Origin of the sequence: Bythopirellula polymerisocia (assembly GCF_007860015.1) — a bacterium.
GTDB classification, from domain to species: Bacteria; Planctomycetota; Planctomycetia; order Pirellulales; family Lacipirellulaceae; genus Bythopirellula; species Bythopirellula polymerisocia.
In genome coordinates, this window is sequence record NZ_SJPS01000001.1 from 57,672 (window position 1) to 115,342 (window position 57,671).

General features: G+C 53.2%; 54 protein-coding genes (2 of these 54 cut by a window edge). 37 read left to right on the forward strand and 17 right to left on the reverse strand.

All coding sequences use genetic code 11. From position 1 onward, the window contains the following. The 16 genes from Pla144_RS00210 to Pla144_RS00285 form a co-directional block, all read left to right on the forward strand. Positions 1–9: the 3' end of a YciI family protein gene (locus Pla144_RS00210; protein WP_231936105.1), read on the forward strand. The gene continues 384 nt to the left of window position 1, outside the view; 9 of the gene's 393 nt are visible here — the last part of the coding sequence; the start codon falls outside the window, past its left edge; the stop codon is at positions 7–9. A gap of 92 nt (positions 10–101) precedes the next feature. After that, complete coding sequence (locus Pla144_RS00215; protein ID WP_146447322.1) at positions 102–560, forward strand: SRPBCC family protein; 459 nt, start codon at positions 102–104, stop codon at positions 558–560. Positions 561–626: 66 nt separating this feature from the next. Next, positions 627–1,046, forward strand: a complete 420-nt coding sequence (locus Pla144_RS00220; protein ID WP_146447323.1) for a VOC family protein — start codon at positions 627–629, stop codon at positions 1,044–1,046. 134 nt (positions 1,047–1,180) lie between these two features. Next, positions 1,181–1,606 (forward strand): YciI family protein, encoded by a 426-nt coding sequence (locus tag Pla144_RS00225; RefSeq protein WP_231936106.1) that lies wholly within the window; start codon positions 1,181–1,183, stop codon positions 1,604–1,606. Positions 1,607–1,924: 318 nt separating this feature from the next. Beyond that, positions 1,925–2,281: a YciI family protein gene (locus Pla144_RS00230; RefSeq protein ID WP_146447325.1), complete on the forward strand. Its 357-nt coding sequence runs from the start codon at positions 1,925–1,927 to the stop codon at positions 2,279–2,281. Between the two features lie 49 nt (positions 2,282–2,330). Then, positions 2,331–2,690 (forward strand): YciI family protein, encoded by a 360-nt coding sequence (locus Pla144_RS00235; RefSeq protein WP_197530271.1) that lies wholly within the window; start codon positions 2,331–2,333, stop codon positions 2,688–2,690. A gap of 78 nt (positions 2,691–2,768) precedes the next feature. Further along, positions 2,769–3,404, forward strand: a complete 636-nt coding sequence (locus tag Pla144_RS00240; protein WP_197530272.1) for a DUF1579 domain-containing protein — start codon at positions 2,769–2,771, stop codon at positions 3,402–3,404. 114 nt (positions 3,405–3,518) lie between these two features. After that, positions 3,519–3,935 (forward strand): VOC family protein, encoded by a 417-nt coding sequence (locus Pla144_RS00245; RefSeq protein WP_146447328.1) that lies wholly within the window; start codon positions 3,519–3,521, stop codon positions 3,933–3,935. A 49-nt stretch (positions 3,936–3,984) separates the two neighbouring features. After that, entirely contained in the window at positions 3,985–4,566 is a 582-nt protein-coding gene (locus Pla144_RS00250) for an SRPBCC family protein (protein WP_197530273.1), read from the forward strand. 34 nt (positions 4,567–4,600) lie between these two features. Beyond that, positions 4,601–4,993, forward strand: a complete 393-nt coding sequence (locus tag Pla144_RS00255) for a DoxX family protein (protein WP_197530274.1) — start codon at positions 4,601–4,603, stop codon at positions 4,991–4,993. A 149-nt stretch (positions 4,994–5,142) separates the two neighbouring features. Continuing rightward, positions 5,143–6,567: a sodium:solute symporter family protein gene (locus tag Pla144_RS00260; protein WP_146447329.1), complete on the forward strand. Its 1,425-nt coding sequence runs from the start codon at positions 5,143–5,145 to the stop codon at positions 6,565–6,567. Positions 6,568–6,616: 49 nt separating this feature from the next. Next, on the forward strand, positions 6,617–7,006 hold the full coding sequence (locus Pla144_RS00265; RefSeq protein WP_146447330.1) for a hypothetical protein: 390 nt from the start codon (positions 6,617–6,619) through the stop codon (positions 7,004–7,006). 207 nt (positions 7,007–7,213) lie between these two features. Then, positions 7,214–8,137, forward strand: coding sequence for a DoxX family membrane protein (locus tag Pla144_RS00270; RefSeq protein WP_146447331.1), 924 nt, complete (start codon positions 7,214–7,216; stop codon positions 8,135–8,137). A 194-nt stretch (positions 8,138–8,331) separates the two neighbouring features. Further along, on the forward strand, positions 8,332–9,384 hold the full coding sequence (locus Pla144_RS00275; RefSeq protein ID WP_197530275.1) for an aldo/keto reductase: 1,053 nt from the start codon (positions 8,332–8,334) through the stop codon (positions 9,382–9,384). Between the two features lie 31 nt (positions 9,385–9,415). Beyond that, entirely contained in the window at positions 9,416–10,420 is a 1,005-nt protein-coding gene (locus Pla144_RS00280) for a hypothetical protein (protein WP_146447333.1), read from the forward strand. Between the two features lie 84 nt (positions 10,421–10,504). Then, a complete protein-coding gene (locus tag Pla144_RS00285) occupies positions 10,505–11,080 on the forward strand; it encodes a DUF4256 domain-containing protein (protein ID WP_197530276.1) in 576 nt (191 codons plus the stop codon). Positions 11,081–11,145: 65 nt separating this feature from the next. Here Pla144_RS00285 and Pla144_RS00290 read toward each other — a convergent pair whose 3' ends face one another. Beyond that, positions 11,146–14,877, reverse strand: a complete 3,732-nt coding sequence (locus Pla144_RS00290; protein WP_146447334.1) for a proline dehydrogenase family protein — start codon at positions 14,875–14,877, stop codon at positions 11,146–11,148. 150 nt (positions 14,878–15,027) lie between these two features. Between Pla144_RS00290 and Pla144_RS00295 the strand changes: the two genes are divergently transcribed. Beyond that, the gene (locus Pla144_RS00295) at positions 15,028–15,696 is read left to right on the forward strand and encodes a hypothetical protein (protein WP_146447335.1); all 669 of its coding nucleotides are present in this window, start codon (positions 15,028–15,030) and stop codon (positions 15,694–15,696) included. A gap of 65 nt (positions 15,697–15,761) precedes the next feature. Here the strand turns inward: Pla144_RS00295 and Pla144_RS00300 are convergent, their stop codons facing one another. From Pla144_RS00300 to Pla144_RS00325, 6 genes are all read right to left on the reverse strand, one after another. After that, positions 15,762–16,280 (reverse strand): CBS domain-containing protein, encoded by a 519-nt coding sequence (locus tag Pla144_RS00300; protein ID WP_146447336.1) that lies wholly within the window; start codon positions 16,278–16,280, stop codon positions 15,762–15,764. Beyond that, positions 16,277–17,302, reverse strand: a complete 1,026-nt coding sequence (locus Pla144_RS00305; protein WP_146447337.1) for a 2-oxoacid:ferredoxin oxidoreductase subunit beta — start codon at positions 17,300–17,302, stop codon at positions 16,277–16,279. Before Pla144_RS00305 ends, Pla144_RS00300 begins: the two co-directional genes overlap by 4 nt. Positions 17,303–17,320: 18 nt before the next feature. Further along, entirely contained in the window at positions 17,321–19,165 is a 1,845-nt protein-coding gene (locus Pla144_RS00310; protein ID WP_197530277.1) for a 2-oxoacid:acceptor oxidoreductase subunit alpha, read from the reverse strand. A 99-nt stretch (positions 19,166–19,264) separates the two neighbouring features. Continuing rightward, positions 19,265–19,747 (reverse strand): CBS domain-containing protein, encoded by a 483-nt coding sequence (locus tag Pla144_RS00315; protein WP_146447339.1) that lies wholly within the window; start codon positions 19,745–19,747, stop codon positions 19,265–19,267. 253 nt (positions 19,748–20,000) lie between these two features. Further along, the gene (locus Pla144_RS00320) at positions 20,001–20,867 is read right to left on the reverse strand and encodes a hypothetical protein (RefSeq protein WP_146447340.1); all 867 of its coding nucleotides are present in this window, start codon (positions 20,865–20,867) and stop codon (positions 20,001–20,003) included. Then, positions 20,864–21,733 carry an alpha/beta hydrolase gene (locus tag Pla144_RS00325; RefSeq protein WP_197530278.1) on the reverse strand — a complete coding sequence of 290 codons (870 nt, stop codon included), beginning with the start codon at positions 21,731–21,733 and terminating at the stop codon, positions 20,864–20,866. Before Pla144_RS00325 ends, Pla144_RS00320 begins: the two co-directional genes overlap by 4 nt. Before the next feature lie 102 nt (positions 21,734–21,835). On the opposite strand from Pla144_RS00325, the gene ribA reads away from it, so the two are divergent. Both ribA and Pla144_RS00335 read left to right on the forward strand, forming a co-directional pair. Continuing rightward, positions 21,836–23,047, forward strand: a complete 1,212-nt coding sequence (gene ribA / locus Pla144_RS00330; protein WP_146447342.1) for a GTP cyclohydrolase II — start codon at positions 21,836–21,838, stop codon at positions 23,045–23,047. Between the two features lies 1 nt (position 23,048). Continuing rightward, positions 23,049–23,474: a hypothetical protein gene (locus Pla144_RS00335; protein ID WP_146447343.1), complete on the forward strand. Its 426-nt coding sequence runs from the start codon at positions 23,049–23,051 to the stop codon at positions 23,472–23,474. On the opposite strand, the gene Pla144_RS00340 is transcribed toward Pla144_RS00335, so the two are convergent. Together Pla144_RS00340 and Pla144_RS00345 are read right to left on the reverse strand one after the other, a co-directional pair. After that, positions 23,471–23,770 (reverse strand): (2Fe-2S)-binding protein, encoded by a 300-nt coding sequence (locus Pla144_RS00340; RefSeq protein WP_146447344.1) that lies wholly within the window; start codon positions 23,768–23,770, stop codon positions 23,471–23,473. The two genes, Pla144_RS00335 and Pla144_RS00340, sit on opposite strands and share 4 nt — an antisense overlap. A 30-nt stretch (positions 23,771–23,800) precedes the next feature. Further along, positions 23,801–24,994, reverse strand: coding sequence for a M20/M25/M40 family metallo-hydrolase (locus Pla144_RS00345; RefSeq protein WP_146447345.1), 1,194 nt, complete (start codon positions 24,992–24,994; stop codon positions 23,801–23,803). A 343-nt stretch (positions 24,995–25,337) separates the two neighbouring features. Between Pla144_RS00345 and Pla144_RS00350 the strand changes: the two genes are divergently transcribed. Beyond that, a complete protein-coding gene (locus Pla144_RS00350; protein ID WP_146447346.1) occupies positions 25,338–28,028 on the forward strand; it encodes a hypothetical protein in 2,691 nt (896 codons plus the stop codon). Here Pla144_RS00350 and Pla144_RS00355 read toward each other — a convergent pair. The 3 genes from Pla144_RS00355 to ftsH all read right to left on the reverse strand — a co-directional run bounded on the left by Pla144_RS00355 (position 27,998) and on the right by ftsH (position 32,484). Beyond that, the gene (locus Pla144_RS00355; protein ID WP_146447347.1) at positions 27,998–28,312 is read right to left on the reverse strand and encodes a hypothetical protein; all 315 of its coding nucleotides are present in this window, start codon (positions 28,310–28,312) and stop codon (positions 27,998–28,000) included. The two genes, Pla144_RS00350 and Pla144_RS00355, sit on opposite strands and share 31 nt — an antisense overlap. 283 nt (positions 28,313–28,595) lie before the next feature. After that, positions 28,596–29,963 (reverse strand): serine hydrolase, encoded by a 1,368-nt coding sequence (locus Pla144_RS00360; protein WP_146447348.1) that lies wholly within the window; start codon positions 29,961–29,963, stop codon positions 28,596–28,598. Between the two features lie 202 nt (positions 29,964–30,165). Continuing rightward, positions 30,166–32,484 (reverse strand): ATP-dependent zinc metalloprotease FtsH, encoded by a 2,319-nt coding sequence (gene ftsH / locus Pla144_RS00365; RefSeq protein WP_315851780.1) that lies wholly within the window; start codon positions 32,482–32,484, stop codon positions 30,166–30,168. 131 nt (positions 32,485–32,615) lie between these two features. Between ftsH and dxr the strand changes: the two genes are divergently transcribed. After that, the gene (gene dxr, locus Pla144_RS00370; RefSeq protein WP_146447349.1) at positions 32,616–33,779 is read left to right on the forward strand and encodes a 1-deoxy-D-xylulose-5-phosphate reductoisomerase; all 1,164 of its coding nucleotides are present in this window, start codon (positions 32,616–32,618) and stop codon (positions 33,777–33,779) included. Then, complete coding sequence (locus tag Pla144_RS00375) at positions 33,764–35,884, forward strand: M50 family metallopeptidase (RefSeq protein ID WP_146447350.1); 2,121 nt, start codon at positions 33,764–33,766, stop codon at positions 35,882–35,884. The genes dxr and Pla144_RS00375 overlap by 16 nt, the downstream gene beginning before the upstream one ends. 118 nt (positions 35,885–36,002) lie before the next feature. On the opposite strand, the gene Pla144_RS00380 is transcribed toward Pla144_RS00375, so the two are convergent. Together Pla144_RS00380 and Pla144_RS00385 are read right to left on the reverse strand one after the other, a co-directional pair. After that, entirely contained in the window at positions 36,003–37,205 is a 1,203-nt protein-coding gene (locus Pla144_RS00380) for a molybdopterin molybdotransferase MoeA (protein WP_146447351.1), read from the reverse strand. 15 nt (positions 37,206–37,220) lie between these two features. After that, entirely contained in the window at positions 37,221–37,805 is a 585-nt protein-coding gene (locus Pla144_RS00385) for an anthranilate synthase component II (protein WP_146447352.1), read from the reverse strand. 122 nt (positions 37,806–37,927) lie between these two features. Here Pla144_RS00385 and crcB point away from each other — a divergent pair, with 122 nt between their 5' ends. From crcB to Pla144_RS00430, 9 genes are all read left to right on the forward strand, one after another. After that, the gene (crcB, locus tag Pla144_RS00390; RefSeq protein WP_146447353.1) at positions 37,928–38,308 is read left to right on the forward strand and encodes a fluoride efflux transporter CrcB; all 381 of its coding nucleotides are present in this window, start codon (positions 37,928–37,930) and stop codon (positions 38,306–38,308) included. 3 nt (positions 38,309–38,311) lie between these two features. Continuing rightward, positions 38,312–38,653 (forward strand): DUF190 domain-containing protein, encoded by a 342-nt coding sequence (locus tag Pla144_RS00395; RefSeq protein ID WP_146447354.1) that lies wholly within the window; start codon positions 38,312–38,314, stop codon positions 38,651–38,653. A gap of 136 nt (positions 38,654–38,789) precedes the next feature. Beyond that, complete coding sequence (locus Pla144_RS00400; protein WP_146447355.1) at positions 38,790–39,713, forward strand: PSP1 domain-containing protein; 924 nt, start codon at positions 38,790–38,792, stop codon at positions 39,711–39,713. 72 nt (positions 39,714–39,785) lie between these two features. Then, positions 39,786–40,232 (forward strand): Minf_1886 family protein, encoded by a 447-nt coding sequence (locus tag Pla144_RS00405; protein ID WP_231936107.1) that lies wholly within the window; start codon positions 39,786–39,788, stop codon positions 40,230–40,232. A gap of 227 nt (positions 40,233–40,459) precedes the next feature. Continuing rightward, on the forward strand, positions 40,460–40,765 hold the full coding sequence (locus tag Pla144_RS00410) for a co-chaperone GroES (protein ID WP_197530279.1): 306 nt from the start codon (positions 40,460–40,462) through the stop codon (positions 40,763–40,765). Positions 40,766–41,013: 248 nt separating this feature from the next. Then, the gene (locus tag Pla144_RS00415) at positions 41,014–42,084 is read left to right on the forward strand and encodes a prenyltransferase/squalene oxidase repeat-containing protein (protein ID WP_231936200.1); all 1,071 of its coding nucleotides are present in this window, start codon (positions 41,014–41,016) and stop codon (positions 42,082–42,084) included. Positions 42,085–42,521: 437 nt separating this feature from the next. Further along, positions 42,522–42,821: a hypothetical protein gene (locus Pla144_RS24360; RefSeq protein ID WP_197530280.1), complete on the forward strand. Its 300-nt coding sequence runs from the start codon at positions 42,522–42,524 to the stop codon at positions 42,819–42,821. Between the two features lie 394 nt (positions 42,822–43,215). Further along, positions 43,216–43,446, forward strand: a complete 231-nt coding sequence (locus Pla144_RS00425; RefSeq protein ID WP_146447358.1) for a hypothetical protein — start codon at positions 43,216–43,218, stop codon at positions 43,444–43,446. Between the two features lie 254 nt (positions 43,447–43,700). After that, on the forward strand, positions 43,701–45,275 hold the full coding sequence (locus Pla144_RS00430) for a sulfatase family protein (RefSeq protein ID WP_146447359.1): 1,575 nt from the start codon (positions 43,701–43,703) through the stop codon (positions 45,273–45,275). Positions 45,276–45,321: 46 nt separating this feature from the next. Here the strand turns inward: Pla144_RS00430 and Pla144_RS00435 are convergent, their stop codons facing one another. Next, positions 45,322–46,770: a glucoamylase family protein gene (locus tag Pla144_RS00435; protein ID WP_146447360.1), complete on the reverse strand. Its 1,449-nt coding sequence runs from the start codon at positions 46,768–46,770 to the stop codon at positions 45,322–45,324. A 224-nt stretch (positions 46,771–46,994) separates the two neighbouring features. Between Pla144_RS00435 and Pla144_RS00440 the strand changes: the two genes are divergently transcribed. Together Pla144_RS00440 and Pla144_RS00445 are read left to right on the forward strand one after the other, a co-directional pair. Next, positions 46,995–48,020 carry a LacI family DNA-binding transcriptional regulator gene (locus Pla144_RS00440; protein ID WP_146447361.1) on the forward strand — a complete coding sequence of 342 codons (1,026 nt, stop codon included), beginning with the start codon at positions 46,995–46,997 and terminating at the stop codon, positions 48,018–48,020. A 99-nt stretch (positions 48,021–48,119) separates the two neighbouring features. Then, positions 48,120–50,117, forward strand: a complete 1,998-nt coding sequence (locus Pla144_RS00445) for an MFS transporter (protein ID WP_146447362.1) — start codon at positions 48,120–48,122, stop codon at positions 50,115–50,117. Between the two features lie 31 nt (positions 50,118–50,148). Here Pla144_RS00445 and Pla144_RS00450 read toward each other — a convergent pair whose 3' ends face one another. Continuing rightward, a complete protein-coding gene (locus tag Pla144_RS00450; RefSeq protein WP_146447363.1) occupies positions 50,149–50,991 on the reverse strand; it encodes an endonuclease/exonuclease/phosphatase family protein in 843 nt (280 codons plus the stop codon). Positions 50,992–51,089: 98 nt separating this feature from the next. On the opposite strand from Pla144_RS00450, the gene Pla144_RS00455 reads away from it, so the two are divergent. After that, positions 51,090–52,457 (forward strand): GH1 family beta-glucosidase, encoded by a 1,368-nt coding sequence (locus tag Pla144_RS00455; RefSeq protein WP_146447364.1) that lies wholly within the window; start codon positions 51,090–51,092, stop codon positions 52,455–52,457. An 80-nt stretch (positions 52,458–52,537) separates the two neighbouring features. Here Pla144_RS00455 and Pla144_RS00460 read toward each other — a convergent pair whose 3' ends face one another. Further along, entirely contained in the window at positions 52,538–53,266 is a 729-nt protein-coding gene (locus Pla144_RS00460; protein ID WP_146447365.1) for a PEP-CTERM sorting domain-containing protein, read from the reverse strand. An 814-nt stretch (positions 53,267–54,080) separates the two neighbouring features. Between Pla144_RS00460 and Pla144_RS00465 the strand changes: the two genes are divergently transcribed. The 3 genes from Pla144_RS00465 to Pla144_RS00475 all read left to right on the forward strand — a co-directional run. Further along, positions 54,081–55,694 carry a hypothetical protein gene (locus tag Pla144_RS00465; RefSeq protein ID WP_146447366.1) on the forward strand — a complete coding sequence of 538 codons (1,614 nt, stop codon included), beginning with the start codon at positions 54,081–54,083 and terminating at the stop codon, positions 55,692–55,694. A gap of 124 nt (positions 55,695–55,818) precedes the next feature. Further along, positions 55,819–56,979, forward strand: coding sequence for a DUF1559 family PulG-like putative transporter (locus Pla144_RS00470; RefSeq protein WP_146448909.1), 1,161 nt, complete (start codon positions 55,819–55,821; stop codon positions 56,977–56,979). Positions 56,980–57,047: 68 nt separating this feature from the next. Continuing rightward, positions 57,048–57,671 carry the start of a hypothetical protein gene (locus Pla144_RS00475; protein ID WP_146447367.1) on the forward strand. It continues 810 nt past the right edge of the window, so the window shows 624 of its 1,434 coding nt (coding positions 1–624); its start codon is at positions 57,048–57,050; its stop codon lies off the right edge, out of view.

The window sequence follows — 57,671 nt, forward strand, 5'->3', positions numbered from 1 at the left end:
AAAGGTTAAGTTGTAGCCACGGACGCCAGACGGTGGACGCGCATTCTCGCCGCGCTCTAGCGAGCGCAACTACAAAGTTGAGAGAGGAGGAGATTTTTTTCATGTCTAACGCAAATGATTCTGTTCGATTGCACCGTGTGCTTCGCGCCCCTGCGGAGCGCATCTACAAAGCATTTGTCGACCCCGACGCGTTATGCCGATGGCTGCCGCCGTACGGCTTTGTTGGCAAGATCGATCGGATCGACCCACGAGTGGGCGGGAGCTATCACATGTCCTTCAGTAACTTTGGGACGGGAAACAGCCATGCCTTCGAGAGCACTTTCCTGGAGCTGATTCCCGGCGAGCGAATCCGCCTGGCCGACAAATTCGATGATCTCAGCCTGGCAGGTGACATGACCAAGACCATCACGTTGCGATCGGTGAGTTGTGGCACCGAAATCGATATCTTGCACGAAGGCCTTCCTGCGGCCATACCGGCTGAGATGTGTTACCTCGGCTGGCAGGATTCGTTATTTCAGCTTGCCCAGCTGGTTGAACCGGAAATTCCGGATGGTGTGTGAACAATTAAATCAATGAATTTGGAACTGTATGAAACCAAAACAAGTTGATCCTTAAGGAAAATCAAGATGGAAAAAATGATCTTCGTGAATCTACCGGTTGCTGATCTCAAGGCGTCAACGGCGTTTTATGAGGCCCTTGGATTTGAGAACAACCCTCAGTTTACCGACGAAACGGCGGCTTGCATGGTGTGGAGCGAGGCGATCTACGTGATGTTGCTGACGCACGACAAATGGCGAACTTTCACTACTCGCCCGATACCACCAGCAACGTCCTCCGAGGTGGCGCTGTGCGTATCGTGTGATAATCGTGAAACGGTCGATACGATGAATGAGATCGCGGCCAAGAATGGTGGGACTAAGGACATCAACTCGAAGCAAGATCATGGTTTCATGTATAGCCGCAGCTTTGCTGACCCAGACGGCCACGTATGGGAGCCGATGTGGATGGACCCAATGGCGATTCCACCATGTGAAGATGCAAAGTGAGGGCCTTTCGAACTACATGTACCTTTCCCGACACCCCGGCCCGCCGTTTTCATAATTGTTGGGGCCGGGAAACGATTTGAAATTGCCAGTAGTCAAACCACTCCATCCCAAGAAAGGGGAAACGAATGCGATTCATGGTCATTATAAAAGCAAGCAAAGATTCCGAAGCGGGTGTGATGCCCAGCGAAAAACTGCTTACTGAAATGGGTAAGTTTAATGAAGAGTTGGTAGACGCCGGCATCATGCTGGCAGGCGAAGGGCTGCAAGCCAGTTCCAAAGGTGCCCGTGTGAAATTCTCCGGCGAGAAGCGGACGGTAGTCGATGGACCGTTCACTGAGACCGAGGAACTGATCGCCGGCTATTGGATTTGGAAATGTGATTCGCTGGCCGAGGCGATCAAGTGGGTGAAAAAATGTCCCAACCCGCATCCTGACCAAGAGAGCGAAATCGAGATTCGCCAAGTTTATGAAGCAGAAGATTTTGGTGCCGAGTTCACGCCAGAACTTCGCGAGCAGGAAGAACGATTGCGCGCTGAAGCGGAGAAGCTCAGTAAAACTTGATCTCGCACATAAATAACCGTAGCCGGAGGCACACTTGCCTCCAGGTCGCCCAGGCCAGAGTGTTGTTCCGGCTATGTGGCAAAAAACCTACAGCGGCAAATATCATTTAAAACTACGGTGAACGTTCATTGCCAACTCATTCGTACACGTCGAACTTAATTGTACTCACTCAGCACGACTTGGCGTATCTTGTTCAATTCAGATCCCGATAAAAAAAAACATGAACCAATACCTTTCTTCGGCACAGAAACAAAACTACGATCGCCTGAAACTCATCTAGCGCAATTGTCAAGCACATAGCCCTTTGGAGAGATACTTATGCAATACATGCTCTTGATTTACTCAGATGAACAAGACTGGACAGAAGAAGAGCGGGAGCACTGCTTTGCGGAGTCTACGGAACTCTCTCACGAGCTGAATGAGCGAGGCCAGTTTGTCTCCGCTTCGCGCCTCCAGTCAGTGACGACAGCAACTAGCGTTCGTGTTCGTGACGGCCAACGGATGGTGACCGATGGCCCGTTTGCCGAGACGCGTGAACAACTCGGTGGGTATTTTATTGTAGAAGCTAAGGATCTCAACGAGGCGATCGCCATTGCCGGTCGCATTCCATCCGCTCGCAAAGGAACCGTCGAAGTTCGGCCTGTTGTAGAGCTGGCGGGATTGCCATCACGATGAAGACCCGATCCGTAGCATCGAAAAGAGGGGAGCAAGAATATTGAAATACATGTTGCTATGTTACGATGACGAACAAGCTTGGCAACAAGCCGGAGAAGCCGCATATAAAGAGGCGATCCAAGAAGCGATACAACTCACTCATCAACTCCATGAGAAGGGACAATACATCCTGTCTGCACCACTTCACCCCGTTGCAACGGCTACCAGTGTGAGGGTTCGTGATGGGAAAAAGGTAGTCACAGACGGCCCTTTTGCAGAAACTCGCGAAGTGCTCGGAGGTTTCCACTTGATCGACGTCAAAGATATCAGCGAAGCGATTGAAATAGCTAGCAGACATCCTGGAGCGCGGCTTGGTACCGTCGAGGTTCGCCCCGTGGAGGAGCTGGCGGGGTTGCCGGTTCTCGACTGATTGTCGCGTATGTTAGACTCTTGATTGCATTCGCAGCGTGGCGGATGCTCCGTTTCCTTTTTCTGTATGGAGGTTCCCATGAACACGAAGAGTTTCATTCTTAGTCTTGGCATAGCAGCCTTCTGTGGGGCGCTAGCTATCGCCGCTACTTCGACTGAGTCGGCACCTGCCGACCAGGGTGAGATGCAATTGCCAACGGGCTGGACGATGGAAGACATGCAAGCGGTCATGATGGCCAGCACCCCCGGCAAGATGCACGAGCGGCTGGCCCAGGATATTGGCACCTGGGATTGCGAGACCACTATGTGGATGGCACCCAACACCGAGCCTATGAAAAGTGGTGGCACGGCCACTTATTCCCCGCTGATGGATGGCCGTTTTATTAAGTGTGATATGGAGGGGGAGATGCCCGGCATGGGTCCTTACCACGGGATGGGTATTTGTGGCTATGACAACGTGTCCCAGGAATTCATCTGTAATTGGATGGATAACCATGGCACGGGCATCATGAACGGCGTGGGAGAATTGTCGGACGACGGTAAAACCCTCACGTGGGAATTTACTTACAATTGTCCCATCACCAAGAAGCCCGTCGTGATGCGAGAGGTTGAGACCGTCACCGGTCCCGATACTAAAACGTTCGATATGTTTGGTGCCGACCCTAAGTCCGGTGAAGAATTCAAGATGATGCACATCGATTTCACACGGAAGTGAGTCGGAAAGTGTATTCGCCCGCGGAGTCGCATAGACGCTGAGCATATTGAATTAATAGTTTGCCCTCAGCGTCTATGCGAGGGATATTTTTGCTTGTATTTCAGTGGAGGTATCATGTTTGTCCAACCCTACCTGTTCTTCGGCGGCCGCTGCGAAGAGGCACTCGATTACTATACCAAGGCCCTTGGTGCCAAGGTCGAGATGATGATGCGATTCAACGAAAGCCCGGAACCCGCGCCACCCGGGGCCGTGCCACCGGGCTTCGAAAACAAAGTAATGCACGCTACTTTCCAAATCGGCGATTCCATTGTGATGGCTTCCGACGGCTGCGACGAAGGCTCAACTTTCAGCGGATTTTCGTTGTCGCTTTCCGCAGCTTCTGCGGCTGAGGCTGACCGAGTATTTGCGGCGTTGGCAGAAGGTGGCAAAGTAGGCATGCCTTTAGGAGAAACCTTCTGGTCGCCACGTTTTGGAATGCTGACGGACCAATTCGGAATCGGATGGATGATTACCGTCCCTATGGAAAGTTAGTTGCAAGATAGAACATCGGAGTCATGATGCAATGTTGGAAACTACAGAAATGGAACCATTGGTTCAGCAATCCACGCGAAATAGCAGGTCGATTTTTTCAAAGATCCTATTGGGATTGGTTGTAGTCTTGTTTTTGCTCGTGGGCCTGATCGCCATCCAACCCTCGGAGTTCCGCGTTGAGAGAACGGCGACCATGAACGCTCCGGCGGCGGCAGTCTTCGCGGAAGTAAATGATTTTCATAATTGGGAGGCATGGTCCCCGTGGATTGAGCTCGACCCCGAGGCGAAGAACTCTTTCGATGGACCAGATGCAGGGGAGGGAGCGGTCTTTCGTTGGGATGGCAACGACGATGTCGGTGCCGGGAGTATGACGATCACTGAGAGCAAGCCCAACGAGCTAGTGCGCATTCGGCTTGCATTTACCCGGCCCTTCGAAGACAGCAGTACAACTGAATTCACCCTGAAGCCGGATGGAGACGAGACAAAAGTCACTTGGAGCATGTACGGCAGGAATAACTTCATCAGCAAGGCGTTTTGCCTTATCATGGACATGGATAAAATGATTGGGGACAAGTACGAAGAAGGACTAGCTAGCTTGAAACAGATTGTGGAAGACAAAACTCGTCAGTAGTATGGTTTAGACTCGAAAGTGAAGGGAACAATTCATGGCGACCGAAATCCAAGAAAGTACTGTCTCCAAAAAGATGCTGTGGGCGGGATGGATCGTAAGCGCGATTCCGATAGCTTTGCTCGTCATGAGCGGTGTCATGAAATTGCTAAGGCCGGCCCCCTTAGTGGAAGGATTTGAGCACCTTGGCTGGCCGGCGAATCTCGCCTTGGCCCTGGGAATCGTCGAACTCGTCTCTACGCTGCTCTACATGATGCCACGCACGGCAGTGCTGGGAGCGATCTTACTCACCGGCTACTTGGGCGGGGCAATCGCAACCCATGTGCGGATCGGCGAACCCTTCATTGGTCCAGCTATTTTTGGTGTCTTGGTCTGGTTGGGACTCTATCTCCGCGATCCTCGTGTGCGGGCTTTGTTGCCCCTGCGTTGAGAGTTTCACCCAATTGACATGGGTTTCAACCGTTTTTCTCTGCGCTCTCTCCGAGTTGACCATTACATTTCGCGGATTGTGCTGTTAGCCTATCGCATTCAGCCATCGTTGCCGTAAGCGATTGACTTTGCGCTAGGATCACACCCGCAATGCTAATTCTCTTTGTCACCCTCTACCTCTTGGCCTCGATCGCGATGGGCCTCTGGTTTGCGCGGCGTGTTAAGAATACAGCGGACTACACCGTCGCAGGGCGGGCGCTACCGATGGGAGTAATCATCGGCACGACCTTTGCCACGTGGTTTGGCTCGGAGACGGTGATTGGCATCCCTGCGAAGTTTCTCGAAGGGGGGATGGTAGAAACCGCGGAGGATCCGTGGGGGGCATCGTTTTGCTTGATACTCGTGGGGTTGTTTTTTGCCCGTAAGCTCTACCGCATGTCGCTGCTGACTATCAACGATTTCTATCGCCAGAGGTACGGTGTGGGCGTTGAACTGTTTTGCTCGGGAGTCAGCCTCATTTCGTATCTGGGTTGGGTCGCTGCACAAATCACGGCGATGGGGATCGTCTTCTCGCTGTTGACCGACGGGGCGATCAGCCCGCTCGCTGGGACTTGCATTGGGACGGTCGTGGTGCTGCTGTTTACTTACTTTGGCGGCATGTGGTCGGTGGCTGTTACGGATACCATCCAGATGGTGATCATCGTCTTCTGTTTGGCAGCGATTGCTGTTATGGCTAGCAATCTCGCAGGAGGACCTGCCAAGGTCATCGAGGTAGCCACGGAGAAGGAGATGCTAGAATTCTTTCCGCCGCTCACGTTCAGAGAGACTATGTTTTATCTCGGGGCGGGGATTACGATCATGCTCGGCTCGATTCCGCAACAGGATGTGTTTCAGCGAGTGATGTCGGCCAAGCGAGAAAACATTGCTGTTTGGGGTCCAATCATCGGCGGCTCAGGCTATCTTCTTTTCTCCTTCGTGCCGATGTTTATCGTGGCGTGCAGTCTGGTGATCATGCCCACGGAGACGGCCGAGTTGGTGGAAAAAGATCCTCAGCATGTGTTGCCGACGCTAGTTATGACACACATGCCTGCGGTGACCAAAGTGCTATTCTTTGGGGCGTTGTTGTCGGCGATATTGTCGACGGCCTCTTCAACAATCCTCGCACCGGCGACGGTGTTCGTGCAGAACGTACTCAAGAATGTCTGGCCCGGTATGGATGATGCCCTAGAGTTGCGGCTGATGCGGTTGACCGTGCTGGTGTTCACCGCAGGGGTGCTAGTGTACTCAATCATCATGCACGGCACTTCGGTTTACGATCTCGTGTCAAGCAGCTACCAGGTGCCACTGGTCGGGGCGTTTGTACCGTTGGTATGCGGACTACACTGGAATCGGGCAACCAACATGGGTGCGATCATGTCGATCGTGCTGGGTGTCGGCACGTGGATTCTGTTCATGGCCACACCGCTTGGCAACTATTTCCCCCAGCAGCTTGCGGGGTTGTTGATGGCAGGGGTAGGGATGTGGGCCGGGTCGATTGCACCTTTGCCTAGGAATGGCAAGGAAACACTTGCATGAATTCGAGGTTCCAATCGAACCTTGCCTTGAGAGTGGTGTCTTCCCCTGAATGGCAACCTCTCGACTGACACAATACGAAGACAATGAGACAGGTAGCGCACTCTCGCTCGCGAAGCCGCTTGCGCCGGAGGAAATCCGCGCAGGGGATTACGTATCGTTACTGCATGTATTCTACGACGTTCCATCGTTCTTTTGGTGCAGCGATGCCGTGACCCAACGGCGGGAAGAGTTGGTACGCTTATGCTACATCCCCGAGTCAGGCGGCGTGCCGTTGAAAGTGAAGGCGGTTTGCTTGCCGTTCGTGTTGGTGAAGCATCCCATGGGTGGCAAGCGGACACTCGACGTGCGTAAGGTCCGGCTGGCGCGGCTCGATAGAGAGTATGCCGCTGCTGCGTGGAAGATGCGCAAGCAGGATCAGGGGAAGCTGGATTGCCGGTGACGCCCGTGCCGCTAATCCGAGATAGGGTCAACCCTTTCGACCTTGCCGCAATTGACTCTTTGAAGGTGATTCAGCTAGTCTGGCAAAGCACGAATCTGATAACCACTGATGTCAATAGCCAGGGAGGCGGACATGTTAAATATCAGGTCCGTTCGCGGATATTTCTCGTGAGATAAACAAAGCACTTCTGATTTAAAGAGATCTGCGATGCCCAATAAAAATGACTCGAATAAATTCGGCTGGATCAACTGGCTGTTTAGTGGCGCGGCTGCCAGCAGTTGGTTGGGTGAAACTGGCCTATTCGTAGCCCGCGTATATCTTGGGATAACGATTTGTCGAGCCGGGGCTTCGAAGTTTCCTACCGTTAGCTGGTTTCAAGATCAAGTGGTCGGATTGGGATTTCCTCTCCCAGAGATAATGGCGTTTCTGGCCAGTGCCTCGGAATTCGTTGGCGGCGCACTACTGGCATTAGGCTTGTGTACACGCCCTGCTGCTTTTTTTGCTGGGTTGACTATGGGCGTCGCTTCGTTTGTGTTTCACAAGAATTCTCTCGGTGAGATGCATATTGCGCAAATGTATTTTTGGATGCTTGTCTTGTTTACGATGATGGGTGGAGGAAGGATTTCGCTCGATGCACTCTTCCGCCGGAGGGATAACGCTGCTAGTTCAAGTGCTCCTCCTGCGGCTGGCTTAGCACCGATGGCACTAGTCTTTCCTGTCCTGTTAGTGGGAATAGCATTGCGGTGGGAAATGCAAGCTCCGCCCCCTCAAGTTGACCCAGATGCCAAGGTTGAAGAAATCTCGTTGGCCGGTAGCTTTAATAGTTGGAATCTCAACACGGACCTTATGACGCAGAATGCGGAGGAATTGTGGCAAACAACTTTTGATGTGGATGCTGCAGGAGAGGTGGAGTTTAAGTTCGTTGTGAATAGTGACTGGCGGAGCAATTTGGGAGATTCTGATCAGATAGAAGTTGGATTACCGGCCAGTGGCGTTGCTGAACTGGACGATGGGAATAATTCGACAAACAACATACGAGCATTTCTTCCCGAAGCAGGTTCTTACGCAGTTACGTTGGATTTGAAAAATCTGACCTATCGGGTGGAGGCCCGGGCCGCTGCGGTAAAGTGAAGGCATGCACTCTGCGATCGCAAGAATGCCAAAGCTTGATGCAGTTATTGAAAGGCATCAAATTCTGAAATCATGTGCCTCTGACCACTTAAGTTCAGAAGCCCAGCGATCCAGTGATCAGGGAGACCTGACCAGACCTCGGCACTCCTGTTAGAATGGTGGTTTTTCAGAGGAATAGCCGCGGAGCGAATCGCATGAAATACCGATATCTTGGCGAGTCGGGGCTTTTGGTCTCGCGGGTGTGTTTGGGAACGATGACGTTCGGCATGGAGGGTTGGGGCTGCGACGAGGCCACTTCAATCGCCATCACGAACCGATTCATTGAAGGGGGCGGCAATTTTATTGACACCGCCGACATGTACTCCAAGGGGATCTCCGAGGATTTTCTCGGCAAGGCAATCGTTTCGCACAACCGCGATGAACTGGTGATTGCCACGAAGTGTTGGTTTCGCATGGGCGACTCACCCAATGCCAAAGGACTCTCACGCAAGCATATTCTCTCTTCGGTCGATGCAAGCCTGCGACGATTGGGAACCGACTTTATCGATCTCTATCAACTTCACGGGCCTGATCCTTTCACGCCGCTCGAAGAAACCTTCCGGACTCTCGATGATCTCATCCATAGCGGCAAGGTCCGCTACATCGGCTGTAGCAATTTCTTCGGTTGGCAAATGGTGAAGGCCAATGCGCTGGCCGAAAAGCTAGGGCTTACTCGTATGATCAGCGGACAGCATCTCTACAATCTGCTTCGTCGAGATATCGAACGGGAAGTACTTCCTGCATGTACCGACCAGGGGATGGGGATGCTTTGCTGGAGTGCTATCGGTGGAGGGCTCTTGGCAGGCAAGTACGACAAAGAACGTGGACCCTCCAAGGAGTCGCGTGTCGGACTGCGTGCCGCAGTTGATCTGCCACGCTATTGGAATGACGATAGCTTTCGCATCATCGACGAGGTAGTGGCCGTGGCCAAGGAAACGGGGGTTAGCGCCGCACAGACTGCTTTAGCTTGGCTGTTAGGAGATCGCCGCGTGACAGCAGTGATTGTCGGTGCTAAGTGCGACGAGCAGGTGACTGACTGGCTTCCAGCGGGAGATTGGGATTTGCCGCAAGAATTGCGCGACAGACTAACGAACGTGGTTCCCTTCAATCAAGGCTATCCCCGCGAGTGGGTCGAAATGAACTGGGGCAATATTGCTGGCGGCGAAGAGTTCCCACCCTGGGAAGTTGGCGGTAAAGTGGATCGGTGAATTAACAATCTAGAAGGAGACAATCGAGAAGATGCAAAAATCTCTTGACGAAAAACTGAAACGAATAGCTGCCGATCCGTCATGTAAGGATTTTGTACTTGCCGACGCGAAAGATGCTGACATGGCGGCTGGCGTTGCTGCTCCGGGGAAGTGTTTTGAGAGAAGCTCGAGCTCGAACAAGTTTCGTAGCTTACAAGACTATCGAGAAATGATTCGGTCCAATGTTGAGCAGGGCCTTGTCGACATCATGCTCATGAGCGCTAGCACCAGCGAGCTACTCACCTTTGAAGAAAAGATTTTCGACAGAAGTGCCGTTACTCCGGCAGTCAGGCTGAACGACACGACCGACATCTGGCTACAAGCAAGCGGAAACTACAAGTCACAACCGTCACTCCCCTTTCGGTCGACGACTCTTGAAGAGGTGAGATTTGGCAAGACCGGCGGAGAGGGAGACATCCAAGAGTCCAGGGTCAATCTAGGGTTGTACTCGATTACCTTCAACAACGATTCTTCAACCGATGTGAATACGCTTTCTGCCTACAAAGAGTTTCGGACCGAATCAGAGGAAAAAGGGATTCGCCATTTTCTCGAAGTATTTGCGCCCAATTGTCCTCAAGCACCGATTGAGGACCTGCCGCGATTTGTGAACGATTCGATCATCCGTACGTTGGCCGGTATCACCCGGTCCAGCCGACCATTATTCTTGAAGATTCCCTATTTCGGCCCTGCGGCTATGGAGCAATTGGTCAGCTACGATTCGTCACTCGTGGTAGGAATTCTAGGCGGCGCGGCGGGAACGACCTTCGATGCCTTTCACCAGCTTTGGGAGGCCAGGAAGTACGGAGCCAAAGCAGCTCTCTACGGCCGCATGATCAACGAGAGCGAGCACCAACTAACTTTCATTCAGCATCTGCGTTGGTTGGCCGATGCCGAAATGACAGACCCGAAGGAGGCTGTTCGCTCTTATCATGGCTCCTTGGCGAAGCTGGGAATTGAGCCATTTCGTGACTTAGAAAGCGACCTACGGACGTCCTGATGTCACTCATCAGAAACAATGACCTTATTCAAGAGGCTCATGCCAGGCTTCCTCCGGCAAAGTTGAAGGCTACAAAGCTGAAAGGTGAAAACCGAATTGAAAACATCAAGAAACCTGAAAGCAAATCAATGTGAAGCTCTACTCGAATCATTGAAAGCCCGTTTTGAGAAAAACATGATCCGCCACAAAGGCCTGGTATGGACTAAAGTGCAAGCAAAGCTCGTATCGAATCCAGAAAAAATGTGGTCACTCTCCGAGATGGAAAGAACAGGTGGTGAACCAGATGTTGTGGGTCATGATAAAAAGACCGGTGAATACATTTTCTATGATTGTTCGGCGGAAAGTCCGAAAGGCCGGAGAAGTGTTTGTTATGACCGTGAAGCACTGGAGTCAAGAAAAGAACACAAACCAAAAAATAACGCAATCGATATGGCAGGTGCCATGGGGATTGAGCTTTTAACTGAAGACCAATATCGAGAGTTGCAGAAGCTTGGGAATTTCGATACGAAAACGTCGAGCTGGGTGAAAACGCCTTCTTCCATCAGGAAACTCGGCGGAGCCCTCTTTTGTGACCGCCGCTACGAGACGGTCTTCGTCTATCACAACGGTGCCGCGTCTTACTACGCCGCCAGGGGGTTCCGTGGCTCGCTAAGGGTCTGAATTTTGCAGAGCCCCCCTTCGAATACATAAAGTCGAACAGGAGGACACGGTCTCTCGCCCGAGGATTACTTCACCGGCGCCCGCTCTTCCTCGCTCCGTGCACCCAGATTGCCGTAGCGGTGGTAGAGGTGCGAGAGGCTTTGTTCTTGGAAATACCATAGAAGTTCCACGCGACCATGAGGACAGACAGGGGTGTCAGCAAGGTAGTCACCGTTCAGCGCGGCGGCTGTGCGCAATGGGAAGGGGACACGCTCGGGTCTGGTGAATCGCAGTCGGTCGATGTGGCCTTCGCGCAATGCTTGGGCTAGCTCTGAGTCAGATTCTTCGACGAACTCAATCGCGCCGGCCCAACTGTCGGTCAGATCGTCAAGCAATTTTACAAAAGGTGAATTCAAGCCGGGAGGTGAGCTGATTACCGTGCGACATCCGGCGGTTCTTGATGCGAGAGCACGGAGAAAGATTTCTCGCGGCGAGTCGTCGGTGTGGACTCGGACACGCACTTCAGCGAGCGGCAGGTAGCGGCGAAAATTGTCTTCGCCGACCAGGATGAAATGGTCGTGAGGGTGGTCGAACTCAATGGCCATCCAGTGCTCGTAGCTTTGGGCGGCGGCGACGATTCGTTCGCAGTCGTCTTTTGAAATGGCATTTCGTGCCGCTGCCAGACGCAGGGACTCGCAGAAGTCGTCGAGGCCTGTGTCTCCTAAATCTTTGTTGCCGAGGTCAATCGCAGAATCAGACCAGTGATTCGTTGAATCGCGGCTAGGGCCGCTAGGTTGGAAACTCATAAACTGGGCAACGTAGTTGGGGCCGCCGGCTTTGATGCCGGGACCGACGGCACTTTTGCCCATGCCACCAAAAGGCTGCCGGAGGACAATGGCTCCCGTTGTAGGGCGATTGATGTATATATTCCCCGCGCGAATGCCCTCCTGCCAGAGTTGGTGCTCACGGTCGTCGAGGCTTTCCAGGCCCGAGGTGAGTCCGTAGCCGGTGGCGTTCACCAGATCTATCGCATCGTGCAGGTCGCGGGCTTCCATCACGCCCAAGAGTGGACCGAAAAACTCGGTCATGTGAGCGACGCTTCCCGGTTGGACGCCCCACTTAACGCCGGGGCCAACGAGATGTGGATTGTCTTCCACGTGGAACCGCGGTCGTACAGCCCACGATTCACCAGGTTCGAGTTCCTTGAGACCGCGTTCCAGTTCGCCGCTGGGGGGGCGAATCAGCGGGCCGACCTTGGTGGGAAGTTCCCAAGCGGAACCGACTTCGAGACTCTCCACAGCATCAACCAGCAACTTGCGGAATTGGCGGTCGTGGTAGACTTCGCTTTCGAGAATCAAGAGCGAAGTGGCGGAACATTTTTGGCCACTGTGGCTGAAGGCCGAGTGCAAGACGTTCCTAATGGCCAAATCGCGGTCGGCCAGGGCGGTGACGATCGTGGCATTCTTTCCGCCGGTCTCGGCCAGAAGATTGAGCGTCGGCTTGGCGGCAAGCATACGGAGCGCCGTCTCCGTGCCGCCGGTGAGAATCACGGTATCGACACCTTCGTGTGTGACAAGTTGCTGGCCGACCGTGCCGCCGCTACATGGAAGCAATTGCAGCGCGGTTCGCGGCACACCCGCCGACCAAAAACATTCGCAGAGCATGTAGGCAATGAGCACGGTGTCGCTGGCCGGTTTGAGGATGACCGTATTCCCCGCCGCGAGTGCCGCCACCACGCCGCCACAGGGGATAGCGAGTGGAAAATTCCACGGTGAGACAACGACTACTACCCCCTGCCCTTTCGCTTCGATTCCCGACAATCCGTAGAACTCTTCAGCGCTGCGGGCATAGAACCGGCAGAAATCGATGGCCTCGGAAATTTCCGGGTCGCTTTCGGTGAGTAGTTTACCCCCTTCAGCGAGCATAGCGCCCATGAGATCTCCGCGACGAGTCGCGAGTGTGTCGGCCACACGATCAAGAATCAACGTCCGTTCGTCAGGCAAAAGTGATCGCCAACCGGCAGGGTCGCATTGAGCACATTCAACCGCTGCCGCGGCATCCTCGATACTGGCTTGCGGGTAACGAGCCACAATAACTCCTGGCCGCGAGGGATCGAGGGAATCGCGGCGATCACGGTTGGCAGTGATTTCTTCGCCGGCAACAGCCAACGGAACATCGATGGCACTTGTGTCGCACTTCGTTTTCCATGCGGAGAGGATTCCCGTGGCCCAAATGTCATTTTGGGGGAGAGACCAATCGGTATCAGGGGAGTTAGTGAAGGAGGAGTTGGGGGCTGGAGGCTGGGGACTAGAAAGAATTTCTGTTGAGCGATTCTGTGTGCGCCGAGGCTCGTTGGTGAGGGACTCAGTCCGTGCAAAGGACGCGGCGAAGCCGGCGGCGAGTTGTTGCCAGTCGGGGCTGTCTACGGAGAGCCGGAAGGCGTGGCGAAGGAAATTCTCTTTCCCTGTGTTCTCGTCGAGGCGGCGAACGAGGTAGCCGATGGCGTTGATGAAATCTTCTTGTCGGCATGCGGGTGCGTAGAGCAGCACATTCTGCGTGAGATCGAACAGTGCCCGGCGTTGGTGGTTGGCCATCCCTTCGAGCATCTCGAATTGCACGCAGTCGAGTGCATTTTGTTTAACAGCGAGCACGAGACCGTATGCAAGAGTAAAAAGGTTGTGTGAGGCGATGCCCAAATGCACAGCAGCAAGGTTTTCGCGATCCATGCCGAATTGGAGCATACGGTGGTAATTTGCGTCGGTGTCAAGTTTGTGCTGAAACGGTGCCTGCGGCCATCCATGCAAACTGGCCTCGACCTGCTCCATCTCCATGTTGGCGCCCTTTACTAGGCGAATGGTCACTGGTGCCCCGCCGGTTGCATGACGCTCTCTCGCCCAGGAGGTGATCTCTTGCTGCATGGCAAAAGAGTCGGGAATATAGGCTTGCAGCGCAATACCAGCCCGCGCCTGTTCAAGGCCTTTACGGTCGAGGGTGCGCATGAACACCTCGGCGGTGAGGGTCATGTCACGGTATTCTTCCATATCGAGGTAGACAAACTTTGGCACACGCACCCCATCGTGGCGTTCGAATTGGTATTTCGCAGCGGCACGTAGCAGGAGTTCGAGGCGATCGCTCAGCACACTGACTGTATGCTCTCGCGCGAGGGGCGAAATTTGCGAGTAGATCGTCGAGATCTTTATCGACAGAACTTCCAGTTCCGGACGTTGCAGCGCCGCGAGATAGGCTTGCAATCGCCGCTCGGCTTCTGCTTCGCCTAGAAGTGCTTCGCCAAGAAAGTTGACATTCATCCGCAGGCCGACCTCACGACGCTGGCGGAGATAGTCCCTTAACAGTTCCTCCTCGGCAGGCAGGATGACGTTAGCCGTCTCGTGCTGCATCTTTTCCTTAACGAACGGCATCGCAACTCCAGGGAGGTAAGCCCCGAAGGATTGAAACCCCTTGAGCAGCGTGCGATCGAGTGTACTAAAAAAACGCGGCACCCCCTGCACATCGAGGATATGAATCATCTGGTCGGCAGCGCGATGCGGCAGCCGCGCGCGAAACGACTGATCGGTTAGCTGCATCATGGTGGCCTTGTCGCTGGGGGACTGGATCATCCGGTCCAACTCCGCCTGTTGGCGACGCTCGGCTGGGGTTTGCAGGGCGGTGGCTTCGAGTTGCAACCGTCGGGCAAGAAAGAGGGCTTGTTGCACTTCGATCGGGAGAGGGCTCTCGGCCTCAGGCTGAAAGTCCGCCAATAAAGCGGCGACACTTTTGGAGACTTTGCCGGCAGTTTGTTCGGAAAGCGATTGGGACATGTCCCTTCCATGACTTGAGTGAGACAATAAAATAGTATATGAAGTTTACAACGTTTGTCTCATGGAAGAAATACTTGCAATTAGTTGCCTATCCATCTGAACGCGTTAGAACTCACAGGGTGGAATGCGAGACTTGCGAAAAGGGTCGTAATGGCAGCATTCTCTAACAACGCCGAATCCACAGTCTCTGATTTCGAGAAGAACTTTTTTCTTTCTTTTTACAAAGCTGTGATTAGTCAATATCAACCAAGGATCGAGAAACGCGCAGGAGTACAACTAGGCCAGATAGATGTATGGGAGTACTCACATCTGAATGAACACAGAGTGGAGCAACTCAAGCAATCTCTTGGTTTGTTTCGCTCTATGTTATTCAGGCGACAGATTCACGAGTATGCAGTTCATGGGAAAGAGATGGATGAAGTCGGTGCTCGGACGCACATGGCCGCGTACCACAAGAATGCAATTTATGTATCCTTTGATGCGAGGCCGGGCCATGAACACTGGGTAGCCGAAATCGTTGTTCACGAATTGGCGCACGCACTATTCGAGAAACTTGGTGGTCCGTCTTATGAAGATCGCTTTGATTTCTCCCCTGAAGAAGAGAAGCAACTTGAACTCATCTGCGAAGGTTATGCGACTTTTGCTCAAACAGTTTGGTTTCGGGACTTTTATCCGCTACATGCGAGAATAGATGTGGGATCTACCCCGTACCACGAAGAAACCATTTATGCTCGTGGGCTTGAAAGAATTCAACAGTTAGTGAAGGAGCACGGCCAGAAAGCACTTCTTGAAATCCCTTGCCATTGGCGTAAATTCTGAACTCCGAGTTCCCAAAAAATTACTGTGAAAACACCCTGTATTGCCAACGTTCGCGGCTTTAAAGGTCACGCGGAAACGACAATCCGTTCGGCCAGATAGTTCAGAATATCGCGGATTGACGTGACGCCGACCAGCTTGCCTTTGTTGAGTACCGGCACATGGCGGTATCCCCCGACGTGCATACGGTGAAGGGCGAATGCGATTTTGTGATCGATTTCTATCGTCACAGGACTGGCGGTCATGACGGTGCTGATCGGTTTATCTGCCAGCGATGCGGCGTTGGTGTTGACCTTCATCAGGGCGTCGAACTCGGTGAATATGCCGCGAATCTCTTCGCCCTCAACAACCATCACACAACCGATCTTTTCGGACACCATTTTCTGGAGTACTTCGCCAACGGTGTCGTTGGGTGAGACCGACGACGGCTTATGTGGCTTCAGAAATTCGATAGTGTCTTTCACCAAACCCCGTTCGACAGCAGAGCGCTGCTGAGGAATGCTTAGGTCGGTGAGCGAATTTTGGCACTGATCGCAGAAATCATTGCCTTCCAGGTTTTCGAATCCACAGGAGGGGCAGGGAATCATTTAACGGTCCACGTTTCGCCGGAGTTAAACAGGGTTTCCAAGTCGCCTTTGCCTTTGTCTTTAAGCGATTTGTCGATTTGCTTGTTGACTTCGTCGTCGTAGCGCGGCCGATCCACACAACGGAAAACTCCGATGGGTTCGGGGAAGCCATCTTCATAGCGCATGCGACTCAAAAGGTATGCCAAGCTTGGCTCGGCTGCTCGCTCGTCGTGGAACAAGAGATCGTCTTCAGTGATTCCCTTGCCAAGCTCAACGACTTCAGGATCGAGGCCGTGCAGCCGGATGCCCTTCTTTCGTTCTTTGCCAAATAGGAGCGGCTTGCCATGCTCGAGTTCCAGGGTGGTGTCCTCCTTGGTCTCTCGGTCCTTGGCATATTCCCACGCACCATCATTGAATACGTTGCAATTCTGGTAGACCTCAACAAAGGCAGTGCCCTTGTGTTCGGCAGCCCGTTTCAGCACGCCACCTAAGTGCTTGATATTGGTGTCGATACTGCGGGCGACAAAGGTCGCTTCACAACCGATAGCGATCGACAAAGGATGCAGCGGGTTGTCGACGGCACCCATTGGGGTGCTCTTGGTTTTCTTGCCAAGCGGGGACGTGGGGGAATACTGACCTTTAGTGAGACCGTAGATGCGGTTGTTGAAGAGCACGATATTAAGATCGACGTTACGGCGGATGGCATGCATGAGGTGGTTGCCGCCAATAGAGAGGCCGTCGCCATCGCCCGTGATGACCCAAACCTGCAGATCAGGTCGGCTAGCCTTCAATCCCGTCGCCACTGCAGGTGCGCGACCATGGATCGAATGGATCCCATAGGTGTTCATGTAGTATGGAAAACGACTGGAGCAACCGATACCTGAGATGAAGACGATCTTCTCGCGGGGCACCCCCAGCGAGGGAAGCATCTTTTTCATCTGGGCGAGGATGGAATAGTCGCCGCAGCCTGGACACCAGCGAACGTCCTGATCGCTGGCAAAATCGGCAGGTTTCAAAACCGGGAGGGTAGATTCAATGCTCATTGGTGTGGGACTGTCGGGTTAACCGAGCAGCGAATTAATTTTGTTGACGATTTCAATAACGCTAAACGGCTTGCCTTGGACCTTGTTCAGGCCGACGGTGTCGATCAAGAACTTGGCTCGAATGACTGCATTGAGCTGACCAAGGTTGAGTTCGGGGATCAGAATTTTGTCGAAACTATGGAGGATCTTTTCAAAGTTCTTGGGGAAAGGATTCAAATAACGCAGATGACAGTGACTCACCTTTTGGCCACTCTTCTGTGCGGTATGCACGGCGGTAGCACAGGAGCCATAGGTGCCGCCCCAACTAAGAACCAGAAGATCCCCGCTGTCAGGACCATCAAGTTCTTGGAGCGGGATGTCGTCGGCGATGTTGTCCACTTTCTGCTGTCGCAGAAGGCACATCTTCTCGTGGTTGATGGGGTCGTAACTGACGTTGCCCGTGATGTTGGCTTTTTCCAGTCCACCAATACGATGTTCCAAGCCGGGTGTTCCTGGAATGGCCCAAGGTCGGGCCAGTCGCTCATCTCTTGCGTAGGGCTGGAATTCTTCGCCATTGGCGATTGGATGATTAATGTCGATTCGTGGCAAATCGGAGACATTCGGGATCTGCCAAGGTTCTGAGCCGTTAGCGATGTATCCATCGGTGAGCACAAAAACTGGTAGCATGAACCGGGTAGCAATTCGCCAGGCTTCCTGCGCGACGTAGAAACAATCTCCAGGGCTGCGTGCGGCGATGATCGGCATGGGGCATTCGCCGTTGCGACCAAACAAGGCTTGATTGAGGTCCGCTTGTTCGGTCTTGGTGGGGAGCCCCGTCGAAGGACCGCCGCGCTGGACGTTGATCACAAGCATGGGCAATTCGGTCATTACCGCCAAACCGAGGGCTTCTCCCTTGAGTGCGATGCCAGGACCGCTCGACGCGGTGACGGCCATTTCGCCGGCAAAGGCTGCCCCAATGGCCGAGGTCACGGCGGCGATCTCATCTTCTGCCTGGAACGTCAGCACATCGAAATTCTTGTAATTGGAGAGATAGTGCAGCACGTCGCTGGCAGGCGTAATAGGATACGCCCCAAGGAAGAGTCGCTTATTCGACAATCTGGCTGCTGCCAAGAGTCCCCAGGCAAGGGCTAGATTGCCTTCGATGTTGCGGTAAGTTCCTGGCTTCAGCTTGGCGGGACCGACGTGGTACTGAGTGTTGATCGCCTCGACCGTCTCTCCGTAGTTAAAGCCTGCCTTGAGAGCATTTGTATTGGCCTGGGCAACACTAGGGAGTTTGCCGAACTTGCTCTCGATGAACCTGAGTGTGGGTTCGAGTGAGCGGTCATAGAGCCAAAATACCAGCCCCATCGCGAAGAAGTTGCGGCAGCGATCGGCCTCTTTTTGGCTTAGGCCCAAGCCTTCAACTGCCAAGCGGGTCAACTTGGTCATCTCTACAGAATGCATTTTGTATTTTTCGAGGCTGCCATCTTCGAGCGGGTCGGTTGCATAGCCGGCTTGTTCGAGCCCCTTTTTGTCGAAGGCGTCCTTATTGACCAGCAAAATCCCGCCATCCCGTAAATCAGCGAGGTTAGTTACCAGGGCCGCTGGATTCATCGCCACCAGGGCATCCACCGTGTCACCGGGAGTGAAGATTTCAGTGCTGGAGAAGTGGATCTGGAATCCGCTGACCCCGGCCTTCGTGCCACGAGGAGCGCGAATTTCAGCAGGAAAGTCGGGGAATGTGGCAACGTCGTTGCCCAAGAGAGCGCTTGTATTGGTGAACTGGGTACCAGCCAACTGCATACCATCACCAGAGTCGCCGCAAAAACGGACAGTTGCTTCTACTAAATCGGAGACGGGCTTCGAGGGAGTCGCGGTGGCCATAATTTCTTGTTTGTCAGTTGTCAGTGGTTAGTTGCTACAGACTGAGTTCAAAACCATCTATTAGTTTGGAAATGCAGTTGGGGGGGCTTCAGGATGCTTCTAAGCACCCTCGCGTTCGGCTTGCGCCATATCGGGTTGCGGAGGCAAGTTGTAGATCGTCTGCGGAAAGTGGTCCACAAGGTAGTGCACGATACCATGGACATTGGCCATCCCAGATGGCATGCCATTAGTGCCAATGATGGGCAAGTGGCGATAGCGTCCTGCTGACATGAGTTGGATCGCTTCCCCGACACTGGTCGATGCCAGCAAAGAAGTCGGCTCACGAGTCATGAGTTCTGAGATAGGTTGCTTGGCGCTGCCATTGCTACCATTATCGGTCTGCTTGGCCATCCAGCGGAGGGCATCGCGGTCGGTGAAAATGCCGAGCATTTTTCCTGCCGAACAAACAAGTACGCAGCCGGTTTGCTGGGCGCGCATTAGTTGCAGCACATCACTGACGGTTGCGTCGGGCGCGACGATCAACGGATCGTCTGGATAGGCGGCCATCACCGATTCGGTGCTTAGGCTCAGCTGAAAACTCACGGGTCGCGGCTTTCTTATTGATCAGAGATTGCTAGCAATCTCGGGCGTCTTTTTCAAAGGTGGTGGGGGAAGACATGAGTCGCAATTGATCGAGGATTTAGCGGATTTCACCGGAGTTAACTACTCCGATCCATCCCTCGAGCAACATTCTTGTGCGTTCTATTCTCACTCTGATCCTTAAAATTTACCATGCCGAGACCGCCTGTTGAACAGCAAAAGAGGGGGAAAGTCACGAATTCGACGAGATTTCGATTTAAGGCATTTTTGGCTGATTGGCAGCATAGAATTTTGACAGGTCTATTCCACCTCGCTGCTCTTCTTCCACGAGTCGCAGGCGAGCCTCTAGTTGTTCGACCCGTCTGGCAAGAACAGGTAGCAAGCGTTCTTCGGGATTCGCTGGTTCCGGCCGGGGGACGGCCGGATAGTCCAAATGGCGATGCAAAGCAGAAAAGAGCAGCAACGGTTCCTTTCGTCGATTGGCCCAAGCAATTCGACCTTCCTGCAGGCCAAAGAGGACAATTGGAGTCTGAGAGGTCCCGGCTCGCTCTTCTCGTTCTGCTTGGACCCGATAGAATTCGCTGCGTACATAGATTAGATCTGCGAACTCTACGAGGCCCACTTGGCGGCGGACGGTCAGGAGCCACTCACTCCAGGTTGCGTCGTACGATGGATCGCGAGACATGGCTTCCAGCCCATCGTCGTAGCCCAAGCGGTTGCGACAAAGTGTCTCAAATTGGTAGACAAATAGTCCCTGGCGAGTGGCATGCTCGCTACCGCGATACATGGCTTCCCGGGCTAGGACCAAGAGGCCAATGCGAAGGTCAAAACGCTTGCGCACGTTCTCCGCCTCCGACATTACGTAGCATTGAAATGGGGTGAAGTAATGCGAAAGCTTTCGCATCCCGGCGGCGAATTCCCCCTGATGCCGCAACTCGGCGAGCAAAAAGTCGATCGCCATTGGCATCTTGGTGGTCGCTAACACCTCCTCGCGTACGGCGGCTAGAACCTCCTGAGCGGGTATGTTTTCGGTCATGCGTTCGGCCAGGACCGTGAAGAAGTGCGTCTGTTCGACATACTCTTCGCGTGCGAGTGGCGACTGAAGTGGTTCGGAAACGCTCATGGCGATTCCTGTCTTTTTAGTTGCGTATTAAGAAACGCAATACATTTACTCAAAGCAGTATGGTCCATAACAGCTGCGATGTGGCCCAGTTTAGGAACCACATAGAGCTCGGCTGGAACATGGGCCTGCTGCATGATTTGACACATTCCTTGGGGCTGGGTAATGGGGACGAGATCGTCGTTTTCGCCATGAAAGAAAAACATAGGGGGATCGTCGGAGGTGACAAATGAGGCGGGAGAAGCAAGCCGATATTGCTCCGCCATTTCGCCGCGCGTTCCGCCCAGCCAGAAACTGAGCCAGCGGAGATCGGTGGGCATGTCGCGAAAATCGCAGGGTGTGCCTCCACCCACGACGGCTTGCAAGCGGGTACTGGGTTGGTGGTCGGGGTCTTCAACTCCCTCCAGACCATCTTGCATGTCGGTTGTTCCCAGCAGGGTCACCAAGTGGGCCCCCGCCGAGTAACCGAAGCCACCGATGTGGTCGGGGTCGAGTTTTAATTCTTCTGCATGGATACGCATCCATCGGACGGCCGCTTTGCAATCTTCAATCTGGGCGGGAAACTTGTCTTGCGGAGCGAGCCGATAACTGATGGCCACGGCTGAAAACCCTTGCTGTGCTAGTTGCTGGGCGATTCCCGAGAGTTGAGCCCGAGAGCCCATCCGCCAGGCTCCACCATGTACAACCAGAACCCCAGGGTGCGGGCCCGGGTCTTTGGGGACATAGGTATCTGCCTTGAGCGAGCCTGTAGCCCGCTCGACATAGGAGACTCCGTATTTGGCTTCGAATTCCCCTGCAGTGAGGGGGATCCATCCACCGTAAGCCGGAGAAAGCACCAATATTGCTATTAGTCCGTTAAATCTGAGCATGTTGATTTTCTCCCGTCGGTTGGTTTGCATCCCTGGACTACTTATAATATCCCCAGAACAGTTGACCAATTGCAAGTTTTCCGACCGAGGAGTCCCAATAGCGTGTCTAACCAGTTTTCAAGCATTGAAGATGCCGTCGCTGCTATCGCAGCAGGACAGACGATTGTCGTTGTTGACGCTGAGGATCGCGAAAATGAAGGGGACTTTGTTTGTGCCGCCGAGAAGGTGACGACCGAGACGGTTAATTTCATGATCACCCACGGCCGGGGGCAGCTTTGCATGCCGATCTTGCCTGAAGTAAGTGAACGGCTAAAGCTATCGCCGATGGTCGAGCAGAACACAGCCCCACTAGGCACCAACTACACAGTGCCCGTCGATCACCGCACGACGCGTACAGGTATAACCGCCGCGGAGAGAGCCCGCACGATCAAGGCAATCTGCGATCCTGCGAGCATCCCTGCTGACTTCAATCGACCTGGACACTTGTTTCCGCTGGTAGCAAAAGAAGGTGGCGTACTCCGCCGAGCAGGTCACACCGAGGCTGCTGTCGACCTGGCCCGCATGGCAGGGCTTCAGCCCGCTGGAGTGTTGTGCGAGATCTTGAACGAAGAGGGGGACCGCGCGACTCGAGATGCCCTGCGAAAGACTGCCATAGACTTCAAGTTACCGATCATCTCTATTGAGCAGTTGATTGCTTACCGGCGAGTGCGCGAGAAGCTCGTCTATCGACAGGCCGAAGCAAATCTGCCTACACGTTACGGCAAAGGGACGATCATCGCCTACGGCGTAAAATATGAATCCCAGGAGCCGATTGTTTATGTGTTGGGCGATCTTTCGAAATCGACGGCACCGCTCGTGCGACTACACTCATCCTGCTTTACGGGTGACCTTATGGAGTCGCTTCGCTGTGATTGTGGCGACCAATTGCACATGGCACTGGACATGATCAGCCAAGAGGGATGTGGGGTGCTTGTCTATCTGCCTCAGGAAGGGAGGGGGATCGGACTGGTTGAAAAGATCAAGGCATATAAGCTTCAAGACGAGGGGCTCGATACCGTCGAGGCTAATCTGGCATTGGGATTCAAGGCCGATCCGCGAGATTACGGGGTGGGGATTCAATTGCTCAAAGACTTGGGACTCAGCCGGGTTCGACTCCTAACCAACAACCCCAAGAAGACGAGCGCTTTTATCTACGGGGGTTTTGACCTGGAGGTCGTGGATCAAGTCCCTATCGTCCCGCCGATGAACGAGCATAACGTAGGGTACATGGCGGCAAAGCGCGACAAGATGGGGCATCAATTGCCACTGGATTGAAATGTCTGGCGGGGTATTGGGAGAGGGCAAAGTCAGTCAGGGGGGACCGCGCGGCTCGCTGATTGACTCATATCGCATGTACAAATTCCACATCAATCTTTTCGGAGACCCCTTCACCTGCACCTGGGAAGAGTGCGCGGCTGCACTAGAAGGATTACCAAGGATGATTTTTGAGCCAGATGGGTCCTGGATCTGGTCCGGGGGGGTTGGCAACGAACGATGGCAAATTGATGGCCACTTGTTTGATTTTGCAGGAGTACTGCACCGGGTGGAGCTGCATGGAGCGTGTCCCACCGAAGAGTTTGATCGGCTGCTGGCTTGCTTCGACTGGCCGAATCTGGAACTCAATTACGAAATGGTTCGCGAGGGGGTGCAATTGACCGAGACAGAGTTTCGGCAGCAAATGACTTGCGCAGGTCCCGCTTAATTCGGCAGATCTTCCACCGGTGTCGCTCCAGGTGGCGGGGTTCCTCCCCCTTTTTTGACGTATTCGCTACGAGACTTGGCGTAGTCGCTCGATGTTGGGAAGTCTGCCTCGGTGATACCCGCGCGGTGGGCGTCAAACATCTTTTTGAGAAACGGTCTGCACCAGCCACAACCGGTTCCTGCTCCGTAACAGTCTGAGAGTTGGCTGGCACTGCGTGGGTTTTCGATCCGCAGGTAGTTGGCCACCTTACGCTGTGTAACATGGAAACAGAGGCAGAGTTCTTCATTGGGATTCATGGTAGAGGCTGGAGGTTAGAGGAGAGAGACTTACGTCTCCGTGGCCAACCGCAGGGCGATCCGAAGGGCACGGTGGAACTCTTCGAGATCGAGCCATTCGCTGACAGTGTGAATTTCGTTTTGCCCGCATCCGAGAGTCACGGTTGGAATGCCGCGCGCAGTAAGCCAATTGGCGTCGAGTCCGCCGTTGGAGATATTGAATTCGGGGCTGCAACCCTCTGCCTCGACCGCAGCTTTGGCGGCGAGTATCGAAGGGCAATCCTTTGCAAGACAGAATGCTTCGTAGTCAAGTCGCCCTGCGATAGAGACCGTGCCGCACTGGCCGTTGGTATTTGTAACTTCTTTGGCAGCACGATGAAACGCCTGTTCGATTTCGTCGATAATCCGCTGGCGGAATTTGGGGTCGTGGCCTCGGGCCTCAGCGCGGATTTGTACCAGGTCGGTAACGACGTTCGTGGCGGCCCCTCCATGTATGACGCCAACGTTGCTTGTTCCGCGCTGGCGATTCTTTTCAACCAGGCCATGCCAGCCGTTCTTTACGAGGTCAGCAATGGCGAGAGATGCGATCGCAATTGCACTAACCCCTTGCTCGGGGTGTCCCCCGGCGTGGCTTGCCAGCCCGCGAATCTCAATGTTCATGCGGTAGCCGCCAGTAGCACCAATAGTGAGTCGCGCAGGCGAGTTGCCATCGAAGTTGAATGCTAGAGTTGGCTTACCGAGCAGACTCAAAGTGGCGTGTCGCGCACCGTTCAGGCCGGTTTCTTCCTGAACGGTCCAGAGAAACGTGATTGGCGGATGTGGTAATTTTTTCTCGATAATGTTGAGCGCTGTCGCGAGTAGCACTGCCACACCTGCGCGGTCGTCGCCTCCCAGGCCGGTATGCTTATCGAGTGATACGATGCGTCTGCCTCTCTTGGCAGGCCGAGTGCCCTGGCAGATTGGTACGGTGTCAAGATGGGCGACAAGTAATCGGCGTGGTCCACGCATAGTGCCTGGCAAGCGGAGGACCAGATTGCCCGTTTCACCCTTGAGAATCGACTTGCGGTTGGCCTGATCGAATTTCAGATCCTTCTTTGGCAGACCGGCGGCGCGGAGCCGCTCACAAATAAACTCGGCCACGGCCACTTCGTGGCCGCTGCTTCCTGGTAGAGCCAACAAGTCTAGGAGCAGTTGTTCCGCTACACGGTCGGTAGAGACAGGCAGTATTTCTGAGTTTGATTTCACAGTTGCGGAGTTTCATTCATAGGATCAAGGTGACAGTATTCTAAACAAGCAGCAGCACGCACAGCAGGCGTTAAAGTCCACTTAATTCCCCTTGTTTCTGTGATTGGACTGCGAAGATCGCTTGTTTTGGCCAATATTTGTGCAAAACTCTCTGCGACTCTACTCAGCATGCAGGTAGACGCAAGACGACGCCGCAGAATACCGATCTTATCAAAACAAGTGCATTCGCGTGCCGTGAAGAATTCTGGCCCCTCGCTGCGAGAGTCTGCCCCGAGATTTCACGTTCGCCCATCGATCTGCATCACGTTCAAAGAATTCGATCCGGGGTAGGAGTATAGAACATATGCGGTGGGAACGTCGCAAATCACGTTGGCCGATAATGGCGGGACTCATCTGCCTGCTCGCGTTGGCGGTTGCTGCACCTTATAGCTGGCAGCATCCGGTTCTCAACGTTCACGAGTTGATGGCACGACAGCAGGAAAATGCGCAACTTTATGATGCGGTGTCCGAACAAGAGGTCGCCCCTTCGATTGTTCAAGCATCGCAAACGCTCCCGACCAGGATGACTCCCAGTTGGGAGACGCTGCAGGAATTATACGGTGCCGTGCAAGGCGTGATCGAATCATTGCCTGAAGTTGCTGGGGAAAAAATCCCGGCGAATGAAGCCCGTATGGAATCCGAAAGTAGGAAGCATAGTCTTGAAACTCCGACAGAACCGTCGTCACCCTTATTCAAGCGAACGTACAACCCACCCCTCGCATTCGAGTCGAGGGCGCCTATTGTTCGCGTTGAAAACTCCTCGGATCGATTGGCGATGCTGACTCCCCGGCGACAAAGCAGAGAGCCTCTTGGGCAAGTCTTGGTCAAGTCAGATTCGGCGCCTGAAGTCCCGCCACCTGAGGCGATTAGCGTGCCATCTGCAGTTCCATCGAAGAGTGAATCGCCAGGGAAAAATACAATTATTGAAGAGTCGGCGGAGTTCTCAAGCCCCCTCATTCGCCAGCGTCCCACGCTGTTGATTGACCGGCTGGAAGTTCTTACCACTCTCCCTACCACCAGGGAATGGGCTTCACAGGTACTGAAGTGCGTTCTACCACTGACCGACAAGACGGCGACGACCAACGATATCGTTGTAGTGAGCCTTGTCGAACTTCGGAGGCTTGTCGTGGAGGGGGAAAGCGAGTCCCGAGCATTGGCCGATCCAGCGCTGCAACAACTTTGGTTGCAAGTTGCCGAGGGGCTGGAACGACGATTGGGGATATGGGAGTTGCTTACCTCAGACGATGTGCCAAGCGTTGTAGACTTCCAGACTGAAACGAGCGGAACCTTGATGCCCGTCTTGGGAAATATTGCTTCATTGTTGGCTGGCACAGAGAATGGCGAACTATGGCGAGAGTACCTGCTCTTAGATCAGGTCGCACTGGCGACAAGCGAAGGAGTGGGGGTCGACCGCAATGCCCGGATGAAGCTGGCCCAGGAGATTCTATCACGTCTCTCCGATTCGCGGCTCACTGAGGAACAGCAGTCTTTTATCGCAGAAGAACCCCTTGCAAGCTTGGCTCGCGAACTGCGACCTTGGGCCACCGGCCCGGTTGACCTCAATACACTCCTGGCTTTAGTCGAGCGATACGAAGAGCAGGGTGGACTTCGCTATGCGGCCGCCATCGCTCAACTTGAGCAACGCATGCTGTGGTCGAATAATGAGCAACTCCAGGCCTTGGCCGAGGAAATGCACATGCGATATCGCGGCGCAAACATGCGAGTCGCACTGAGCAAGGAACTCATGAATCGGATGCTTCCTGAGCAACAGGTCAGGTCTGAGGCCGTAAGGGAGTCGGTTGCTGGGAAACGTGTCCATGGTCGTTCACGCACTTCCACCGACGTTGGAATCGCTCTCTTGCCGAGCGATGATGCCTGGCGGATCGCATTGCAAGCAGAAGGAAAAGTCTATTCGCGAACTCGCAGCGAGACATGGCCAGTCAGGGTACACAATGCCGCTCGCTATGAATACGACGCAGACAAGGTGATCACGATTGACAGCGAGGGGCTCCGAGTGTCAAAGGCCAAGTCTACTGCGAGAGGCCGCAACGACTTCTTGGGAGCTGATTCACAATTCGACCGTGTCCCTATTCTCGGCGCAATGTTTCGTGACGTGGGGAAGCAGCAAAACCAGAAGAGTCGTCCCCAGGCGATGTCTCAGGTGAAAGCCAAAGTGGCTTACAAGGCACGTACTCGCATGGATCAAGAGGCCGACCCCAAGCTTTCTCAATTGGAGCAGCGCTTCCGCGATAATGTTCTCGTTCCTTTCGGAAATCTAGCACTGGCCGCGGAACCTGTCGATATGCACACCACGTCTAGACGAGCTGTGATGGAGTTGCGGCTAGCAAACCTCGATCAATTGGCGGCCCACACTCCTCGACCTTCTGCTCCAGGTGATAGCGTGCTGAGTATGCAACTGCACGAAACGGCACTCAACAATGCTCTGGCAGGGTTGGAGTTAGAAGGACAGCGGATGACGCTGCTTGAAGTTCACGCGCTGTTGGCGGAGAAGTTGGGTCATAAGGACGCGACCCCACCCGAGGATTTGCCGGCGCGAGCCATCGTTGAGTTTGCACCTTACGACGCGGTCCATGTATCTTTTGCAGGGGATCGATTAGAGCTGGTGTTGAATGTCCGCGAATTGGCCCACGGGCGAGACAAGATCCCCAACTTCGAGGTGCATACTTTTCACCGGCCTGTTGTTGATGGCCTGGCAGTAAAGCTAGTTCAGGACGAAACTCTACAATTCGCGGGCCGCAATCTGCGAACGGGCCACCGTGTGGTATTACACAGCGTCATGGGTAAACTGTTCAGCAAGGGCGAGGAGATTGCGGTCCTCAAGAAGATGGAATCCGACAAGCGCCTGACTGGATTGATGGTGACGCAATTGGTGATCGAAGATGGTTGGCTCGCGTTGGCTTTGGGGCCCGCAGCACCGGAGCGGACTGCCTGGCGCACTCCAAGTTACCAACTCGAAGCAGAATCAGTGCGCTGAAACGTAGTTTGCACCGCGGTGAGCAACAACAAGACCGCCACCACAGCATCGGCGACGTAGATCGCATCATTGCGAAGATGCAATTGAGCGCCCACTGCGAGTCCCACCAGCGCGGCGTATACTAGTAACGAGCCACAAAGCCGCAACCGTCGGTGGCGCGTATCAAGTTGCTGGCACATCACACCAGTCGCACCACACCCGATGAGCGCAATTGCCGCAGCCACGGGGAGCCCGGGCCAGAGTTGCGCCGACAGGATTACGGCCAGACCGGTGCAGATCAGCATGGGTCCGCGGTCCGATTGAAAAGAGAGAGACCAGTTTTTCATCATAACTTCAATTGTGATTGAGAAATCATGCGAAGCAAGCGGAATCGTCAACCACTCACATAACCGGCGGATTTGTCCTAATCGGATTTCGACGAATTTGCGGTGCGTTCTTGTTCGGAGTCGTTGCCGGGAAACATTCTCTAAAATGCTGCGGGCTGTCCCGGTAGCTCGTTCCAGGTATCTTTTCGCCTCGGCAGATTTCCCGATACGGGATGAGAAGTCAATGTTCGCCGCGGAGTCGCTAATGACGGAAAAATTTGACGGGCGGTTCGAGGTCGATGATGGTGAGGGCTGAGACTTTGCCTTGAGGGTCGCGGTCGACGGAGATTTCGTTCTTGGAGCCGGCCATTTCGAACAACAAGTTGTCGCCTTCGCCTTGATTCAAGTGGCCAGCGCTTACCGGACCGTGCCAATTAATTGACGCGGCAGCAGTTGCACCTTCGCGACTAACCGTAAGCGTGCGGCCAGCGGAATCCCGGTAAGTGCCAACCAGTGAATCGACGAGTTTCGAGTCGAGGGAGATTGGCAGTTCAAGATGGGCCACCCTTCCCGCGAGTGCGTCTTCGCATGCACGCTTCACTATGCCAAAAGGCTTCCTGTCGTCGCTGTTAGCGAGAATGAATAAACAACTTCCAGTGTCCGGCACACGGCGGAGAGAAGCGAGAAACCCGCGTACGCTCCCGGAGTGTTCGTGGATGGAGTGACCGCCCTCTTCATGCACCCGCCAGCCAAGACCATAGCCGGAGGGCCCCGGCGTAGTCATTTCGGCATAGGATTCCGGTTTGAGCAACTTACCGGAGGCGAGCGTGCGATCCCATCGCCAGAGGTCGACCAAATTGGTGACAAGCCCGCCCATGCCGCGATACTGCAAGCCGTACTCGCCGTAGGGATGCTCGAGAGCAGAACGATTTTCGCCATGGGTCGACACACCGATAGCGACTTTTACACCTCGGGGACGCGAATCACCATTGAAGCGGCTACTCTCCATCTTGCAGGGTTTGAAAATCGCTTGTCGCATGTAAGAAGTGTAGGACTTACCGCTTGCGCGAGCGATCACCTCACTCAATAATGCATAACCTTGATTCCAGTATTCATGATGCTCCCCCGGAGGTGACTGAGGCCCCCCGGCAAGGAACTTCGGAAGTACCTTGGCAAGCTCGGTGCCGCGTCCTTCGCTGTTAGTACCGGGAATGCCGGAGGTATGTTGCAAAAGATGGCGAACTGTGATCGCGCTGCAATTCTCGGGGATGCCAGGTAGATAATCGGCGATGGGGTCATCGAGCTTTAGTTTGCCCTCTTCTACAAGCTTCATCACGGCGATTGCAGTAAATGGTTTAGTGCAGGAAGCGAGTTCAAAAAGCGTGGTAACGTCGAGCGTTTGCTTACCGCTGATGCCGACCGCCACGGCGGAAATGATTCTTCCCCGCTCGGCCGCGAGAACCGCGCCCGAGAAGCCGGCATCGTGCTCCGCCTGGCGAACGAGCGCTACGATTTGTTTGCCCTTTTCGCCGACCTCGATGAATCCTGGGAAGGCACTTGCTGGGTAAGCAAAAGATGGCAAACTAAAAGTCGCTAGAACGAGACAAGACAAGCGAAAGAGGAGAGTCATTGAATCTTTGTGTGCGGCTGAGTTGATTAGAATTTCAGAGTGGCACAGGTGCTGATTCTACCCATATTGAAGGTAACCAACAATCCAGGGCTATGCATGCCCCATTTGATTGCGAACAGTTCTCAAATTTCGGCGAAGCCATGCAATGACAAGTGTACCAACACACCGCGTTCAGGCCACCTTGAACGGTCGCGGCTGACAGTTACCCCCCCGCCGAACCGGAGGATTTGTCCGAAGCGGATTCAGCCGTTTTTGCGTCGCGTTTTTGTTCGGCATCAGTGCCGGGGACAATCATCGGGCTTGGTGAATTCTCTTCGACAATGCGTTTGAGCTCTTCCGCGTCGATCACTTCCTGAGTCATTAACTCTTCACTGATGGCAACTAGCGCCGCGCGGCGTGCTTCCAGGATGCTGCGGGCGCGGTCCAGTGATTCATCGAGAATCCGTTTGACTTCCTGATCGATTTCGCGCGCTGTCTGCTCACTGTGGGTCGCCATGCGACCCCCTTCGGAACCAGTAGACAGGAATGGATTGCGATTGTTTTCGCGATAGTTGACTCTTCCCAATTGGCTCATGCCGTAGTCCATCACCATGCTACGGGCTGTCTCGGTAGCACGCTCGAGATCGTTGCTCGCACCGGTAGCGACTTCGTCGAAGATCAATTCTTCGGCCAACGTACCTGCCAAAGCCACTTGGATGCTACTTTCGAGCTGCCCGCGGGTCATCATGTAGCGGTCTCGTTCGGGACGCTGCTGCATGTAGCCCAGTGCACTTAGGCCACGAGGAATAATTGAAACCTTGTGCACCGGGTCAGTATTGGGCAGTGAATAGGCCACCAAGGCATGGCCGGCCTCGTGGTAAGCCAAGCGGATTTTCTCCTCGTCGTGAATAATGCGGCTCTTCTTCTCCAGGCCAATGCTGGCTCGTTCGACTGCTTCGAGGAAGTCGGTGCGGGTGACTGATTTCTTGCCCTTACGGGCTGCCAAGAGAGCCGCCTCGTTGACGACATTGGCCAAATCAGCACCGACAAATCCGCTAGTGATCGCGGCTACCTCTTTGACTTTCACGTCGTCGGCAACTTTGATATTCACCAAATGGACTTCGAGGATTTCTTCCCTACCAGATACGTCGGGGCGATCGACCAGCACATGCCGATCGAACCGGCCAGGACGCAAGAGTGCAGGATCCAGCGTTTCGGGACGATTCGTGGCAGCCATCACGATGACACCAATATTCGAACCGAAGCCGTCCATTTCAACCAGAAGAGCATTGAGAGTTTGCTCGCGCTCGTCATGACCGCCAACTTGGCCGCTACCACGGGTCTTGCCTAGAGCGTCGAGTTCGTCGATGAAAATGATACACGGAGCGCGTTGCTCCGCCTGGCTGAACATGTCACGGACGCGGGCTGCTCCGACACCGACAAACATTTCAACGAAATCACTACCGCTGAGGCTAAAAAACGAGACATCTGCTTCACCGGCCACTGCTTTGGCCAAGAGTGTCTTGCCAGTGCCGGGAGGTCCGACGAGCAATACCCCTTTGGGAATACGCCCGCCAAGTTGTTGATAACGTTCGGGATTCTTAAGAAAATCGACGACTTCACGGAGTTCGTCGACAGCTTCGTCAACACCAGCCACATCGTCGAAGGTGACTTCAATATCTTCCTGCACGTAGAGCTTGGCACGACTTCGTCCAAAGGCCATCGGTGAGCCAGCTCCCCCCATGCGTCGCATCATGATGACCATCAACAGGATCAAAAGTCCCGTGAAAGTGAGCATCGGCAAATAGCTCAAGAACGGACTTGGCGATTCGGCCATGGTGTGTTCGAGGCCATGGTCGTGAAGCAGCGTCAGCAAGATCTGTTCGTTGGGCAGTCGATTGGTGCGGAATTTGTAGGTCTTGGGCCCCTTGGCAGAACTCTCGCCCTCACCAGAATCAGAGTTACTGGTGGGAGGCCCCCCTCTCAGTACTTCTACCATCACGTCGCCGGTGACTTCGGTACTACCGACCTTAATGTCCGAGAGGCCATATAACTTGAGCAATCGAGGCGGAGTGGTCGTTGTGTCTTCAGTATCGATCCAGTTTTCCTTGAGATCGTCACTCTTGACGATGAGTTTCTCGAGATCGCTCCACTTGATGGTGAGCCGACTTTGGCCACCCCACAATGTGCCCAGAAGCAACAACAGTGCCATCAGCCCCAGCACGTACCAGACCAGATTGCCAGACTGCGGATTAGGTTTCTTGTCAGAGGAACCTTTGGATTTATTAGGAGAATCTTCCATCAAAAGTCTTTCAGGGGCTGGTTTCCCGCCTTCGCGGGGATGGCGGCAATGACGTAGTAATGATCGCGGTTTCTTCCATCCTAAGTTAGCCCCCTGGAAAAGACAACGAATCTTCTCGGGGGGAAACGCAACAAGCGAGGCGCGGCTTGGGTTGTGACAAAGCCACTTCACACCTAAAATACCAGCCTCGGATGGGTTTTCCTGACAGTACAAGGCACGGGATGCTTGTTGGTCAGGCATTTTCCCTATCTTCACTACGCCCGTTATAAGCGATAGGTGCGTCAGGGAATTGAAATAGACAGGAGATCTGCCGCTCGTCGCTGTGCAGGTAGGCTGTCGTATCTCGCCCTGTTAATATCCTCGGATTCCGTATGGCCGAAGCGCCTCGACAGATTGCAGTACTCGGCTCCACCGGGAGCATTGGGAAGAATGCGCTGCGTGTGATCGCTGCTAGTGGCGGTCGGCTGCAAGTGGCCGCCCTCTCTGCCCACTCACAATTGGATCTGCTGGTGGCTCAAGCAGTCGAATTCTCTCCACGCTGGGTTGTCGCCACGGACATTCAAGTGGCTGAAAAGTTCGATTGGTCAAAACTGCCAAAAGGGACTGAGCTTTTGATGGGCAGCAGCGAGCTCAACCGGGTTGTCGGACAACCGCAGATCGATGTGGTGCTAGCAGCGATCGTGGGTCGTGCAGGGCTCGAAAGTACATGGGCGGCTTTAGATAGCAAAAAGACCGTGGCCCTGGCGAATAAAGAAACGCTGGTCATGGCAGGGCCGTTGGTTATGCAACTTGCTCGAGAGCGAGGGGCCACATTAATCCCCGTAGACAGTGAACACAGCGCCATTGCTCAAGCACTTCGTGCAGGTCAAACAGCTGAGGTCGAACGACTGGTACTCACGGCCAGTGGAGGGGCCTTTCGCCACCTTTCTCAGAACCAACTCAAACAAGTCACCGTAGCAGAAGCATTGGAGCACCCCAATTGGGACATGGGTCCGAAAATAACAGTCGATTCGGCTACCATGATGAACAAGGCGCTGGAGATCATCGAGGCCCACTGGCTCTTCGATGTGCCCAGCGAGCGAATCGAGGTGGCGATTCACCCCCAATCGGTGGTCCATTCACTGGTTGAATTTGTCGATGGCTCGGTGATCGCCCAGATGAGCCCCCCTGATATGCGGCTCCCCATCCAATATGCTTTGTATTATCCTGATCGTGTTGGCGGCGTGGCTGAGCGACTGGATTGGGGAGCAAGTTTCTCGCTGGAGTTTTCCCCACCAGACCCCGACCGTTATCCGGCCCTCGAACTGGGGCACCAGTGTGCCCGCTCGGGAGGAACGTCGGGAACGGTGCTGAATGGTGCCAATGAAGCTGCGGTTGGGTCTTTCCTGGCCGGTGAGCTACACTTTACCGAAATCGTCCCGGCCTGCCGGAGCGTATTACAATCTCACAATTTTGAATCCGACCCCACCCTTGATCGACTTATCGATCTCGATCGTTGGGCTCGCCAGGAGGTTTCGCATTGGGTATTTGCTTGATTGCCGTCGCAACTCAGATGGAATGGATCATAGTCATCCTCCAGGTCGCTTTGGGGCTGGGGGCCGTGATCTTTGTCCATGAGTTAGGGCACTTTGCCGTGGCGAAGATGTGCGGCGTAAAATGCGAAAAATTCTTTATTGGGTTTGATATCGGTGGCTACAAGCTCAGCCACAAGTGGGGTGAAACAGAATATGGCATCGGCATCCTTCCCTTGGGCGGTTATGTGAAGATGCTCGGGCAGGACGACAATCCCGCTAACATTGCCGAGCAAGTTCGCGAGTCCCAGGTTCGCGAAGGGAGCAATATCCAAACCAAAGAGATTGTCGGCCCCGATGGCACGAAGTACGAAGTCGATAGCCGCAGCTACTTAGCCAAGAGCGTACCCCAGCGAATGGCGATAATTTCGGCTGGCGTGATCATGAATGTGATCTTCGCCTTTATCTTTGCGGTGATTGCTTACGGGATCGGCGTGCCGTACATCCCCTGTATCGTGGGCCAGACTTCCCCCGGCTCGGCTGCCTATCAAGCCGGCATCCGCACAGGAGACGAGATCACACGGATCGGCAATGTCGAGAATCCGTCGTTCACAGATCTCAAGAGCGGCGTAACTCTGGGCGACTTAGAAAAGGGAATTCCCTTTACCGTGTTGCGTGCTTCGACTGGCAAAGAGGAAGACATAATCCTTAAGCCACGCCAGGATTCGGGGCTGCCGAAGGTTGGCATCATTGCTCCTTTTTCATTACGTCTCAATGAAGAGATGCCTGTTGCAAAGGGCTCGCCCGCGGCAGAAGCAACACCAAAGTTTCAGGGCAATGACGAGATAGTGGCCATCAATGGTCAGCCAATTACCGAATACTATCAATTGGTGTCTGCCCTAGTGGAACAGGCTGCCGAACCGCTGGAAGTCACCGTACAACGTGGGGGCAAGGCCCCCAAAGACAATCCCTTTGGTCCAAGGACCGGTGGAACGACAGAGACGATTACGGTTGCACCGCTGCCCACACACAGTTTGGGTCTCGTTATGGAACCTGGCAAGATTGTTGCGGTGGAGCAAGGAAGTGAAGCGGCGGCCAAGAAGATTGCCCCAGGGGATTTCATCGACAAAATTAGCTATGCCCCAGGTGCAGCCGCCTCAGAAGTTGTCGAAGGGGATCGATTATTTGGCGATCCGATGATGTTGCCTGAGCAGTTGCGCAAGCTTGCATTGGAAGGCCGGACAATCGAACTCACGGTACGTCATTCGGCAGCCGCAAGTGATGGCAAGCAAACCACCGAACCGGTGGAACTTCGCTTGCGAAACGTAACGTGGGTCGAACCTTCCTGGCTGGATAACGATCCGCTGAGTGTACCAGCTTTGGGAATCGCCTACCGAGTACTCAATCGAGTAGATCACGTGATTCCCGATAGCCCCGCTGCTGCCGCCGGAATGCAGAGCGGCGATGTGGTCACTGAGGCCGAGTTCACGATCGCTGGCATGAAAGAGCCTAAGCCAATTATCATAAAGTTCAATGAAAAAGGCGGTCACAACTGGCCCAAGTTTACCTATTTATTACAGAGCTTGTCCACAAACGATGAAGTGAAGCTCACCTATCAACGTGGCACGGAGACCTTGACGGCCATGCTTAAGCCTCAGATCGTGCCAGATAGCTTTGAGCCTGAGCGTGGATTCAATGTTGTTGAAGTCCAGCGGATTCGCCGCGCAAGCTCGTTCGGGGAACAAATCAAGTTAGGTTATCGCGAGACGGTAAACTCGCTAGGAATGGTTTACCGCTTTCTCCGCAAACTGGGGACCCAGGTTCCCCTCACTTCGCTGGGAGGTCCGATCACGATTGCCAAAGCGGCGGGTTACTCGGCCTTTGAAGGGGTAGGGGCGCTCTTGGTGTTTCTCACAATGCTCAGCGCCAATCTTGCGGTGATCAACTTCCTGCCCATTCCACTATTGGACGGTGGGCATATGGTCTTCTTGGCCTGGGAAGGTATCCGCGGCAGACCGGCCAGTGAGAGATTTGTCGTCGCTCTGCACACAGTGGGATTTGTGTTCATTATCTCTTTGATGCTCTTTGTGATCTCGCTTGACTTCGGATGGATTGATCGGAATCTGTAGGCACATTAGAGGGGCAAGCAAGAATCTATTGCATAGAATGCCAGAACAGTCCGTGAGGAGTTCAGCAAGGGCAACTAAGAGGCATCAATCAGAGGCCGTGGTTATCCGCTCTTTTCAGCTACAGTCTCATCACTTCAACTGCGGTGCCCACTGTCAATTCATAGTCCCCCGCGGGAAGAACAATCAAACCATTTGCGCGTGTCAGCGCCGCGAGATCAGCGGAGCCGCGCCAGGGGAGAGGTCTTACACTGAGGCTGGCGTCCATTGCTTGCCCCAGTTGACAGGGATGGTAAGTAGGACGACCGCCCCGATGAATAGCAGATGTGGTTAGAGTGCCACGTAGAGCTGGAGATTGTTCGAAGGCCGCACCTCCGAGGGCTGTGAGAGACGGTTTCACGAACAGCACGAACGAGACCAATGTGCTCACGGGATTTCCCGGCAGACCAAACACGAGGGTGCGATGCCCTGCTAGTTCACGCACTCCGTACCACAGGGGTTTGCCCGGCTTCATGCGGACTTTGTGGAAAACCTTCGTGACGCCAAGCTCAGTGAGTATTCCAGGCACAAGGTCCATCACTCCCGCAGACACTCCGCCCGTAATTAGTAGGACATCGGCTTCCAAGCCAGTTTCGATGGCAGACTTGAGTTCGCCTGGGTCATCGCGGGCGATGCCAAGTTCGACGGGAGTTGCGCCAACCTCTCGCAAAGCAGCCACAAGCATGGGGCTGTTGCTATTTCGTATTTGTCCGGGAGCAAGAGATTCGCCACATTCGACTAATTCATTTCCCGTGGCGAGTACTGCGACTCGCGGGTGGGGGACGACCTCGACTTTGCCACACCCCACTTCTGCGAGCAAAGCCAAGTCAATCGACCGAAGCCGTTTGCCTGCTGGCAGGACTTCTTCCCCTGCGTGGAATGAACTGCCTCGAAGAAAGATGCCGTAGCCTTCGTGGGGGAGCGTATCGGGCAGCTTCACGGTTGTGTCGCTCATCAGAGAGGTATCTTCGTGTTTCACGACTGCATTCGCACCCTCGGGCATTGGTGCACCGGTCATTACGCGAATCGTGGTACCGGGTTTCACCGAGTGATGGGGCACCCCGCCGGCGATTACCTCTTCGACAATCTGCCGATTCGGAGAAGAATCCTGAACGTCAATGGCGTAGCCGTCGAGCATCGACTTATCAAAGGGAGGAGAATCGATGTCGCTAACGATTGCCTCGGCAAGCCTTGTTCCGAGTGCCTCGCCCAAAGGTACGGACCGAGCAGCGAGCGGCAGTGCCGACTGAGCAACGAGTTCTAAGGCTTCGAAGACGGTTAGCATGACTGCCTCAATTTCTTAGTTCACGGCCAGGAAATTCCGCAGGATGTTCGTTCCAGAGTGAGTAAGAAAACTCTCTGGGTGAAACTGCAAACCGAACAGTGGTTGTGAACGATGTTCCACAGCCATGATCTCGCGCCCGCCCGCAGGATCTTCGCTCCAAGCGGTAACAAGTAACTCACGGGGAATCGTATCAGGCTTAATCACCAAGCTGTGATAGCGAGTCGCCTGAAAGGGATTCTCCAATCCGGCGAAGAGCGCACTACCATCGTGATAAATCTGGTCGATCTTGCCGTGCATCAAGCGACCAGCACGGACAATAGTGCCTCCCAGTGCCTGGCCGATCGATTGGTGGCCAAGACAAACACCCAGTAGGGGGAACTTGCCTCTGAGTCGAGTGACACATTCCAATGAGATACCTGCTTCGGTGGGAGTGCACGGGCCGGGAGAGATAATCACTCGATCGGGGCGACGTGCCAAGATCTCGTCAACTGATATCTGATCATTCCGGTCGACACAGATTTCCAATAGCGGATCGATTTCCCCTAACCTTTGGACGAGGTTGTAAGTAAAGGAGTCGTAGTTATCGATAATCTGAATCATGGCAAATTCAAGCGTTCAGCAATGGGACCCTTTGGCACTGGGACACTAAAACCGTTATTCTAGTTCATTGCGTTCTCCGACGGCAGGGGAGTGATTCGCAGCAACCATCGGAAGCAAACATAATGAAATGGCTGTTTATAGCACTTGGCGGTGCGGGTGGCTCCCTCTTGCGCTATGCGATGACGGGTTGGGTTCAGAGAATTGCGCCCGGCACTTTTCCCCTGGGTACGCTGAGTGTGAATATCTTGGGCTGCTTTGCCTTGGGATTGCTGGCGGGTTTCTTTGCAGGACCCCAACTAGTTCGTGAAGAAATTCGCATTGGATTAACGGTTGGGCTATTGGGAGGTTTCACCACTTTTTCTACCTTCGGTCTAGAATCCTTCCACCTGGCAAACGGAGGCGAATTTCGACTAGCGATGATGAACATGCTGCTGAATTGTGTGTTTGGCATTTCAGCTGTTTTGCTGGGATACCGATTGGCCGAACGCTGGTACGGAGTATAAAAAATGAAGATTCCTGAAGAAGGCTATTTGCTGCGCGTGTTCATTGGTGAAAGCGACCAATGGCAGGGGACACCACTTTATGAAGCAATTGTACTCAAGGCCAGAGAGTTGCATCTGGCAGGTGCTACCGTGATACGCGGACCAATGGGATTCGGCGCGACGAGTCGGTTGCACACATCAAAGATTTTGCGTCTTTCTACGGACCTGCCCGTGATCATAGAGATTGTCGACGCGCGGGAGAAAATCGACGAGTTGATGCCTCACATCGACGTAATGGTCAAGGAAGGTCTGGTCACCCTGGAAAGAGTGCAAGTACTCAAGTACCGGGCGAATGGAGGTGAGTGACCCTCGGGATCCTCTAGTTTGAGGTTTGCCAGGCTACTCTCAAGTTATTGCTCACCTACCTTCCTGTAATCGGATTCGATATACTAACGGAAAACGTCTATTACTCGACTCACCACCTTTCCGATAAGATCGCCATATGCCCAAATATGTAATTCGACATGGCGTGATGCGACATCTGGGAGTGTTCTCCACTCGCGGCAATGATAGCTACGCACGTGGGGTGCAAGTGATTGCCCGGACAAGTCGCGGACTCGAAGTGGGGGAAGTATTGTGTGAGGCCAACGAGTTGGCTCTGGCGAATCTGACTGATCCCAAGAATGGTCAGATATTGCGTGAGACCACTGCCGACGATTCGGGAGAACTTCGGAGACTCCTCGAACAGCAGCAACTCGAGCATTCGACTTGCCAGCGGCAGATCGAGCAGCTCCAGCTCGATATGCGACTGGTCGACGTGGAACGAATCTATGGTGGTGAACGAGTGGTGGTTTATTATCTGGCCGAGGATCGTGTCGATTTTCGGCAGTTGGTAAAAATCCTCGCCCACGAGTTTCAAACTCGCATCGAGATGAAACAAATCGGCGTCCGTGACGAGGCCAAGTTGCTGGCCGACTATGGCGACTGTGGCAAGCCAGTTTGTTGCAACACGCATCTATCCGAGATGCCCCCAGTTTCAATGCGGATGGCAAAACTGCAGAAAGCGACCCTGGATCCCAGTAAGATTTCTGGACGCTGCGGACGGCTGAAATGTTGCTTGCGCTATGAATATGATACCTACCAAGAGCTGCAGAAAGAGCTTCCTCCCGTTGGATCGGAAATTGTTACCAATGAGGGTCGAGGTCGAGTGTTGGCCCAGGAAATTCTGGTGGGACGCATTCTTGTCGAGATGGAGGACATGCGGCATTTGGCCCTGGATGGATCGGCTGTGCTGACGGTGCTAAGAAAGCCTGGGCAGCGTAAACAGGCTACAAAATCCTCTACAAATCAGCCGCCCGACGGAAATTCTAGCCCGCGAGGAGATAACTCTGAGCCACATAATGACGAATCCTCGTCTGCGGAGTAAGATGTAAGAGAAGGCGAATCCATTTCCCCCTTTCATTTGTCGCCAACTATTATTCAAGAATTGACATCAACCATGAACATGCTGGACCCCGATCATCCGTTAGCAGAGTTGCTGGCTCGCGACAAGCGCTACAAATTGGAAGCTTACATTTTTGTCTTCGAAGCATTGCGCCATGCACAAGAAAAACTTGGAATGGGAACGGAACACTATCCTGAGGATTCTGCGGAAGAAGAAGAGGAGCCTGAGAAGCACGTTACTGGGCAGGAGCTTTGTGAAGCAATGCGATTGTATGCCCAAGAGCAGTATGGCTACATGGCCAAATGCGTATTGAATAGTTGGGGGATTAAATCAACAGGCGACTTTGGTGAAATCGTGTTCAACCTCATCAAGATTGAACAGATGAGAAAGACCCCCCACGATCAGCGCGAGGACTTTGACGACGTGTTTGACTTTGACGAAGGCTTTCAGCATAGTTTTCAGTTTTCGCTTCCTGATACTGGCGAGGAGCACAGTTGCTGATGACGGCAAAAAAGCAGCATGCATCTCGCACAAGCCAACAACCAAATCCTCCAGCAATAATCCCAAATCCCCCGCAAGCTAGTCGCTGGCAACTTATTCTTTCCAGTTTTTTCCTCACGGTCTGGCTGATATTTCTCGCCTGGATGGCTTTTTTCAGTTGAACAACGGACCGCCAGCATCTTCAATAGAACTAATGATTAAGGTAGCTGGTATAAATTTCCTGGAAAATGGAGACCGATAACAAGATGAATGTGGTTCCTATCGGCGACAATTTGGTCGTTAAACGACTAACCGCGGAAGAAACGACGGCGGGCGGAATTGTCCTTCCTGATGCTGCACGAGAGAAGCCTCAGCAAGGCCGCGTGCTTAGCGTGGGAGATGGTAGTTTGTTACCCAGCGGCAAACGGTCGGCTCCCGAAGTGAAAGAGGGTGATCGAGTCGTGTTCGGCAGCTATGTTGGCAACGAAGTGGCCATCGATGGGGAATCGTTGCTCTTTCTTCGCACAAGTGACGTGCTGGCGATTATCCGCTAGCCCTCTTGATGCATTGCTTGTCGAATCCTGCCACATGCGTGTCGATTGATACGACACGTCAAATTGTCTTTCAATCCACTTAGGCAGAATTTCCGGGAACAGGGATTTCACTTCCTGACACTCGCGCGGTACGATTTCACTTAACGGTTTACAGAATTTCTAACCATAAAGTTTTCGAAGCGGAGTCTCCGATGCAGTGTAAGCATAGGCCCTCATTCTGTTTGTCTCTCTGTGCAAGCGCCTTCTTGATGGCATGTTGCCAGGCGATTTGGATTCAACAGGCACAGGCTGCAGCTACGGAAGAAGCCTCTCGGATTTCTAAACTGGTTGATTCGGCTGTCGGATTTCTTGTCGCAGCCCAGGACGATGACGGATCCTTTAGCAAAGATGCCGGCACTGGAGTCACCTCGCTAGTTGCCACGGCCTTATTGCGAAATGGCTATTCTCCTGAAGAGCCACTCGTTGCAAAGTCACTGGCTTACTTGCGACAGTTTGTTCAACCGGATGGGGGAATTTATCAACCAGGTAGCACTCATCGCAACTATGAGACGTGTATAGCTGTGGTCGCGTTCCATGAAGCAAACACGGATGGCAAGTACGACAAGCTGATTGCCAACGCGGAATCCTTTATCAAAGGCGAACAGTGGGATCAGGCCGAAGGGATCGAGCCTTCCCAAGAAGCCTACGGTGGGTCTGGTTATGGTTCCCATTCACGCCCTGATCTTTCGAATACATCGTTCTTGATTGACACTCTACATACTTTGGGCCGCGGCGATGACGACCCGGCAATCCAGCGGGCACTGATTTTCGTGTCGCGATGCCAGAACTTAGCTACGAAATACAACGACACCAAATATGCTGACTTAAATCCTGACGGAGGATTTTATTACACCATTGCAGCGGGTGGCTCCAGTCAAGCGGGAAGCGAAGAGGATGGTGGGCTGCGGAGTTACGGTTCGATGACTTATGCGGGTCTCAAGAGCATGATCTTTGCAGGGGTTAAAGCTAATGACCCTCGAGTGAAAGCTGCCTTCGAATGGGCACAAAAGAACTACACATTGGGCGAGAACCCAGGAATGGGAGATAGTGGACTCTTCTACTACTACCACACTTTTGCTAAATCGCTGGACGCCATTGGCGAACAGGAGTTCGTTGACGATTCAGGTAAGTCGCATGATTGGCGAGAAGAACTAGTTGCCGAGTTCGCCGAGCGCCAGCAACCCGACGGAAGTTGGGTTAATTCTAATGTTCGCTGGCTCGAAGGGGATCCGAATTTGGTCACCGGCTATGCGCTATTGGCACTCTCCTATTGCCGATAGGTCGGGTCGACTCATGGTCTCATGATTTTCTTCTAACTCCGCCATGGTGAGTACGACGCATCGGTGAGCCGCAGAAACCGGTTTTGATCTAAGCTGCGTTAACCTCTGCTTGATACGTCGGTGCTAGCGGTTGAGTAAACTCTATCTCTCTTCTTGCCAACACGTTGCGATTTCTCGCTCGTGGTAGTTTTGACAACGAATGTATTCAAACCGAATGCAAGAAGTCTCTTCGTAGTGGGGGTGGGGTTTTAACGACAGAATTCGCAATGTGGTGTCAGGTAACGAGATGCGCCTTGAGGTCGCGAGTTGGCACACTAAATGCGAAATACCCTAACCAGCAAACAGGACGCACTCTTGTAGCTAGCGTGCGAAACAGGCTGATGAATAAATAGCTGACCAGTTCAGCGAATCCCCCCCAGTGCATAGGAGAGAGTATCATGTTGCGGAAAATCTTATTGAGTGTGGCGGCGATTGTCACAATCGCGTTTGCCGGAATGTCGACCGCCGAAGCAGGTGGTTGTTATCGCGGAGGAGGCGGTTACTACGGTGGACACCATCACCATGGTGGCTACTACGGTGGTTCTCCTGCATATCGCAGTGCCCGCTACTACGGCGGTGGTCCTGGGTACTATGGGGGCGGCCCGGGTTACTATGGCGGTAGCGGTGTGTCCTACTACCGCGGGTCGGGCGGCTATGGTCGCTCTTACAGCGGGTTTGGAGTCTCGATTGGTTTCTGAGCAGCCAGGTTGAAGACTATCTCTGGCAGGGATTCGCCAAAAGTTTCGTTTATCAGGCCGTCGGCAAGGGTTTGCCGTCGGCCTCTTTTTATTTCGTAATGCAGTTTTCTAGACTACTTTGGCCACCAGGAGGGGGGACAGTACGCAAGAGGAACCCAAATGACATCACTTCGTAGACCATTCTGAGATATTAGTGTGGTATATTTGATAACACTGCTAGCTGTCGGCAGGTCGTCTTTATGACACAGTAGTGTCGCAAGTCTTTTCCATACATAAACTTAGGACGCCAACTAGGTCAGTTGGCACGCAAGGTGCACAATTGTCATTGCAAAGCGGCAAACTGTTTTGCAAGTCCCACCTCACTGCCGCTGGGGGTAACCGCAGGAGAGAAACCATGTACAAGAAACTGATAATCATGTTGGCTGTCGTCGCAGGTTTGGCCATCGCCGACGCACCCGCTGCCAATGCCTGGGGCTATCGACGGATCGCACCAGTCCGCCGAGTGCTGGGTCCTCCGTATCCAATCGCCCGTCGAGTGGTTGCCGGGCCAGTCATCTATCGTCGACCCATTTACCGCGCTCCCGTGGTCTACGGCCCCGGTGTATTTGTCGGCGTAGGATTCTAGAGTGAGCAGAATTGGTTCAGAGGTTCCCGCACTCCAACTTGGAGAGCGGGAACTCTGCTTGTAGCAATACCAAAAAGAATCAACGGACCGAGTATTCCAGTATCGATTACTACAGTAGCTCAAGAGTTTAATAGTCAAAGAAACATCCAACAAATCGCGAGTGATTCCAGTTTATGTAGTGATTGTAAGAACCGCCAAATGTAGCCATACTCAAGCTAACTGCAATTCTATTCAATCAAGGCGGCAGGCTAACCATGGGAAGAACCATTAACTTCTCTGCAAGTCCTTTTCAAGTCGTTATCTTTATCACTTTTCATGCCTTTGCATTTGCTGATGAGCGTCCCAATATTCTCTTTATCTTTACTGACGACCACGCAACTCAGGCACTCTCTGCATACGGCTCGAAATTAATCGAGACACCAAATTTAGATCGAATCGCGGATGGGGGCATGCGTTTCGATCGATGCTATGTGACCAACTCGATTTGTGGTCCTAGCCGGGCCTGTATCCTCACTGGAAAGTACAGCCATAAGAACGGCTACTATAACAACGATGAAGAGTTTGATGGGACACAACGAACGTTTCCCAAGCTGTTGCAACAGGCGGGGTATCAGACGGCGCTAATCGGCAAGTGGCATCTTGGCCGGAAGAGTATGCCGACCGGGTTCGACTACTGGCACATCCTAGAGCATCAAGGCTACTACTATCAGCCCAAGTTTGTGACTCCCTGGGGGCAGGTGCAGTACCTTGGCTATACCACCGACTTACTCACCGAACAGACTCTTGCTTGGCTGAAGCAAGGCCGGGATCCTGAAAAGCCCTTCATGTTGATGATGCAACACAAGGCTCCTCATCGGCCTTGGGATCCAGCCCCTGATCGGTTGACTGACAACACAGATCACGTCTACCCTGAACCTGACAATCTCTTCGACGATTACGAAAACCGCTCCTCAGCAGCTGCCCGCGCAGAAATGCGAATCGCTGAAGATAATCAGATGAGCATCGGCGGACCAGATCTCAAAGCATGGGATCGGGAAGATCTGAATAACCCCAATAACACACGCGCCAGGGACTGGTTCTATGGAAAAATGACCCACGATCAACTGACTGCGTGGAAGGCAGCTTATCGCGAAAAAAATAAAGCCTATTATGACGGAGACCTTGCGGGGAAGGACCTCGTCCGCTGGAAGTATCAACGGTTTTTGCAGGATTACCTCAGCTGTGTAGCCTCAGTGGACGACAGTGTCGGAAAGGTGCTCGACTATCTTGATGAAGCAGGGCTGGCTGATAATACCGTGGTGATCTACAGTTCTGACCAAGGATTCTTCTTGGGAGAACACGGTTGGTTCGACAAACGATTCATGTACGAAGAGTCGCTCCGCGCACCGCTACTGGTGCGTTGGCCAGGAGTCACCAAGCCAGGAAGCGTTGAGAAGCGAATCGTTTCAAATCTCGACTTTGCGGAGACGTTTTTAGATCTCGCCAATGCAGAGATTCCCGCCGATATGCAAGGGGCGAGCCTGGAGCCCTTGCTCCGCGAGACTCCCCCTGCTGACTGGCGTGACTCGTTCTATTACCACTACTACGAGGGAGCCGACGGGGGACACAAAGTCTGTGAGCATTATGGTGTCACCAATGGTCGCTACAAGCTGATTAACTTCTACAAGCTCGGCGAGTGGGAACTGTTCGATTTGGAAAACGATCCGCAGGAGATGCACTCTGTATACGGCAAAGAAAAGTACGCTGACGTGCAAGCGACGATGTTGGCCGAATTGCAACGGTTACGTTCGGAACTTGAAGTTACTGAGAACGACCCGGACAGTAAGTAATGGAAAATAGAACAAATTGCTTCTATCCTTGGTTTCCCATTTCTTCTTATTCCTTCAACTTTAGCCTTTCGACAGCTAGTTGCGCACTGGGGTGCTGCATGAAGAGCTTCCAAACCAAGCCCGTGCGAGCATTTTCGATCGCCAGCAACATCGGTCCTTCGTCGATACTAATATAGTCGGGAGTTCCCTGCTGCTCGGTGCGATCCAGGTTGAAGCTGTCGAGCAGGCCGTAGCCTCCTTCGTCAATGTCTCGCCAGACGATATGTTTTCCGTCTGTATCCTTAAGATTGCGAAAATGTCGGAGAGCTTCTACTGCCAGATCGGGCACAAACATAATCGCTGAACCGGCAGCGTAGGGGGTGACTGTTCCACCGCAGAAGTTGTCCCTCTCCTCGAGATTAGGTTGCACCGATTGGACGATGTAGCCGATCGTGCCATCTGGATTAACGTCGGCCGCCGGGCTTAATCCCCAGGAATCAGGCCCGAACGTCTTAAACTCATCCGCTTTCTCGATACAACGCTGACGATGTGTGAGCATCGCCCGCCGGGAGTTTTCAAACCAATCGATCCTCGACTGATCGACACCAAATTGAGCCGGGTTATCCGCTCCGAAAGAGCGATAGTCGATCCAGCAATGATTGAAGAAGTAAGTGAAAAGAGGGCCGGCCCAAGACACCGCGTAAGGAGGCATCTCTTTATGGCTTTTCAGCACTCGATGCAATCGATAATACACTTCCGGCGGGACGGCGTGTTCAGCAACCGGAGATCCAACTGCTAAGAAAGTAACAAGCTGTTCCTCAGCGCTGGCGTCGTGCCAATTCCAGGGCCGAAACTCTCCAGGAGTCTCTAAGTCATGGCCTTCGTCGTCGGGGCGCCAACCAAACGAAATGAATCCCTCTGGTTTGGTTTCATAGATTTTCCAGTTCGCCTGCGATACCATCTGGTCAACCAATTCGGCAACTTCACCACCAAAATAACTGGCCACGGTCATGGCGCCTGCCTGCAAAAGAGCGTGATCGACGGTGCTGGCCTGAACCTGTGGACCTTGCTCTTGGTGCATTCCACCGTTATTCAAGTCGACATAGTGGAGATAAATACCAAACTTCTTGTTGTCATTGCGCGGTACGATTCCTTTTAGAATGGCTAGACTGTAATCCAGGCCCTCTTGTCGAGTAATCCACCCGCGCTCGACGCCAATGGGAATCGCGGAGAGTTGAAATCCCACGCCTGCTAGACTCGATACCCGATCGTCAGTCAGTCTGTCCATCACAAGCGGAACAGGGTCTCCCACCTCTTCCCACAAGAATTGAAAGCATCCCCGCTGGATTTCATCGAGCAAGATCTCGTCATCGGTACTAAACTCGTGAGTGAGGGCTTCGGTCGCCTCCTTGGATCGCAATACGTCTTCCTGAGCAAAGGCCATCTTCGAAGAGAGCATCATTCCCAGAAAAAAGACGATCCATTGTGGGTTCGTCAAACATCTCTTGGTGTGCATGATGACTCCAAAGTTAAATTGTATGTGAGAGTGAGAAAGAAAGATGAGGATGCTTCCAGCGAAGTCTGGTACAGATACTCCACACAGATAAATTGATTAAAAACGTCACGGACTTCGAATGGATTCATTGACAAGTGCTACAAACTCAGAATAAGATTGATTGAAAGCGCTGTCAATTACGATGTCGCAAAAATGGAATTTTGCGTCCCTTTGGAGAGTATCCAATGCCTGCTTCGATCGAAGACGTTGCCAAGAAAGCAAATGTATCTATCAGCACAGTTTCTCGCGTGCTTAATCGTCGCAACATAGTCAATGATAAAACGCGCAAGCGCGTGGAAATTGCGATCAGGGAACTCAATTATCGTCCCAACGTGTTTGCACGGGGGCTGATGCTCCAGCAGAGTAATATTCTGGGTCTGGTATTGCCCGATCTTCACGGCGAATTCTATTCGGAAATCATCCGCGGTGCGAATAACAAAGCCCATGACTTAGGTTACCAATTGATGGTGTCCTCGGTGGGGGGCAAGAATGACGGCCATTCGGTATTGTCTGCCGTTTCCAACCATGGATTGGTCGATGGAATCGTCGTGATGGTCTCGGAGATCGATTCAAAGGCCAAGAAGACACTTGCTGGGGTCACGACCCCGTTTGTGGTGCTCGATGGCCAGGTCGATCGTGTGAATCACGACAGTGTTGTCATCGATCAACGGCATGGTGCCGAGGAAATGATGAAACACTTGATCGAAGATCGACACGCGAAAAATATTGTCTTTGTTGGAGGGCCCAAAACAAATATCGACACTATCGATCGACTTGCAGCCTATCGAGAGACCATGCGGCAATCTTCACTAGATGTCGATTCTAAAGATATCTACCATTTGGATTTTAGTTACGAAAAGGCATTCGACCTTGGTATTGAGAAAGTGAAAGAGTGGGCGGAGTCGGAGGCCTTTATCTTTGCGGCAAACGATGAAATGGCTGCTGGAATTATTGACGCAGCCATAGAAAAGAACATTTCCGTACCTGAAGAAATCCGCGTGGTCGGCTTCGATGACACCCGCATTGCCATCATGACCAGGCCGCGGCTTACCACGGTTCACGTTCCCATGTCTAGCATGGGGGCACAGGCCGTTGAGTTGCTTTGCCAGCGACTGAAAGAGCCAGAACGCCCACCTGTCAAGATTACACTGCACTCCAATCTAGTCATACGGGAATCGTGTGGAACATCGAGAGGAGCGTCCATTTACTGAGTCTTTTTGTCTTTCGTCACTTCAAGTGACCCTTGCACCGCGTCCGACGGACATGACACTCTTTTCCACTCAACTTTTCTCACACAGGTCTGCCCCACGATGTCGACTCACCAACGGCATACGATTCCAGCAGAGGATCGTGTCCCCTGGAACCAATTGATTGCCTACGGCATGGGAGGCGTGATCCCGATTGCCTTGTTCAATATCGCCGGGCAGCTCATGGGCTTGCTGGGCAATATCTCGCTGGGACTGAGTGCGTTTTGGTTGGGTACGATCATGATTATTCCCCGGTTGTGGGATGCAATCTCGGACCCCATCATTGGGCATTTGTCTGATAACACCCGGACTCGCTGGGGTCGGCGGAGACCCTTCATCTTAATCGGTACCCTGGCAGTCGCTGTGAGCTTCGTCGCCATGTGGTGGGTGCCACGCGGCGAGTGGATACGGTCCCTCCTGGCGAGTGATGGTTTTTACAACTTTGTCCAATTTAGTTTTCTTCTTGGAGGGATCATTGTCTTATTCATGATATGCAAGGCATCTCTTCAATCTCGTTCGAGAAAGAACCGCCTCTACCTTCTCATCGGTGGAATCGTATTTTCAATAATTTTTTTCGGTATTTGGTGGGTTTCACGAGGCGAGGGGATCAAGTTGTCGTTTGCCAGTGAAGCAGCCTATAACTGGTTTCAACTCAGTTTTATATTGGCGGGACTGCTCATTTTCTTCACTTCCTGCACGATCTTTGAGATTCCCCATGGGGCGCTTGGCATGGAGATGTCGAGTGACTACCACGAGCGGACTCGGTTATTCAGTGCCAAAAGTTTTCTGGGAAATTTATTTGCCATGGGCACTCCCTGGCTGATCGCACTGGCGGGGATGGATTTCTTTCGTGGGCCTGGGGGAGACGTGGCCGATGGCATGCGCTATGTTTCGCTCCTGATTGCCGCCATTCTGGCTCCTATGGCTTGGTGGTGGTTTTTTTCTCTCCGCGAACCAGCTTTTACAGTTGTCAAAGAACAGCAGAAAACTGGCTTCTGGAAAAGTATGCATACGACCATGAGCAACAAGACGTTTCTCAGCCTGGTGGTGATTATCTTCACCTTGGCCATGGGATTCAACTTCGTCGCGCTGTTCAATTATTACATCACTATCTTTTATCTCTATGGTGGCAATGAAGTTGCCGCTGGCACGCTGCTAGGATGGGGGGGCACTACTTGGGCTGTTACGGGACTCATCGCCGTATTCCCCTTGAATTGGATCAGCCGGCGACTGGGAAAAAACAAGACTCTGCTAATCGCGATTTTGCTAATGTGCACCGCACAGCTCACGAAGATCGTCTGTTATAACCCTGAGCTTCCCTACTTGGTACTCATCCCCACGACGTTGCTTTCAGCAGGAATGTTGATGTTTTTCACATTGGGCTCGTCGATGGTCGGTGACATTTGCGATGAAGACGAGTTGCGTACCGGCACGCGATCTGAGGGAAGCTACTACAGTGTCTATTGGTGGTTTATCAAGATGGGCACCGCGTTTGCGAGCTTTGTCACAGGCGTGCTTTTAGTGTTTACGAGTTTCGATGAACAGCAAAACGTTTCAGCAAACTCTCTGCGTGGAAGCATCGAGGTCCTCAACGCGGACATCGAAGAATGGGGCAAATCTAGCGTTCCACCACCTGAACGCCTCGAGGCCGTCAACAAACATATCGCAACCGTCCAGAAACATATCACTAAGCTCAATGATCACTTTGAAAAAAGAATCAACGATCTGCCCAGCCAGGCAGACAATACTGGGCAGCTCAAAATGCATCTGGAAAAAACCGCTAAACTTGCAGCGGCGCTCGAAACACAAGCAGCCGAATTGGTAACCAACCCGGCAGAATTGGCAAGCCAAACCAATGAGATGCTTGCCGTCGCGGCACTGCTCAAGAAACAGGCCCCACTCACTTTATTCCGCCTCCGCTTGGTCGAGATCGGTCTGCCACTGCTACTGAGCATCGTCTCGATCTGGCTCACATTGCGCTATTCGCTCACAGAAGAGCGCTGTTATGAGATTAAAGAAGAGTTGAAGAAAAGGCGTGAGGAATTAGTGGTTAGTGGTTAGTGGCTGGTGGTTATATATCACTCATCACTCATCACTTCACACTCAACGTCGCTGTAACAGGAAAATGATCTGAGGGATAGCGACCGTCGCGCTGGGTACGGACGATGTTTGCCTCTAATATCTTCCAGCGATCGTTAACGAAAATGGCATCGATTTTCTCGCCAGAGGTCGTTCCCTGGAAGCCATTGAATGTGCCGATATTTTGACCGTCAGGGTGCAGTACAAGATATGATTCTCTGAGACCCGGCTTAGCAAACGGGTGCCGGGCTTCATTGGTAGGGCCAACATTGAAGTCTCCCATCAAGATGACCGGTTCGTCGGGCGGTAGCTTGGCAATGCGGTCGGCAATCAACTGTCCGCTGCCAATGCGGGCCGGTTGAGATACGTGGTCCCAATGCGTGTTCCATACCTGCAATGACTCGCCAGTCGTGCGATCCACCAGTCGCGCCCAGGTGCAAACCCTGGGGAGTTCATTGCCCCAGTTGTGTGAACCACGCTTGTTGGGAGTATCGGACAGCCAAAAGGTCTCCCCCTCCAACAGGTCAAAGCGACTGCGATCGAACAGGAGTGTTGAATATTCACCATTCCCATCGGCTTCGCGACCGACTCCTATAGCGACATACTGAGGGAACGCCGCAGTGAGTTCATCCAATTGCCCACGCAGAGCTTCTTGCAATCCCAAGAGATGTGGCTCAAAATCGCGGATCACATCTAGCACTAGCGATTTGCGATTTGGCCATGAATTGTCACCATCAGGTGCCGTCCCATAGCGGATATTAAAAGACATTACCCGCACGGCCTCTTCTGTTTTAGCTACAGACGTAGACAATGCTAAACAGCACAAGAGAATCACGCTCGAATATGAATTCAACATTTCAGATCTCTGAGAAAATGGATGCCAATAGTTTCAGTTTGCAGGGCACTCACGAGTCTCTCATAGTTTTCCGTGAACTCCAAGGGTAACAAATCCTCATGGCTGACCAGCCGCGCATATTTCCTGCCGAATTTACCTGGGGCGTTGCCACTTCGGCCTACCAGATCGAAGGGGCCGCCGACGTCGATGGCAAGGGACCAAGCGTGTGGGACCTGTTCTCTGCCGAGGGCAAAGTGCGCAACGGCGACACGGGCCACGTCGCATGCGACCATTATCATCGCTATCGAGAGGATTGCGACCTGATGCGTGAGTTGGGAATCCCCAATTATCGACTTTCTATCTCCTGGCCTCGCGTGTTGCCCACCGGCAACGGGGATATCAACGAGCTGGGTCTTGATTACTATGACGCGCTCATTGACGCCTTGCTGGAACGACAAATCCAGCCTTGGGTTACCTTATTTCACTGGGACTTTCCTCAGGATCTGCAAGATAAGGGGGGCTGGCTCAACCCCCAGAGCCCTCGCTGGTTTGCCGAGTACGTCCGCATAGTGGTCGAACGGCTTTCCGACCGGGTGCAGCATTGGTTCACGATCAACGAACCCCAGGTCTTTCTGCGGTATGGACTGGTGGATGCCATCAACGCACCGGGACTTCGGCTATCTCTGGAGGAGCGGTTGCTGGCCAGCCATAACGTGTTGCTGGCACATGGCTTGGCCGTAGCCGAGATTCGCTCTGTGGCTAGGACGACTCCACAAGTGGGCTGGGCTCCCGTGGGGATTGCAATGATGCCCGCCAGCCAGAGCGCTGCTGATGTTGAAGCCGCAGAACTGGCCATGAGCGGCACGCCTGACCATCTGTGGAGCAACACCTGGTTTAATGATCCCGTCTTTTTGGGTTCCTACCCCGAAGCGGGCCTGCGCGAATTCGGCTCAGCCGTCCCGTCGACCACGCCGCAGGAAATGGAGACGATCTCCGCACCGCTCGACTTCTTAGGCCTGAATATCTACACAGGCACCTACGTAAGGAGCACGGGCGATGGCTCGTACGAGGAGTTGCCGGTTCCGCCGGGAGCAGCGCGGACTGCATTTGACTGGCCGGTGTGCGAAGAATCGCTCTACTGGGGTGCTCGCTACCACTGGGAGCGATACAAGAAGCCGATTTACATCACTGAGAACGGCATGGCCAATATCGATTGGGTAGCCCTCGATGGCGAGGTTCACGACCCCCAGCGGATCGATTATCTGGCTCGCTACCTCGGGGAACTCCACCGGGCGATCGGCGACGGGGTCGATGTGCGCGGCTACTTCCTCTGGTCCTTGTTAGATAATTTTGAGTGGTCCGATGGTTACGGGAAGCGGTTTGGCTTGGTGCATGTTGATTTTGAAACACAACATCGGATCGCCAAAGATTCGGCACGGTGGTATCGGGAGGTGATCCAAACCAATGGAGGGAGTTTGATCTCCTAAAGCAAAAAAACACCCGCCCGACTGCTAGGAGCAATCGGGCGGGTGTGGTTAGTGAAAAAGCAGTGAAGTCTGACTAAAACTTAGCGACGACGCATGCCCAGGAAACCAACGAGACTCATCCCGACCAACACCAAGCTGGCAGGCTCGGGGACGCAGGTCAATGTAAACTGGTCCACGACATAAGCTTGGCCACCACCGGCGGGATTGCCAAAGGAGTCGATCATCGACGCACGAGCACGAACGAAAGCAGTCCCAGCAGGTGCGACATCCATCACCATGTATTCCGCGTACCCAAATGAAGCGGGAAGTCCAGTAGTGCCCAACCCGGCAGCTTTCAGGTCGAGCACCGAACCGCCGATTACACTACTGCCTGCGTCGAGGAATTCAACTGCCAATTCCGATTTCGTCGTCGTATTGGTAGGATCTAATCCTACATAGCCAGCCTCAGCACCAGCCCAAGCGGTGAGTATGTATTTCATACCGGCTGTGCCAGGATTGTCTTGATAAAAATTCACGGTAACGTCGCCATCAGTCGCGTTGCCGGTGAATGTCTTAAAGAACAAGCCGCAACCACCACCGCCACAATCACCTACCGCGCCCGCCGTATTGGCCCATGGTTCGGAAGAGGCGCCGTCGTTAAACACTCCAGAGATCGACCTAGAAGCGTCGACAACCCAGCCAGTAGGAGTTGCCAAAGCTTGGCTAGAGACTGAAGTAGAATCTAGCAGGCCATTTGTCAGCACTGCGTTTGCGTTATTGACATAACACAAAAGCGTAAGAGCAAGACCAAACACCAATTTTCGTTTCATTAGTTACTCCCTCCCATCAATTAAGGTCAATCCAAAAGAACAGCAAAGAACACCTTTACTACCGGATTAGACGATTTGAAAAGAAATGATCGCAATTCATGGCATTCCACCATGAAAGCGCTTCCAGGTGTCTATCTTATCCGGCCCAGAGTCGCCATGCAAGAAAAAACTTGAAAAATGTAGATGAAACTGCTTTTTCCACCTAGTGAGGGGCATTTCCTAGCAGGGCCTAATGTCTATCACGGTGTATTAGTTTTCCTCCCCCCGGAATAATTAAACGATGGTTAGCCGGGGAGGTTTACCGCCTAGAAGCAGCTCACTTGCCAGGAATTATATGTCTCTTTTAGAGTAAAAAATTAGTTAAGAAAGCGCTTGCAGTCTGGATAGTGCTTGTTTATAATGCGGCGTAGAGGGAACTTTTCACGTCACTTGGCGTTGGCTGAGTTAATTTCGAAGTCTATTCATTGATGCGAGAGGTATCACTCACGATTTGCAAATCGCGTTGTCTTTACATAGCGACTAATTGTTAGCCGAATTTGTGTTGAGGCGCTACGATGTTAAGAGGGAGCAGCAGAGAAGACGCTTAAGGCAATGAGGACCTTCCCTACCGGGGCAGCGAAGGTCTTGGGCCAAAGAGGTTTAGTTAATCCATATTAATTGTGGGCTTTTCTGGAAGATGCGTTTTAGAGGCCCTCAGGCTTGGTAGTTTGCTTGTCAGCGATTTCATTTATCAGTTGCTTGTTCGTGTGATCAAGAACAGTACAGAGTTGCTCTTAGTTAGTAGTCGAATTCTTTTCACGAGGGAAAACCAGCTATGAAAAAAAATGTCTCATTTCTAATTGTCATTGCTCTAGTCGCGTTGCCGGTATGCCGCTCGCAGGCCGTCGAACTCCTGATCAGTGGTGATTTTGAACCGCCACAAACTGAATTTGGACAAGTCCCAGGCTGGCAACTCCAAGAGTTTTTTACGGGAAGTACAGCTGAAGCTAATACGGCTGGTCTCGTTGGTGCCACGGACAGACGGCTTCAATTAAATGCCTTCGCGGCCGGAGGCCCGCTAACTCCCTCGCAAGGCAATTTTAACAGTGATGGACTTCCAGCCGGCCAAGTTGACGGAAGGGACTTCCTCATTTGGCAGCGGGGTTTTGGTGACACGGGAACAAAACTCCCCTCCGAAGGTGATGCCACCGGAGATATGAACGTCAATGGGGCAGACCTCAGCATTTGGCAGAGTAACTACGCTGCCAAACGGGCGGGGGTATTCTCCAATGCCATACTTTCACAAACAGTACCTGGTGCAGCTGGTGAGACTTATTCTTTTCAGGGAACATCGGAGTTTGAGGATAACTACTCTGGACTTGTAACCACGCTCGATGCTGAAAGCCCCAACGGAGCTATCGCGTCCCCCACCGTGACTCAGTTCAGGATGGAGTTCCTCGATTCAGGAGGGTCTGTCATCGGTTCGGCAACGCCCCTCGATCTACGCACCGAGAACACATTTCCTGGCTTTCCCGTAGTCCACACCCCATTAGTCGCGCAGGCTCCTGCTGGGACTTCGAACGTGCGGGTGGTCGCCGAGGCGTTGGATATGGCCTGGAATGGCAATTCGACAACAATGGGTAATCTGCAGGCGGCTTTCTTCAATGATTTCTCGCTGAATAGTGCGACCAATCCTGGCACCGACCTCTTACTCAACGGAAACCTGAACCTGGAAATTCCGACCGCTCTCGACTTCTGGAATCAAGTCGAAACTCCACCTGAAAAAATTGAGATCCTCCGTGCTGGTAACTTTAGCTTTTCCAATCACACGCCAGGGGGGACAGCGGGTGTGTGGCTGAGTTCGTTTTTCGGTGGGAACACAAATTTTGCGAACCCAAATACCGATCCCGTCGACGGCGTGATCTCTCAGACTGTCCAAGCCGTCGCAGGGGGGACCTACACGTTCTCAGGTTGGACGAAGTTTGAAACGAACTTCTCAGGTGGCCTCGATACGATTCCCGCCGGCTTAGCTGCAAACGTTTTGTATAGTGGACAGCCTTCACCAACCAAGGTTGAAATCAGGGTCGATTTTCTTGATATCAATAGCGTGGTGATTGAATCGGCTGTGATCGACGTGAAAGCTGCCCGCCAAGCTGCCTGCGGAGGCAATGCTAATGATCTTACCTGCGGCCCCGCCAGCAACGGTTGGGTCCAGTCCACACTCCAGGCCGTTGCCCCTGCCGGCACGATTTTCGCGCGGCTTACTGCCCAAATGCTCGATGGCGTGACGACCACAGGTCAGCAGTCAGGGTTCTTCGACGACTTCTCTCTCGATGGACCGGCTCCGGGCATGCTCGTCGCAACGAATCAGGCGGTTCCCGAGCCCACTTCCTTGGTTATCTTGAGTCTGGGAACTCTGTTGCTGGGTTTGGTTAGAACTCGCAGGTAAGTGGAATCTCGAATCAAACGCGAAGGGATTCTCGTTTTATTGAAATTTGATTGATTTTATTTTAAGGGTGGCCGCATGGAGCGCGCCACCGGCGGAAGGGCTATCCAAGTACTAGGATAATACCATGAGATTAAACTCGTCACGCTTGAAAGCTGGCTTTACGCTTGTCGAACTCTTGGTGGTGATCGCCATCATTGGAATACTGGTAGCCTTGCTGTTGCCTGCAATTCAAGCGGCCCGCGAGGCGGCCAGACGGACTACCTGTCTCAACCAAGTCCGGCAGATGGGGATTGCCATGCAGAATCATGTGGATTCCTACAAGACTTTCCCCACCGGGGGTAATGTCCCCAATCCGCAGATCAAAGACTACATGACTGGGGGACTCAATAGCCCGGGCAATCCGAATGGACCCAACAAACAAGGGCTAGGTGCGTTCTATCAGATACTCCCCTATCTGGAACAGAATGCTGTGCAAGGGATTACTAATCAGAGCGATCTCCAATCGACTCTCATCCCGCTTTACAACTGTCCGTCTCGTCGTGCTCCAGGCACAGGGCCTGCCAGAGTTCAACTCACTGATTATGCCACGGCACAGCCAGCCACCAACTATTGTGGATCAAGCGCTTACGATCCCCTGGCTGCATGGCCCTTCAACGGACCGAACCCGGCATTTGCCATTCGCTCCTACTGGTGTGGAGACGGCAAGCCCGGATCTTGGGCTGCGGCACCCGGAGCCTCACCGCCGCCTACTGCCATCAACTACGGTGGAGTGATCGTACGCACTCCTTATCGGCTCATCAGCGAAGCATCTGCCAATGCTCCAGCAGTCGGTGAGATCGTTTCGGGGTACCCCACCGCAATCAAGCCTAGCCAGGTGAGCGATGGCCTGAGCAATACTCTGGTGATCAGCGAGAAGCTGGTGCGCTCTGACTTATACGAAGGTCAATCCCCCCCTCCGCCTGACGACGGGGCTGGGCAGGTTTCTGACGATAAGGGTTGGGCTGACGGCTGGGATCCTGATTCGGTGCGATTTACTGGAGTTCCACCTCTTAGTGACGATGACCAAAGTGTCTGCCGGAGTTCCAATCCGGCGTTTCGCAGGACGTGTGTTGGGTTTGAAGGCTCGGTTCCAGCACTTTTCTTTGGCTCGGCACATTCCGGTGGTGTCAATGCAGTCTATGCAGACGCGTCTGGTCACTTCATCACCTTTGACGTCGATCACCTTGTCTTTAATGCTTTAGGTACGCGGGATGGCGCGGAAATCGTCGACTCGAGCCAGCTTTGAGTTTGTAATCGGCGAGCAATGCAGGTCATATCCCAGGATTGCTGATTTGTGAGAAAGGTTAGCGCGGCGTGTCGTGCAGGAATCTCTTCTTAGCCATTCTGATGTTTCTGATTCACGTCTCGCCGGGGAAAGCTCAAGATATAGACACGATTCGTAACGAACAGATTCTCCGTCTGCGCGGTTATGTGCTTAACGCGATTCGATTCTCTGGTCTGGTGCGAGATTCACTTGTGCTTGACGGTGAGAGCTTTCATCCTGCTACACCGGACGCGGCAGGCTTTGCCCTCGTTTCACTGAGCGCATTTAATCATCTCGGCATTCAACCAGATGCTGAACAACGCGTCATTAAGATTCTCAATGCCCATCTGGGACTAACGCCGGGAGTGACGCCTGAACGCTCAGCGGATGGGCACTTTATTCATTTCATGAATGTCGATACAGGTGCAGCTGCCCCCTGCTGCTGGGACGATTCCTATAGCCCCATTGGGTCGGCCCTTCTGGCCGCCGGGGCACAGTTTGCCAAGCGACAGTTCTCTGGCAACACGACGATTGCCTCCCTAGCCGATCAGCTCACGGCAAGCATCGATTTCAATGCGGCCATTCATCCGAGTCTCGATGGCCGGATTTATCTCGATATGACCAAGGAGGGTGGTGGCTCGGGTGGTGCTGTGCGGCCCTGGAATGAGTACATG

Excerpts from the sequence above, each read along its gene's own strand:
- Pla144_RS00215 (WP_146447322.1), top strand. The coding sequence starts at position 102 with ATGTCTAACGCAAATGATTCTGTTCGATTGCACCGTGTGCTTCGCGCC.
- Pla144_RS00220 (WP_146447323.1), top strand. The coding sequence starts at position 627 with ATGGAAAAAATGATCTTCGTGAATCTACCGGTTGCTGATCTCAAGGCG.
- Pla144_RS00225 (WP_231936106.1), top strand. The coding sequence starts at position 1,181 with ATGGTCATTATAAAAGCAAGCAAAGATTCCGAAGCGGGTGTGATGCCC.
- Pla144_RS00230 (WP_146447325.1), top strand. The coding sequence starts at position 1,925 with ATGCAATACATGCTCTTGATTTACTCAGATGAACAAGACTGGACAGAA.
- Pla144_RS00235 (WP_197530271.1), top strand. The coding sequence starts at position 2,331 with ATGTTGCTATGTTACGATGACGAACAAGCTTGGCAACAAGCCGGAGAA.
- Pla144_RS00240 (WP_197530272.1), top strand. The coding sequence starts at position 2,769 with ATGAACACGAAGAGTTTCATTCTTAGTCTTGGCATAGCAGCCTTCTGT.
- Pla144_RS00245 (WP_146447328.1), top strand. The coding sequence starts at position 3,519 with ATGTTTGTCCAACCCTACCTGTTCTTCGGCGGCCGCTGCGAAGAGGCA.
- Pla144_RS00250 (WP_197530273.1), top strand. The coding sequence starts at position 3,985 with ATGGAACCATTGGTTCAGCAATCCACGCGAAATAGCAGGTCGATTTTT.
- Pla144_RS00255 (WP_197530274.1), top strand. The coding sequence starts at position 4,601 with ATGGCGACCGAAATCCAAGAAAGTACTGTCTCCAAAAAGATGCTGTGG.
- Pla144_RS00260 (WP_146447329.1), top strand. The coding sequence starts at position 5,143 with ATGCTAATTCTCTTTGTCACCCTCTACCTCTTGGCCTCGATCGCGATG.
- Pla144_RS00265 (WP_146447330.1), top strand. The coding sequence starts at position 6,617 with ATGGCAACCTCTCGACTGACACAATACGAAGACAATGAGACAGGTAGC.
- Pla144_RS00270 (WP_146447331.1), top strand. The coding sequence starts at position 7,214 with ATGCCCAATAAAAATGACTCGAATAAATTCGGCTGGATCAACTGGCTG.
- Pla144_RS00275 (WP_197530275.1), top strand. The coding sequence starts at position 8,332 with ATGAAATACCGATATCTTGGCGAGTCGGGGCTTTTGGTCTCGCGGGTG.
- Pla144_RS00280 (WP_146447333.1), top strand. The coding sequence starts at position 9,416 with ATGCAAAAATCTCTTGACGAAAAACTGAAACGAATAGCTGCCGATCCG.
- Pla144_RS00290 (WP_146447334.1), bottom strand. The coding sequence starts at position 14,877 with ATGTCCCAATCGCTTTCCGAACAAACTGCCGGCAAAGTCTCCAAAAGT.
- Pla144_RS00295 (WP_146447335.1), top strand. The coding sequence starts at position 15,028 with ATGGCAGCATTCTCTAACAACGCCGAATCCACAGTCTCTGATTTCGAG.
- Pla144_RS00300 (WP_146447336.1), bottom strand. The coding sequence starts at position 16,280 with ATGATTCCCTGCCCCTCCTGTGGATTCGAAAACCTGGAAGGCAATGAT.
- Pla144_RS00305 (WP_146447337.1), bottom strand. The coding sequence starts at position 17,302 with ATGAGCATTGAATCTACCCTCCCGGTTTTGAAACCTGCCGATTTTGCC.
- Pla144_RS00310 (WP_197530277.1), bottom strand. The coding sequence starts at position 19,165 with ATGGCCACCGCGACTCCCTCGAAGCCCGTCTCCGATTTAGTAGAAGCA.
- Pla144_RS00320 (WP_146447340.1), bottom strand. The coding sequence starts at position 20,867 with ATGAGCGTTTCCGAACCACTTCAGTCGCCACTCGCACGCGAAGAGTAT.
- Pla144_RS00325 (WP_197530278.1), bottom strand. The coding sequence starts at position 21,733 with ATGCTCAGATTTAACGGACTAATAGCAATATTGGTGCTTTCTCCGGCT.
- Pla144_RS00335 (WP_146447343.1), top strand. The coding sequence starts at position 23,049 with ATGTCTGGCGGGGTATTGGGAGAGGGCAAAGTCAGTCAGGGGGGACCG.
- Pla144_RS00340 (WP_146447344.1), bottom strand. The coding sequence starts at position 23,770 with ATGAATCCCAATGAAGAACTCTGCCTCTGTTTCCATGTTACACAGCGT.
- Pla144_RS00350 (WP_146447346.1), top strand. The coding sequence starts at position 25,338 with ATGCGGTGGGAACGTCGCAAATCACGTTGGCCGATAATGGCGGGACTC.
- Pla144_RS00355 (WP_146447347.1), bottom strand. The coding sequence starts at position 28,312 with ATGCTGATCTGCACCGGTCTGGCCGTAATCCTGTCGGCGCAACTCTGG.
- Pla144_RS00360 (WP_146447348.1), bottom strand. The coding sequence starts at position 29,963 with ATGACTCTCCTCTTTCGCTTGTCTTGTCTCGTTCTAGCGACTTTTAGT.
- ftsH (WP_315851780.1), bottom strand. The coding sequence starts at position 32,484 with ATGCCTGACCAACAAGCATCCCGTGCCTTGTACTGTCAGGAAAACCCA.
- dxr (WP_146447349.1), top strand. The coding sequence starts at position 32,616 with ATGGCCGAAGCGCCTCGACAGATTGCAGTACTCGGCTCCACCGGGAGC.
- Pla144_RS00380 (WP_146447351.1), bottom strand. The coding sequence starts at position 37,205 with ATGCTAACCGTCTTCGAAGCCTTAGAACTCGTTGCTCAGTCGGCACTG.
- Pla144_RS00385 (WP_146447352.1), bottom strand. The coding sequence starts at position 37,805 with ATGATTCAGATTATCGATAACTACGACTCCTTTACTTACAACCTCGTC.
- crcB (WP_146447353.1), top strand. The coding sequence starts at position 37,928 with ATGAAATGGCTGTTTATAGCACTTGGCGGTGCGGGTGGCTCCCTCTTG.
- Pla144_RS00395 (WP_146447354.1), top strand. The coding sequence starts at position 38,312 with ATGAAGATTCCTGAAGAAGGCTATTTGCTGCGCGTGTTCATTGGTGAA.
- Pla144_RS00400 (WP_146447355.1), top strand. The coding sequence starts at position 38,790 with ATGCCCAAATATGTAATTCGACATGGCGTGATGCGACATCTGGGAGTG.
- Pla144_RS00405 (WP_231936107.1), top strand. The coding sequence starts at position 39,786 with ATGAACATGCTGGACCCCGATCATCCGTTAGCAGAGTTGCTGGCTCGC.
- Pla144_RS00410 (WP_197530279.1), top strand. The coding sequence starts at position 40,460 with ATGGAGACCGATAACAAGATGAATGTGGTTCCTATCGGCGACAATTTG.
- Pla144_RS00415 (WP_231936200.1), top strand. The coding sequence starts at position 41,014 with ATGGCATGTTGCCAGGCGATTTGGATTCAACAGGCACAGGCTGCAGCT.
- Pla144_RS24360 (WP_197530280.1), top strand. The coding sequence starts at position 42,522 with ATGTTGCGGAAAATCTTATTGAGTGTGGCGGCGATTGTCACAATCGCG.
- Pla144_RS00425 (WP_146447358.1), top strand. The coding sequence starts at position 43,216 with ATGTACAAGAAACTGATAATCATGTTGGCTGTCGTCGCAGGTTTGGCC.
- Pla144_RS00430 (WP_146447359.1), top strand. The coding sequence starts at position 43,701 with ATGGGAAGAACCATTAACTTCTCTGCAAGTCCTTTTCAAGTCGTTATC.
- Pla144_RS00435 (WP_146447360.1), bottom strand. The coding sequence starts at position 46,770 with ATGCACACCAAGAGATGTTTGACGAACCCACAATGGATCGTCTTTTTT.
- Pla144_RS00440 (WP_146447361.1), top strand. The coding sequence starts at position 46,995 with ATGCCTGCTTCGATCGAAGACGTTGCCAAGAAAGCAAATGTATCTATC.
- Pla144_RS00445 (WP_146447362.1), top strand. The coding sequence starts at position 48,120 with ATGTCGACTCACCAACGGCATACGATTCCAGCAGAGGATCGTGTCCCC.
- Pla144_RS00450 (WP_146447363.1), bottom strand. The coding sequence starts at position 50,991 with ATGTTGAATTCATATTCGAGCGTGATTCTCTTGTGCTGTTTAGCATTG.
- Pla144_RS00455 (WP_146447364.1), top strand. The coding sequence starts at position 51,090 with ATGGCTGACCAGCCGCGCATATTTCCTGCCGAATTTACCTGGGGCGTT.
- Pla144_RS00460 (WP_146447365.1), bottom strand. The coding sequence starts at position 53,266 with ATGAAACGAAAATTGGTGTTTGGTCTTGCTCTTACGCTTTTGTGTTAT.
- Pla144_RS00465 (WP_146447366.1), top strand. The coding sequence starts at position 54,081 with ATGAAAAAAAATGTCTCATTTCTAATTGTCATTGCTCTAGTCGCGTTG.
- Pla144_RS00470 (WP_146448909.1), top strand. The coding sequence starts at position 55,819 with ATGAGATTAAACTCGTCACGCTTGAAAGCTGGCTTTACGCTTGTCGAA.